The organism is Mitsuaria sp. BK037, assembly GCF_014193045.1.
GTDB lineage: Bacteria > Pseudomonadota > Gammaproteobacteria > Burkholderiales > Burkholderiaceae_C > Roseateles.
In genome coordinates this window covers 111,657-167,423 of sequence record NZ_JACHYS010000004.1, presented here as the reverse complement: position 1 = coordinate 167,423, position 55,767 = coordinate 111,657, and the positions used below count along the sequence as shown (strand labels likewise).

The 55,767-nt window shown below is 71.1% G+C and carries 50 protein-coding genes (2 of these 50 running past the window's edge); 17 read left to right on the top strand and 33 right to left on the bottom strand.

Annotated elements, in window-relative coordinates; genetic code table 11:
* Positions 1–599, bottom strand: partial view of an SDR family oxidoreductase gene (locus FHT37_RS21740; RefSeq protein WP_183484502.1) — the 5' portion only. Its footprint begins 103 nt before the window's first position; only the first 599 of its 702 coding nucleotides appear in the window; the start codon lies at positions 597–599; the stop codon falls past the left edge of the window.
* A 229-nt stretch (positions 600–828) separates the two neighbouring features.
* On the opposite strand from FHT37_RS21740, the gene FHT37_RS21735 reads away from it, so the two are divergent.
* The 4 genes from FHT37_RS21735 (at position 829) to FHT37_RS21720 (ending at position 4,998) form a co-directional block, all read left to right on the top strand.
* Positions 829–1,977 (top strand): HlyD family secretion protein, encoded by a 1,149-nt coding sequence (locus tag FHT37_RS21735; RefSeq protein WP_255489903.1) that lies wholly within the window; start codon positions 829–831, stop codon positions 1,975–1,977.
* On the top strand, positions 1,974–3,017 hold the full coding sequence (locus FHT37_RS21730; RefSeq protein ID WP_183484499.1) for an ABC transporter ATP-binding protein: 1,044 nt from the start codon (positions 1,974–1,976) through the stop codon (positions 3,015–3,017). Before FHT37_RS21735 ends, FHT37_RS21730 begins: the two co-directional genes overlap by 4 nt.
* A complete protein-coding gene (locus tag FHT37_RS21725; RefSeq protein WP_183484496.1) occupies positions 3,014–4,207 on the top strand; it encodes an ABC transporter permease in 1,194 nt (397 codons plus the stop codon). The genes FHT37_RS21730 and FHT37_RS21725 overlap by 4 nt, the downstream gene beginning before the upstream one ends.
* A 323-nt stretch (positions 4,208–4,530) precedes the next feature.
* The gene (locus FHT37_RS21720) at positions 4,531–4,998 is read left to right on the top strand and encodes a hypothetical protein (protein ID WP_183484493.1); all 468 of its coding nucleotides are present in this window, start codon (positions 4,531–4,533) and stop codon (positions 4,996–4,998) included.
* Between the two features lie 33 nt (positions 4,999–5,031).
* Here the strand turns inward: FHT37_RS21720 and fdhD are convergent, their stop codons facing one another.
* From fdhD to FHT37_RS21700, 4 genes are all read right to left on the bottom strand, one after another.
* Entirely contained in the window at positions 5,032–5,907 is an 876-nt protein-coding gene (gene fdhD, locus FHT37_RS21715) for a formate dehydrogenase accessory sulfurtransferase FdhD (RefSeq protein ID WP_091720131.1), read from the bottom strand.
* Positions 5,904–6,269 carry a hypothetical protein gene (locus FHT37_RS21710; protein WP_255489902.1) on the bottom strand — a complete coding sequence of 122 codons (366 nt, stop codon included), beginning with the start codon at positions 6,267–6,269 and terminating at the stop codon, positions 5,904–5,906. The genes fdhD and FHT37_RS21710 overlap by 4 nt, the downstream gene beginning before the upstream one ends.
* A gap of 10 nt (positions 6,270–6,279) precedes the next feature.
* Positions 6,280–8,637, bottom strand: a complete 2,358-nt coding sequence (locus FHT37_RS21705; RefSeq protein WP_183484490.1) for an FdhF/YdeP family oxidoreductase — start codon at positions 8,635–8,637, stop codon at positions 6,280–6,282.
* Between the two features lie 181 nt (positions 8,638–8,818).
* Positions 8,819–10,489 (bottom strand): OFA family MFS transporter, encoded by a 1,671-nt coding sequence (locus FHT37_RS21700; protein ID WP_183484487.1) that lies wholly within the window; start codon positions 10,487–10,489, stop codon positions 8,819–8,821.
* A 697-nt stretch (positions 10,490–11,186) separates the two neighbouring features.
* On the opposite strand from FHT37_RS21700, the gene FHT37_RS21695 reads away from it, so the two are divergent.
* From FHT37_RS21695 to FHT37_RS21680, 4 genes are all read left to right on the top strand, one after another.
* Positions 11,187–11,561: a hypothetical protein gene (locus FHT37_RS21695; protein ID WP_091720115.1), complete on the top strand. Its 375-nt coding sequence runs from the start codon at positions 11,187–11,189 to the stop codon at positions 11,559–11,561.
* A gap of 56 nt (positions 11,562–11,617) precedes the next feature.
* Positions 11,618–12,466, top strand: a complete 849-nt coding sequence (locus FHT37_RS21690; protein WP_254783156.1) for a hypothetical protein — start codon at positions 11,618–11,620, stop codon at positions 12,464–12,466.
* 10 nt (positions 12,467–12,476) lie between these two features.
* Positions 12,477–15,467, top strand: a complete 2,991-nt coding sequence (locus FHT37_RS21685; protein ID WP_183484485.1) for a TonB-dependent receptor — start codon at positions 12,477–12,479, stop codon at positions 15,465–15,467.
* A gap of 62 nt (positions 15,468–15,529) precedes the next feature.
* Positions 15,530–16,075, top strand: coding sequence for a cysteine hydrolase family protein (locus FHT37_RS21680; protein WP_183484482.1), 546 nt, complete (start codon positions 15,530–15,532; stop codon positions 16,073–16,075).
* 52 nt (positions 16,076–16,127) lie between these two features.
* On the opposite strand, the gene FHT37_RS21675 is transcribed toward FHT37_RS21680, so the two are convergent.
* The 8 genes from FHT37_RS21675 to dmeF all read right to left on the bottom strand — a co-directional run bounded on the left by FHT37_RS21675 (position 16,128) and on the right by dmeF (position 20,969).
* A complete protein-coding gene (locus tag FHT37_RS21675) occupies positions 16,128–16,898 on the bottom strand; it encodes a Crp/Fnr family transcriptional regulator (RefSeq protein WP_091720109.1) in 771 nt (256 codons plus the stop codon).
* A 162-nt stretch (positions 16,899–17,060) separates the two neighbouring features.
* Positions 17,061–17,789: a flagellar basal body L-ring protein FlgH gene (locus tag FHT37_RS21670; RefSeq protein WP_254783155.1), complete on the bottom strand. Its 729-nt coding sequence runs from the start codon at positions 17,787–17,789 to the stop codon at positions 17,061–17,063.
* A gap of 11 nt (positions 17,790–17,800) precedes the next feature.
* A complete protein-coding gene (locus FHT37_RS21665) occupies positions 17,801–18,361 on the bottom strand; it encodes a hypothetical protein (protein ID WP_091720107.1) in 561 nt (186 codons plus the stop codon).
* 11 nt (positions 18,362–18,372) lie between these two features.
* Positions 18,373–18,720, bottom strand: coding sequence for a hypothetical protein (locus FHT37_RS21660; RefSeq protein WP_183484479.1), 348 nt, complete (start codon positions 18,718–18,720; stop codon positions 18,373–18,375).
* Between the two features lie 19 nt (positions 18,721–18,739).
* Positions 18,740–19,114 (bottom strand): hypothetical protein, encoded by a 375-nt coding sequence (locus FHT37_RS21655; protein WP_141225182.1) that lies wholly within the window; start codon positions 19,112–19,114, stop codon positions 18,740–18,742.
* Between the two features lie 198 nt (positions 19,115–19,312).
* Positions 19,313–19,534, bottom strand: coding sequence for a hypothetical protein (locus FHT37_RS21650; protein ID WP_141225181.1), 222 nt, complete (start codon positions 19,532–19,534; stop codon positions 19,313–19,315).
* A 210-nt stretch (positions 19,535–19,744) separates the two neighbouring features.
* A complete protein-coding gene (locus tag FHT37_RS21645; RefSeq protein WP_183484476.1) occupies positions 19,745–19,885 on the bottom strand; it encodes a hypothetical protein in 141 nt (46 codons plus the stop codon).
* Positions 19,886–19,940: 55 nt separating this feature from the next.
* Positions 19,941–20,969, bottom strand: coding sequence for a CDF family Co(II)/Ni(II) efflux transporter DmeF (gene dmeF, locus FHT37_RS21640; RefSeq protein ID WP_183484473.1), 1,029 nt, complete (start codon positions 20,967–20,969; stop codon positions 19,941–19,943).
* Positions 20,970–21,052: 83 nt separating this feature from the next.
* Here dmeF and FHT37_RS21635 point away from each other — a divergent pair, with 83 nt between their 5' ends.
* Together FHT37_RS21635 and FHT37_RS21630 are read left to right on the top strand one after the other, a co-directional pair.
* On the top strand, positions 21,053–21,328 hold the full coding sequence (locus tag FHT37_RS21635) for a metal/formaldehyde-sensitive transcriptional repressor (RefSeq protein WP_147241483.1): 276 nt from the start codon (positions 21,053–21,055) through the stop codon (positions 21,326–21,328).
* Positions 21,329–21,393: 65 nt separating this feature from the next.
* A complete protein-coding gene (locus tag FHT37_RS21630) occupies positions 21,394–25,116 on the top strand; it encodes a CheR family methyltransferase (protein ID WP_183484470.1) in 3,723 nt (1,240 codons plus the stop codon).
* A gap of 47 nt (positions 25,117–25,163) precedes the next feature.
* Here FHT37_RS21630 and FHT37_RS21625 read toward each other — a convergent pair whose 3' ends face one another.
* Positions 25,164–26,243 carry a sensor domain-containing diguanylate cyclase gene (locus FHT37_RS21625; RefSeq protein WP_183485667.1) on the bottom strand — a complete coding sequence of 360 codons (1,080 nt, stop codon included), beginning with the start codon at positions 26,241–26,243 and terminating at the stop codon, positions 25,164–25,166.
* Between the two features lie 284 nt (positions 26,244–26,527).
* On the opposite strand from FHT37_RS21625, the gene FHT37_RS21620 reads away from it, so the two are divergent.
* On the top strand, positions 26,528–26,983 hold the full coding sequence (locus FHT37_RS21620) for a hypothetical protein (RefSeq protein WP_091720085.1): 456 nt from the start codon (positions 26,528–26,530) through the stop codon (positions 26,981–26,983).
* Positions 26,984–27,066: 83 nt separating this feature from the next.
* Here the strand turns inward: FHT37_RS21620 and FHT37_RS21615 are convergent, their stop codons facing one another.
* The 3 genes from FHT37_RS21615 to FHT37_RS21605 are packed head-to-tail and all read right to left on the bottom strand — an operon-like array spanning position 27,067 to position 32,908.
* Positions 27,067–28,482 (bottom strand): efflux transporter outer membrane subunit, encoded by a 1,416-nt coding sequence (locus tag FHT37_RS21615; protein ID WP_183484467.1) that lies wholly within the window; start codon positions 28,480–28,482, stop codon positions 27,067–27,069.
* 2 nt (positions 28,483–28,484) lie between these two features.
* Complete coding sequence (locus FHT37_RS21610) at positions 28,485–31,670, bottom strand: efflux RND transporter permease subunit (protein ID WP_183484465.1); 3,186 nt, start codon at positions 31,668–31,670, stop codon at positions 28,485–28,487.
* Positions 31,671–31,699: 29 nt separating this feature from the next.
* On the bottom strand, positions 31,700–32,908 hold the full coding sequence (locus tag FHT37_RS21605; protein WP_254783359.1) for an efflux RND transporter periplasmic adaptor subunit: 1,209 nt from the start codon (positions 32,906–32,908) through the stop codon (positions 31,700–31,702).
* 278 nt (positions 32,909–33,186) lie between these two features.
* On the opposite strand from FHT37_RS21605, the gene FHT37_RS21600 reads away from it, so the two are divergent.
* Both FHT37_RS21600 and FHT37_RS21595 read left to right on the top strand, forming a co-directional pair.
* Entirely contained in the window at positions 33,187–33,918 is a 732-nt protein-coding gene (locus FHT37_RS21600) for a TetR family transcriptional regulator (protein WP_183484462.1), read from the top strand.
* Positions 33,919–34,054: 136 nt separating this feature from the next.
* Complete coding sequence (locus tag FHT37_RS21595; protein ID WP_409072718.1) at positions 34,055–36,511, top strand: YgiQ family radical SAM protein; 2,457 nt, start codon at positions 34,055–34,057, stop codon at positions 36,509–36,511.
* 7 nt (positions 36,512–36,518) lie between these two features.
* Here the strand turns inward: FHT37_RS21595 and FHT37_RS21590 are convergent, their stop codons facing one another.
* Entirely contained in the window at positions 36,519–36,929 is a 411-nt protein-coding gene (locus FHT37_RS21590) for a hypothetical protein (RefSeq protein ID WP_183484459.1), read from the bottom strand.
* Entirely contained in the window at positions 36,926–37,321 is a 396-nt protein-coding gene (locus FHT37_RS21585; RefSeq protein WP_175538135.1) for a phage holin family protein, read from the bottom strand. The genes FHT37_RS21590 and FHT37_RS21585 overlap by 4 nt, the downstream gene beginning before the upstream one ends.
* Positions 37,322–37,486: 165 nt before the next feature.
* Here FHT37_RS21585 and FHT37_RS21580 point away from each other — a divergent pair, with 165 nt between their 5' ends.
* Positions 37,487–39,853 (top strand): bifunctional diguanylate cyclase/phosphodiesterase, encoded by a 2,367-nt coding sequence (locus FHT37_RS21580; RefSeq protein ID WP_183484456.1) that lies wholly within the window; start codon positions 37,487–37,489, stop codon positions 39,851–39,853.
* Here FHT37_RS21580 and FHT37_RS21575 read toward each other — a convergent pair.
* The 3 genes from FHT37_RS21575 to FHT37_RS21565 form a co-directional block, all read right to left on the bottom strand.
* Positions 39,840–40,145 carry a YqjD family protein gene (locus tag FHT37_RS21575; RefSeq protein WP_091720058.1) on the bottom strand — a complete coding sequence of 102 codons (306 nt, stop codon included), beginning with the start codon at positions 40,143–40,145 and terminating at the stop codon, positions 39,840–39,842. The genes FHT37_RS21580 and FHT37_RS21575 overlap by 14 nt on opposite strands.
* Before the next feature lie 211 nt (positions 40,146–40,356).
* Complete coding sequence (locus FHT37_RS21570; protein WP_183484453.1) at positions 40,357–40,647, bottom strand: hypothetical protein; 291 nt, start codon at positions 40,645–40,647, stop codon at positions 40,357–40,359.
* Positions 40,637–42,127, bottom strand: a complete 1,491-nt coding sequence (locus tag FHT37_RS21565) for a C25 family cysteine peptidase (RefSeq protein ID WP_183484450.1) — start codon at positions 42,125–42,127, stop codon at positions 40,637–40,639. Before FHT37_RS21565 ends, FHT37_RS21570 begins: the two co-directional genes overlap by 11 nt.
* Before the next feature lie 142 nt (positions 42,128–42,269).
* Here FHT37_RS21565 and FHT37_RS21560 point away from each other — a divergent pair, with 142 nt between their 5' ends.
* The gene (locus FHT37_RS21560; RefSeq protein ID WP_183484447.1) at positions 42,270–42,896 is read left to right on the top strand and encodes a hypothetical protein; all 627 of its coding nucleotides are present in this window, start codon (positions 42,270–42,272) and stop codon (positions 42,894–42,896) included.
* A gap of 38 nt (positions 42,897–42,934) precedes the next feature.
* On the opposite strand, the gene FHT37_RS21555 is transcribed toward FHT37_RS21560, so the two are convergent.
* The gene (locus FHT37_RS21555) at positions 42,935–43,513 is read right to left on the bottom strand and encodes a phosphoribosyltransferase (protein WP_183484444.1); all 579 of its coding nucleotides are present in this window, start codon (positions 43,511–43,513) and stop codon (positions 42,935–42,937) included.
* A gap of 148 nt (positions 43,514–43,661) precedes the next feature.
* Here FHT37_RS21555 and FHT37_RS21550 point away from each other — a divergent pair, with 148 nt between their 5' ends.
* Entirely contained in the window at positions 43,662–44,108 is a 447-nt protein-coding gene (locus FHT37_RS21550) for a VOC family protein (protein WP_091720040.1), read from the top strand.
* Between the two features lie 221 nt (positions 44,109–44,329).
* Positions 44,330–44,545, top strand: a complete 216-nt coding sequence (locus FHT37_RS21545) for a hypothetical protein (protein ID WP_091720037.1) — start codon at positions 44,330–44,332, stop codon at positions 44,543–44,545.
* Between the two features lie 75 nt (positions 44,546–44,620).
* On the opposite strand, the gene FHT37_RS21540 is transcribed toward FHT37_RS21545, so the two are convergent.
* The 10 genes from FHT37_RS21540 to FHT37_RS21495 form a co-directional block, all read right to left on the bottom strand.
* Positions 44,621–45,532 carry a hydroxymethylglutaryl-CoA lyase gene (locus tag FHT37_RS21540; RefSeq protein ID WP_183484441.1) on the bottom strand — a complete coding sequence of 304 codons (912 nt, stop codon included), beginning with the start codon at positions 45,530–45,532 and terminating at the stop codon, positions 44,621–44,623.
* A 335-nt stretch (positions 45,533–45,867) separates the two neighbouring features.
* Entirely contained in the window at positions 45,868–47,865 is a 1,998-nt protein-coding gene (locus FHT37_RS21535) for an acetyl/propionyl/methylcrotonyl-CoA carboxylase subunit alpha (RefSeq protein ID WP_183484438.1), read from the bottom strand.
* Between the two features lie 162 nt (positions 47,866–48,027).
* Positions 48,028–49,137 carry a biotin synthase BioB gene (gene bioB / locus FHT37_RS21530; RefSeq protein WP_183484435.1) on the bottom strand — a complete coding sequence of 370 codons (1,110 nt, stop codon included), beginning with the start codon at positions 49,135–49,137 and terminating at the stop codon, positions 48,028–48,030.
* The gene (gene bioD, locus FHT37_RS21525) at positions 49,134–49,892 is read right to left on the bottom strand and encodes a dethiobiotin synthase (RefSeq protein WP_183484432.1); all 759 of its coding nucleotides are present in this window, start codon (positions 49,890–49,892) and stop codon (positions 49,134–49,136) included. The genes bioB and bioD overlap by 4 nt, the downstream gene beginning before the upstream one ends.
* Positions 49,889–51,094 carry an 8-amino-7-oxononanoate synthase gene (gene bioF, locus FHT37_RS21520; RefSeq protein ID WP_183484429.1) on the bottom strand — a complete coding sequence of 402 codons (1,206 nt, stop codon included), beginning with the start codon at positions 51,092–51,094 and terminating at the stop codon, positions 49,889–49,891. The genes bioD and bioF overlap by 4 nt, the downstream gene beginning before the upstream one ends.
* Positions 51,084–52,415 (bottom strand): adenosylmethionine--8-amino-7-oxononanoate transaminase, encoded by a 1,332-nt coding sequence (gene bioA, locus FHT37_RS21515; protein WP_183484426.1) that lies wholly within the window; start codon positions 52,413–52,415, stop codon positions 51,084–51,086. The genes bioF and bioA overlap by 11 nt, the downstream gene beginning before the upstream one ends.
* A gap of 63 nt (positions 52,416–52,478) precedes the next feature.
* On the bottom strand, positions 52,479–53,291 hold the full coding sequence (locus FHT37_RS21510; RefSeq protein ID WP_091720020.1) for an enoyl-CoA hydratase/isomerase family protein: 813 nt from the start codon (positions 53,289–53,291) through the stop codon (positions 52,479–52,481).
* A 61-nt stretch (positions 53,292–53,352) separates the two neighbouring features.
* Positions 53,353–54,642 (bottom strand): S9 family peptidase, encoded by a 1,290-nt coding sequence (locus FHT37_RS21505; RefSeq protein ID WP_183484423.1) that lies wholly within the window; start codon positions 54,640–54,642, stop codon positions 53,353–53,355.
* Complete coding sequence (locus tag FHT37_RS21500; protein ID WP_183484420.1) at positions 54,639–55,196, bottom strand: GNAT family N-acetyltransferase; 558 nt, start codon at positions 55,194–55,196, stop codon at positions 54,639–54,641. Before FHT37_RS21500 ends, FHT37_RS21505 begins: the two co-directional genes overlap by 4 nt.
* A 34-nt stretch (positions 55,197–55,230) precedes the next feature.
* A protein-coding gene (locus FHT37_RS21495) for a carboxyl transferase domain-containing protein (RefSeq protein WP_183484417.1) crosses the window boundary here: on the bottom strand, positions 55,231–55,767 show its 3' portion. Its footprint extends 1,071 nt past the window's final position; the window shows 537 of its 1,608 coding nt (coding positions 1,072–1,608); its start codon lies beyond the right edge, outside the window; the stop codon is at positions 55,231–55,233.

Genomic DNA, 55,767 nt, shown 5'->3' with positions numbered 1-55,767 from the left:
GCCAGCACCTGCCGGGCGACGTCCAGCGGGTCGGTCTTCGGTGCATCGATGCCCGCCGTCATGTCGGTGTCCATGAAACCGACGTGCAGCCCCAGCACCGCCGTGCCCTGGTCCTTCAGCTCCTGGCGCAGTCCGTTGGTGACCGACCAGGTCGCCGCCTTGGACACGCTGTAGGTCGCCGCGCCGGTCAGGTTGAGCCAGCTCAGCACCGACAGCACGTTGACCACCGCGCCGCCACCCTGCTCCTTGAGCACCGGCGCGAACGCGCGGGTCAGCTCGAGCGGCCCCACGACGTTGGTCTCGAACTCATCGCGCAACGCGGCGATCGCCTGCTCGCCCAGCAGCGGCGAGCCGCGGGTGATGCCGGCGTTGTTGATCAGCAGCGTGACGTCACCCGCGGCCCGCACCGCCGCGGCGATCTGGTCCGGCTTGGTGACGTCGAGCCGGAGCGGCGTCACGCCGGACAGGTCGATGGACGCCGGATCCCGCGCCGCCGCGTAGATCTTCTTCACGCCGGCGGCCTGCAGCGCCTTGACGAAGCTCTTGCCGAGACCGCGATTGGCGCCGGTGACCAGCGCGACAGTGTTCTTGAAGTCCATGGTGAATCCTTGAGCAGTGGAACGGGTTGAGTGGATTTTTTCAATTTCACTCGACATGAATAATGTAATGTCGACCATCATCTAAACGCCGAACCACCCACGCCTTGCCCCTGTCGGCGGAGGGGACGTCGCCGAGCCGCGTGGACCGATGTTGGCGCTCCGGCTACTCGCGCGCGCAGTTGGCTCAGGGGCAATAATCCCGGCCACCCGTCGTCCGGAGAAGCCGCCGATGCCCACGATGCCGCGCCGCCCGCCTCACCGCCTCTTCCGTTGGAATGGGGTCCGGATCGGTCGCCAGGCCGAGGCGATCCGCGCGGCCGGCGCGGCGACCCCGCAGGCTCCCGAGGCTCGAGGAGCAGGTCGCGCGACTGCCGTCCTGGCGCTGCTGGCCGCCACAGCCCTCGCCGCCTGCGGTCGCGAACCGCCGCCAGCCTGGTCCGGTTATGCCGAAGGCGATCCGGTCTACGTCGCGGCGCCGGTCGCGGGCCAGTTGCTCGACCTCCAGGTGCAGCGCGGCGACACCGTGGCGGCCGGCGCGCCGCTGTTCAGCATCGACGTCACCCCGATGCGCGCCGCCCGCGCCGAAGCCGATGCGCGACTCGCCGCTGCCCGCGCGGAACAGGCCGATGCCGCCAAGGGCCGCCGTCCCGACGAGATCGCGATGAGCCGGGCCCAACTGGCACAGGCGCGCGCGCAGTCCGCGCTGGCGGAGACCGACCTGGCGCGGCAGCAGCAGCTGATCGGCCAGGGCTTCATCTCGGCGGCGCGGCTGGACGACGCCCGGGCCGCCGCGGCGCAGGCGCGCCAACGCGTGCGCGAGCTCGAGTCCTCGCTGCGTGTGGCGGAACTGCCCGCGCGCAGCGATCAGCAGGCCGCCGCGCGCGCCAATGCCGAAGCCGCCTCGGCCGCGCTCGAACAGCAGCAGTGGCGCGAAGCGCAGACCCGGCAGCGCGCGCCGGCCGCCGGCCTGGTCGACGACACCTTCTATCGCGTCGGCGAGTACGTCAACGCCGGCCAGCCGGTCGTGGCGCTGCTGCCGCCGTCGCAGCGCAAGGCGCGCTTCTACGTGCCGGAACCGGAGCTGGCCTCCCTGCGCCCGGGGCAGGCGGTGCTGCTGAGCTGTGACGGCTGCGGCGCGCCGATCGCGGCGCGCATCAGCTACATCTCGCCGCAACCGGAGTACACGCCGCCGGTGATCTATTCCAACAGCCAGCGGGCGCGACTGGTGTTCCTGGTCGAGGCCCGACCCGATCCCGCGCAGGCGACGCGCCTGCATCCGGGACAGCCGCTGGAGGTGCGCCCGTCTGCGGGCGCAGCGCCTGCGACGGCCGGTGCCGCGGCGTCGACGGCATCGGCCGCTTCCGGCGGGCACCCATGACCGAGCACAGCGCGCCGACGACGCTCCCCGGCGGCGGCGCCGGGTCATCCGCGAGCGACCTGGCCATCGACGTCCGCGGCCTGACCAAACGCTACGGCCAGCGGACCGTCGTGGACCACGTCGACCTGCAACTCGGACGCGGGCGCATCTGCGGCTTCCTCGGCCCCAACGGCAGCGGCAAGACGACCACGATCCGGATGCTGTGCGGACTGCTCACGCCCGACGAGGGCGAGGGCCGTTGCCTCGGCCTGGACATGCGCCGGCGCGCGGCCGAGATCAAGCGCCAGGTCGGCTACATGACGCAGCGCTTCGGGCTCTACGAGGACCTCTCCATCCGCCAGAACCTGGACTTCATCGCGCGGCTGTTCGAACTCGACGCGCGGCCTCGCCGCGTGGACGAGGCGCTGGAACGGCTCGGACTGAAGACGCGGCAGGACCAGCTCGCCGGCGCCCTGTCCGGCGGATGGAAACAGCGGCTGGCGCTGGCCGCCTGCCTGCTGCATGACCCTCGCCTGCTGCTGCTCGACGAGCCGACCGCCGGCGTCGATCCGAAGGCGCGCCGCGACTTCTGGGACGAGATCCATCGGCTCGCCGCCGACGGCATCACGGTGCTGGTCTCGACGCATTACATGGACGAGGCCGAGCGCTGCCACGAACTCGCCTACATCGCCTACGGCCGGCTGCTCGCGCGCGGCACGCAGCGCGAGATCATCGCGCAGGCCGGCCTCACCGTCTGGGCGCTCCACGCCGATGATCCGCAGCGACTGACCGCCGTCTCCACCGCCTTGAACGGCACCGAGGGCGTGTTGAGCGTCGCCGCGTTCGGCAGCAGCCTGCACGTCGCGGGACAGGACGCGGTCGCGCTCGACCGGGCGATCGCGCCGCACCGCGCCGGCGACGGGCTGCGCTGGGCGCGGGCGGAGGCCAACCTCGAAGACGTGTTCATCAGCCTGATCAGCCGCACACCGGACAACTTCGAGGCGGCGACCGCGACGCCGTCTCCCCCGGCAAGGCCCACGGACCGGGCGGGCGCGCGATGACCGATCGCCGCTTCAGCCTCGCGCGCGTGCTGGCGATCTTCATCAAGGAGGTCCAGCAGATGCTGCGCGACCGGCCGACCTTCGCGATGGCGGTCGGCGTGCCCATCCTGCAGCTGCTGCTTTTCGGCTACGCGATCAACACCGACCCGAAGGGACTGCCCACCGCCGTGGTGACGCAGGATCGCGGGCCGATGGCGCGCAGCCTGGTGGCGGCCATGGAACAGAGCGGCTATTTCCGCACCCAGGCCCGTCCGGCCTCGGAGCATGACGGCGACGCGATGGTCGAGGACGGCGAGGTGCAGTTCCTGATCGTGATCCCGCCCGACTTCAGCCGCCGCATCCTGCGCGGCGAGCGGCCCGCGGTGCTGGTGAGCGTCGATGCGACCGATCCGTCCGCGTCCAGCAACGCGCTGGCCGCGCTGGCGCAGCTTGGCGCGCAGGCGCTGCGGCGCGACCTGGTCGGCGCGGCGGCGGCCGGGACGCCCGGCGGCGCCGGAGGCGGCATCGCCCCGACGACGTCGATCGCCACGGGCGGCGCCGCCAGCCCGCCTTTCGAGTGGCGCATCCATCGGCGCTACAACCCGGAGGGCCTGTCGCGCTACAACATCGTGCCGGGCCTGATCGGCACCATCCTGACAATGACGATGGTGATGCTCACCGGCCTGGCGATGACGCGCGAGCGCGAGCGCGGCACGATGGAGAACCTGCTCGCGACGCCGGTGCGACCGCTGGAGGTCATGGTGGGCAAGATCCTGCCCTACATCGTGCTGGGTTACGTGCAGCTGGGCGTCATCCTCCTGGCCGCGGCGCTGCTGTTCCAGATCCCGATGGCGGGCAGCTTCACGCTGCTGCTGGCCATGATCGGCGTGTTCATGCTGGCCAACTTGGCGGTGGGTTTCACCTTCTCGACGCTGGCGAAGAACCAGCTGCAGGCCCTGCAGGCGACGTTCTTCTTCTTCCTGCCGTCGATGCTGCTGTCGGGCTTCATGTTCCCGTTCCGCGGCATGCCGCGCTGGGCGCAGGTGATCGGCGAGGCGCTGCCGCTGACCCACTTCCTGCGCATCGTGCGAGGCATCATGCTCAAGGGCAACGGCTTCATGCAGCTGCTGCCGGAACTCTGGCCGATGCTGGTGTTCCTGCTGGTCGCCGGCACGATCGCGCTGATGCGCTACCGCCAGACACTCGACTAGCGCCGGATTGCTCCCGCGCCCGCTTGCGGGACAGCGCCGCGGCGCGGGGCGCGGGGCGCGGGAATTCTCCCTCTCCCGCTTGCGGGAGAGGGCGGGGTGAGGGCCAGCGTCCGCTCGCAGTCCGCGGGGAAGTCCCGACCCCGCCTTCAGCCGCCCTTCAGCACCGCTTCAGGAGCGCTTCAGCGGCGCCGCGCACTGTGGCGGCACGCGCTTGAAGGACGGAGGACGGCATGGGACACGCGACACGACGTGTTTGGCAAAGCGCTCGGGAACGGGCTTGGCAACGCGCCTGGCGGCGGGCCGGCGCGCTGGCGGCGCTCGGCATGAGCGGGCTGGTCGCGGCGGCGCCGTCCCTCCCGGATGCGGCGGCCTCGGCGCCGGACGTCCTCGCCCCGGCCTCGCCCGCGTCGGAAGCCGAGATCGACACGGCCGCCAATGCCGCCCGCCGGCCGCTCGCGCTGCAAGCCTCGCTGGCCGCCCTGCGCGCCCGCATGCAACCCGGGCGCCCCTCCGCCGGCACCACCGGCAGCAGCACGATGCTGCACCAGGCTCTCCAGATCCAGGTCATCGAACTCCCCCGCGAGGGCGCCCCGATCGGCCCGCCGCCCAAGCGCGCGCATCACGCGCTGAGCATCGGCATGGAAGGGCCGAAGCAGCTGCTCCGCGGCCTGGGCCTGGAGGCCACCGAATGTGCCGGGCGCTTCCGCATGCCGTCCAAGCTCGGCCGCAAGGGCGACGGCTCGACGCAGGTCGACATCGCAGCCCAGCTCGGCATGGCCTGCAAGTTCTGAGACGCCAGCGCCACGCGCGGGCGCGAGACCGCGTCAGGCGTACAGCGTCGCGCGTCCGTCGCGAACGAAGCCCGCCAGCCGCAGCCCGCAGGCCTGCGCGGTGCGGATCGCCAGGTGCGTGGGTGCGCTGACCGCCGCCAGCATCGGCATGCCGGCAAGCGCGGCCTTCTGGACCATCTCGAAGCTCGCGCGGCTGGTCACCGCCGCGAACCCTTGCGAGGCATCGACGCCGTCGCGCGCCATCGCGCCGATCAGCTTGTCGAGCGCGTTGTGGCGCCCGACATCCTCGCGCACGCATCGCACCGCGCCGTCGACGCCGCACCACGCGGCGGCGTGGATGCCGCCGGTGCGCTGCTGCAGGGGCTGCGCGGCCGCCAGCTCGCGCATCGCGCGCGACAGCGCCGCCACCAGCGCCTCATCCGCCGCCAGCGCGTCCGGCAGCGGCGGCACGGGCCGCTGCGGCGGCCGGAAGACCTGGTCGAGGTTGTCTGTCCCGCACAGGCCGCAGCCGGTGCGCCCGGCCATGCTGCGCCGACGCTCCTTGAGCAGCGCCTCGCAACGCGCGGTCACGCGCAGCTGCAGGGCCACGCCATTCGGACGCGTGCGAACTTCCACGTCGAGCAGGTCCGCCGGCGAGGCCAGCAGGCCCTCCGTCAGCGAGAAGCCCAGCGCGAAGTCCTCGAGGTCGAGCGGCGTCGCCAGCATCACCGCATGCGACAGGCCGTTGTACTCGAGCGCGACGGGCACTTCCTCGGCGACGAATTCCTCCTCGGCCGCGCGCGTGGCGCCGAGCCGCGTCGGATGCACCGCGACCAGCGCGGCGGGCAGTGGTGCGTCGTCGTCGTGATCGCCGACGCCGCCCTCACCGCGGCCCTCCGCGTCACCCGGCAGTGCGCAGGTCCCGCTCATGCCGCCGACTCCCCGTCGCCGGCAGCGGGCGCCTCGTCACCGCGGCCCACCGGCGTGATCCGCGCGATCCAGCGCCCGTCCTCGTCGACGTGAAGCCGCACCCAGCCGGGCCCCTGCTCGTCGCCGACGCGCGCGTCGCTCATCAGCGTGTACAGGCGCAGCAGCACGCTGACCCGCAGCCCGGTGCGCTTGGCCAGCCGCGGCAGCGACACGCCGTTGCCGGCGTCCAGCTCGGCGAGCGTCTCCAGCGCGAAACGCGCCTGCGCGGCCATGTCACCCGGACCACCGTCATCGCCGCCATCGCCGTCCGCGCCCTCCCGGTCGTGGACCTCGTCGGCGGCGGACGCGTCAGCGCGGCTCATGCGGCGATCCTCAGGCCCGTGCGTCCGCCACCGAACGCGCCTGCGCCTGCGGCACCGGCTCGTCCTGCGGCCGCAGCGTCAGCACCACCGGGATCGACTTGGACGTCGGCGTGCCGGCCCCGATCGAGATGCTGCTCAGCGGCACCAGCGCATTGGTCTCCGGGAAGTAGCTGGCCAGGCAGCCGCGCGGGATGTCGTACTCGATCAGCACGAACTTCTCGGCGCGGCGCGTGTCGCCGTCGCTGTAGACGCTGGTGATGTCGACCCACTGGCCGGCCTTCATGCCGATCTGCCGCAGGTCTTCCTTGTTGATGAAGACCACGCGGCGATGGCCCCAGACGCCGCGGTAGCGGTCGTCCATGCCATAGATCGTCGTGTTGTACTGGTCGTGCGAGCGCACCGTCGCCAGGTTGAACACCACCGTCTTGTGCTCGATCGCCCGCGCCTGCGCCAGATGGAAGGGCGTGTCCGTGGGCAGCGCGTGGGTGATGAAGTTGGCCTTGCCGGTGGGCGTGTTCCAGACCCGCTCCGACGCGGTGTTGCGCAGGCGGAAGCCGCCCGGCGTCTTGATCTTCTCGTTGAAGCCCTTGAAGTCGTCGAAGACCTCTTCGATCTTGTCGCGGATGCGCGAGTAGTCCTCCACCAGCCACAGCCACGGCGTCTTGGAACGCCCCTTGAGCGTCGCGGCCGCCAGACGCGCCACGATCATCGGCTCGGACAGCAGGTGCTCCGAGGCCGGCGCGTTCATGCCGCTGGAGATGTGGACCATGCTCATCGAGTCCTCGACGGTCACGCCCTGCGGGCCGCTGGCCTGCATGTCGATCTCGGTGCGGCCCAGGCAGGGCAGCACCAGCGCCTCCTTGCCGTGGATGGTATGGCTGCGGTTGAACTTGGTGGTGACGTGCACCGTCAGATCGGTCGAGCGCAGCGCCTTCCAGGTCGCCACCGTGTCCGGCGTCGCCGAGGCGAAGTTGCCGCCCAGCGCGATGAAGACCTTGCCCTTGCCGTCGAGCATCGCCTGGATGGCCTCGACGGTGCCATAGCCGTTCTCGCGCGGCGGCTCGAAGCCGAAGACCTGGCCCAGCCGGTCCAGCAGCGCCTTGGGCGGCTTCTCGTAGATGCCCATCGTGCGGTCGCCCTGCACGTTGGAATGACCGCGCACCGGGCAGGCGCCCGCGCCGGGACGGCCCAGGTTGCCGCGCAGCATCAGCAGTGCCGCGATGTGCTGGATGGTCGCCACCGAATGCTGGTGCTGCGTGATGCCCATGCCCCAGCAGATGATCACGCGCTTGGCCTGCGCGTACAGGTCGCCGGCGGCGCACAGCTGCTCCTGCGACAGGCCGGACTCGGCCTCCAGCGCTTCCCAGGATTCGGCGCGGATGCTGGCCTCGAAGGCCTCGAAGCCATGCGTGTGCTCGGCGATGAAGCCCAGGTCCAGCACGCGCTCGCCGCCAGCGGCCACGGCCGCGTCGTCCAGCTCGAAGACGCGCTTGCACAGCGCCTTCATCACGGCCATGTCGCCGCCGATGCGCAGCTGGAAGTAGTGGGTGGAGATCGGCGTGCTGCCCAGCGTCGCCATCTCCATCTTGTCCTGCGGATCGGCGAAGCGCTCCAGGCCGCGCTCGCGCAGCGGGTTGAAGCTGACGATCTTGCAGCCGCGCTTGGAGGCCTCGCGCAGCTCGCCCAGCATGCGCGGGTGGTTCGTGCCGGGGTTCTGGCCGAAGATGAAGATCGCGTCGGCCTGTTCGAAGTCGTGCAGCGTCACCGTGCCCTTGCCGATGCCGATGGTCGGCTTCAGGCCCTGTCCGGACGGCTCGTGGCACATGTTCGAGCAGTCGGGGAAGTTGTTGGTGCCGAACTCGCGCACGAACAGCTGGTAGAGGAAGGCGGCCTCGTTGCTGGCGCGACCCGAGGTGTAGAACATCGCCTCGTTGGGATCCTTCAGCGCGTTCAGCCGCGCGGCGATCAACTCGAAGGCGTCGTCCCAGGCGATCGGCACGTAGCGGTCGCTGGCGGCGTCGTAGACCAGCGGCTCGGTGATGCGGCCCAGGTTCTCGAGGTCGAAGTCGGACCACTCGGCCAGCTCGCTGACGGTGTGGCCGCCCAGCACCTGCGCGGTGGCGCGGTGCGAGGTCGCCTCGGCGGCGATGGCCTTGGCGCCGTTCTCGCAGAACTCGAAGGTCGAGCGGTGATCCCGGTCGGGCCAGGCGCAGCCCGGGCAGTCGAAGCCATCGGGCTGGTTGGCCGACAGCAGCGTCTTGGCGCCCTTGACCGCGACACCCTGCTGTTGCAGGTGCTTCGCGACACTGCGCAGCGCGCCCCAGCCGCCAGCCGGCCCTTTGTAGAAATGGATCTTCTGCTCGGTCATTGTTGGTGCCCCCGGATAGAACGGGCCGCGGCCCGTTCTATCCCCCCCGAGGGGGTGGCGGGCCGGCTTGGGGCGGCCCGGCGCTCGGCCCGCCCCTCGCTAACAAGGAAGAATGGCAGACCGAGGTCTGCCATCGATGGTCACAGTATCGGCGCTGCTTCGCGGCGCCGTACGGTGAGGGTCAATTGAAGAACTTGGCGACCGTCAGCAGGGTCTTGTAGATGCCCCAGGACAGGGGAATGCCGACGGCCAGCCAGGCCAGGACCACCAGGCCCACCGGCGTCGCCTTGCCGGCGCCCGGGCCGCTGCCGACTTCACTGGCGGCAGCCTTCTCGTGGGCCAGCTTCTTCTCGATGGCCAGTTCCTCGTCGCTCATGAAGTGCTTCGCAGCGACCGGGCGGATGGCCAGGTTGGCGATCAGGCCGATCACCAGCATGCCGACCAGCACATACATGGTCTGGTTGTAGACCTGCTCGCGGGGGATGCCCAGGCCGAGCTGGTAATCGCGCATGTAGCCGATCACGACCGGGCCGAGGATGCCCGCGGTGGCCCAGGCGGTCAGCAGGCGACCGTGGATCGCGCCCACCATCTGCGTGCCGAAGAGGTCACCCAGGTAGGCCGGCACGGTGGCGAAGCCGCCGCCGTACATCGACAGGATGATGCAGACCGCGCCCACGAAGGCCAGCTTGTGACCCGCGGCGGCGCTGCTCGGCAGCGAGGCGTACAGCAGGCCGCCCAGCACGAAGAACACCGTGTAGGTCATCTTGCGGCCCAGCTTGTCCGACAACGAGGCCCACACGAAGCGGCCGCCGATGTTGAACAGGCTCAGCAGCGCGGTGAAGCCGCCGGCGATCGCGGCGATCGCAGCCAGTTGGGTCTTGTCCAGGTCAGAGAACTTCAGGTCCACGCCGATCAGCGAGCCGCCGAAAATCTCCTGCAGCATCGGGCTGGCCATACCGATCACGCCGATGCCGGCCGACACGTTCATGCAGAGCACGATCCACACCAGCCAGAACTGCGGGATGCCCCACACCTTCTTCACGTGCACGTGGCGCTGCGTGATCATGGCGTTGTTGGCCTGCGCCGGCGGCGGGGTCCAGCCCGCGGGCTTCCAGCCGGTGGGCGGCACGCGGTAGCCCAGCGCGCCCGCGACCATGAAGACGAAGTAGATCAGCGCCATCACGACGAAGGTCTGCGTCACGCCCGGGTCGGTCGGCGTGGCGAAGCGCTTCATCAGCTCCACCGCCAGCGGCGAACCGATCATCGCGCCACCGCCGAAGCCCATGATGGCCATGCCGGTGGCCATGCCACGGCGGTCGGGGAACCACTTGATCAGCGTCGACACCGGCGAGATGTAGCCCAGGCCCAGCCCGATGCCGCCGATCACGCCGGAGCCCAGGATCATCATCCAGAACTGGTGCGTGTGAATGCCGATCGCCGAGATCAGCATGCCGCCGCACCAGCACACGGCCGACACCAGGCCCGCCTTGCGGGGACCGGCGCGCTCCAGCCAGCCGCCCCAGATCGCGGCGGCGCAGCCCAGGAACACGAAGAACAGCGTGTACATCCACTGCAGCGTGGAGATCTTCCAGTCGCAGCCCGTGGCGAACAGCTCGGCGAAGAAGCTCACGTCCTTGCCGCAGGCGGCGCCGGCTCCGGCGGTCTGCAGCATCTTGGACAGCGGCAGCCAGAACACCGAGAAGCCATAGGCCATCCCGATGCACAGGTGAATGGCCAGCGCGCTGGGCGGCACGAGCCAGCGGTTGAAGCCAGGAGCGGCGATGGTGCGCTCCTTGTCCAGCCAGCTCGAGCCAGCGGATCCGACGCTCGGGTCGGTCAGCACAGTAGACATGGGTCCTCCTCAAACAATGAATGGCGACCGCGACGCGGCCCGCTGATGGGCGACCCTCTCCGAACCCTCAAACGGGATGGGTCGGCCGCGTCCCGCGTTCCGGGGTCCCCGTGTCCCTTTCGGCATCAACGACCTGCAAACACAGCAGGGGTTGGTTACGGCCTGAAAGAGTTGAGGCAGAACGCTCGCGGCGGGCGCGATCTTGACGCATGTCATTGACATTCATTGACAACCACACATAGCAAACGGACATCTATCGCACGAAACCGACAGCCGGTAACTATGGGGCGGCCGGCGGTTACCCGTAGAGGTGGCGTTAATTCGGGCGAACCGCGCACATCACCCCCGATTCGAGGGCGTTCCCGGAGGCGGTGATTGTTGAGCGCGCCACAACGGTGCATTTCCGCTCACGCATTTTTACGGTCCGGGTCTTTGCCTATTGTTGGGACCGTTCCCCCGTCTCCGAAGGCGTCCATCAGCGCCTTCTTCACCGGACCGCCTCGTTGAGGTCGTCCGGTTTTTTATTGCGCGGGAATCGCGCTTGCCCCGATGAACACGAGGATGTATCGGGGTGAAACCTGCCGTTTGTCCTACAAGACCTCGCGTCCTCTGCCCACGTTCCGCTCCCCGTCCACGGTCCACAGTAGGTCCTAACCGATCTCACCGATCGGCCCCTCAAGCCCAAAGGAGAGACTAGATGAACGCGACCAAATCCCTCGTGACCGGTGCCGTTGCCCTGACCGCCTTCGCCAGCGTGCTGGGCCTGGCTTACGCCCAGGTGGAGAACTCGACCGAGTCGACCCAGACGCAGACGACGCAGGAGCAGTACCCCGCCACGCAGACGGAGCAGCAGGCCCCCGCTGACCAGAGCATGACGCCGGCCGACCAGGCGGCCCCGGCGACCCAGTCGACCGACCCGCAGTCGCAGACCCAATCGGAAGCGCAGTCGCAGCAGGCTCAGCCGCAGTCCTCGGACCAGTGGCAGAACCAGCAGTCGCCGTCGTCGCAGCAGCCGCTGCCGAGCGAGCCGACCAGCGCTGGCGAGCCGGCCCCGCGCGCCGACCGCAACTGAGCGTGACCCGCTCATCGCCGTCCAGCCCCGCTGACGCCTTTCCCTGAAAGCCCTCCATGCTGCGCGCCTCCAGCGGCTATTTCTTCAGCGATCCCCCGCCGGCCGAGCCGGCGCGGCGGCGGATTCCTGAAGCGCTGAAGGAACGCGCCGGATGGGCGGCGCAGGGATTGGCGATCGGGCTGGCCGGTGCGCTGCTGGCCTGGCCGGCGGCGACCTTCCTGATGAAGCAGCTGCGCCCGGCGCCCGTCGCCGTCGCGAAGCACGTCTCCTCTTCCCCGGTCCAGCCCGTCGTCCAAGCCCCCGCGCCAGTGCCGCGGACCGGCACGGCCGATTTCGGCAAGACCAAGGTTTCCAAGCAGGCCCGCCAGCTGGCCCAGTGGGTGATGGCGGGCTGGGATCACAACGGTCGTCCGTTCGCGATCCTCGACAAGCGCCAGGCGCGCGTGCTCGTCTTCAACGCCGACGGCAAGCTGCAGGCCACCACGCCGGTGCTGCTCGGTTATGCCGCGGGCGACGACAGTGTCGCGGGCATCGGCCTGCGCCCCATCGCCGAGGTCAAGCCCTCCGAGCGCACCACGCCGGCCGGGCGTTTCGTCGCGCAGCCGGGCAAGAACGCGCTGCACGAAGACGTGCTCTGGGTCGACTACGACGCGGCGGTGTCCATGCACCGCGTGCGACCGACCAATCCGGCCGAGCGCCGTCTCGAGCGGCTCGCCTCCCCGACGCCCAAGGACAACCGCATCAGCTTCGGCTGCATCAACATGCCGGTGAAATTCTTCGAGCAGACCCTGTGGCCGACCTTCGGCAAGCGCGGCGGCATCGTCTACGTGCTGCCCGAGAAGAAGTCGATGGAGCAGGTCTTCGCCGAGCAGATGCGCCGCGCCAAGGCCGGCCCTTCCACCTGACGCCCGGTCCATGACCGTGCGCCGCTCCACCCGCCCTTCCCGCTTGTCCCGCCACGGCTCCGCCTGGCTCGTCGCGCTCGCGCTGGGCGCGGGCCTCGATGCGCCGGTGTCGGCGCAGGTCAGCCGCGCGACGGTCCGCGGGCTGGTCAACGCGCCGACCGGCACGCAGTCCGGCGGACTGACGATCCTGGCGGTCAATGCCGCCACCGGCGCGCGTTATCGCACGGCCACGCGGGCCGATGGCCGCTATGCGCTGATCGGCCTGGCGCCCGGCGACTACACCATCACCGTGGTCGGCCCCGACGGCGCGACGCTCCGTTCCGAGCGCATCACGCTGTCGGTCGGCGAGAGCGCGGCGCTGGACCTGGGCGATGCGCCGGCGGCGCCCGGCGCGGCCGATGCGGTGCAGCTGGGCCGCGTCACCGTGCAAGGCAATGCGACGCGCCAGGGCGTGAAGGATTCGCAGCTGGGGACGGTCGTCTCGCAGCGCATGATCGAGGCGCTGCCGCAGAGCACCCGCAACTTCCTCAGCGCCGCGGACCTCGCGCCGGGCGTGGCCTTCTCGACCGATGCAGGCGGCTTGAGCCGGGTGCAGTCGGGCGCGCAGGACTTCGACCACCTCAACGTCTTCATCGACGGCGTGGGCCAGAAGAACAACATCCTGCGCGGCGGCGTCAGCGGCCAGTCCGACACCCGCGGCAATCCGTTCCCGCAGTCGGCGATCTCCGAATACAAGGTGCTGACGCAGAACTACAAGGCCGAGTTCGACCAGGTCAGCAGCGCCGCGATCACCGCCGTGACGAAGTCCGGCACGAATGAATTCCACGGCGAGGTCTACGCCGATCGCACCGGCACCAACTGGCGCTCGATGAATGCGCTGGAGAAGGAACGCGAATCGCAAGGCGTGCCGCGCCCGTCGTCTCAGAAGTACGAGTACGGCGGCAGCATCGGCGGCCCCATCGTCAAGGACAAGCTGCATTTCTTCCTCGCCTACGACGGCAAGCGCATCGAGGACTCGCGCCAGATCGCCGGGCAGAACTTCGAGAAGCTGCCCGAGGCCGGCATCGTGCCCACGCTGCGCGCGCGCCGCGGCAGCCAGGTCGACCCGTTCCACGAGGACCTGCTCTTCGGCAAGCTCGACGCGCAGATCAACGACGAGCACAAGCTCACCTTGAGCGCGCGCCTTCGCCGCGAGACCGATCGCATCGCCGAGGACCGCAACCTCTCGCTGCCCGGCAACGACAAGGAGCGCCGCAATGACGAGACGCGGGTCGACCTGAAGCACGAGTGGTCGCGCGGCGACTGGCTCAGCGAGGCGCGCCTGGGCTACGAGGACTACCTCTGGAATCCCAGGTCGGCCGCGGACGCGGCGCTGGTGCGCTACAAGGTGTCGACCGCATCGCCGCAGGTGCTGACGACCTCGCAGGACGTGATCCTGGATGGCGGATCGCCGGATGCGCAGCGGCGCCAGCAGCGCGGCGTCTTCGTGTCGGAGGAACTCACCTACACCGGCTTCGACGGGCACGTGATCAAGGGCGGCGTGAAGCTCAAGGCGATGCGCTACGACCTCAGCGGCACCGCGAATTCGGTCGACGCGGTCGACGTGCTGATCGACACGGCCACCGGCCTGCCCTATTGGGACGGCACCAACTGCACCGGCACCAACGTTTCCAACAACGGCAGCAGCAGCGACCAGTGCAACATCCGCCGCGCCACCGCGCCGGCACAGGCCCGCTTCAACAACCGGCAGTGGGGCCTCTACCTGCAGGACGACTGGAGCGTCACGCGCCAGCTCGAGCTCAACCTCGGCGTCCGCTGGGACTACGAGGACAACATGCTGAACAACGCCTATGCGACGCCGGCCGACCGCGTCGCGGCGCTGCTGGCGGCGGACGTGCCGCGCTTCGGCATCGCGCCGCCGGCGGGGCAGACCTACGCGCAGTCGCTGGCCAAGGGCGGCATCGACGTGTCGCGCTACATCAGCAGCGGCAACTCCCGCAAGGCCTTCAAGCAGGCGATCGCGCCGCGGCTGGGCTTCTCCTACGACGTCTTCAACGACCGCAACACGGTGGTCTTCGGCGGCTACGGGCGCAGCTACGACCGCACGATGGCCAACCACGCGCTCGACGAGCTGCAGAAGAACCAGGCCCCGGGCGGCGAGATCTGGTTGATCCGCAACGACCTGAAGATGCCCTACGCGGACCAGTTCAGCATCGGGGTGCGGCAGGCGCTGTCGCCGACCTGGAACGGCGAGATCGCGCTGAGCCGCATCGAGGCGAAGCGCCAGTTCGTCTGGTTCAGCGGCAACCGCGACGCCAACGGCGGCTTCGCGCAGCAGTCGGCGCTCGATCCGCTGTGGGGCGGCCCCGATGGCTTCGGGCAACTGGTGCTGGGCGACTCGATCGGCCGCACGCGCACCGACTCGGTCTTCGTGAAGGTGGACCGGCCCTACAGCGCGGCCTCGGGCTGGACGGCGACGCTGGCCTACACCTACAGCGATGCCAGGACCACCAACCTGCAGTGGAGCAACGACACCTTCGACTGGACCTACGGACGCGCGGGGCGCGGCTGGAATCCCAGCACGCTGGTCGACAGGCATCGGCTGGTCGGCGCGTTCATGACCGACAAGCTGCTGCCCTGGGGCCTGAGCTTCTCGGCCAAGGGCACCTACGCGAGCGGCTTCCCGCGGCGGCTGACCAACTGCCTTGCGGGCACCGCGCAGTGCTTCCTGATGCGCGGCGATGCGCCGAGCTACCGCCAGGTCGACATCAGCCTCGGCAAGGCCTTCAAGTACGGCCTGCACCAGGTGGCGCTGCGGCTCGATGTGCTGAACGTCTTCGGCGCCGACAACTACGCCGGCTTCGATGACTGGGTCGGCATCGCCCCGCCCGCGGGCCAGCCGACGAACCGCCTGGGCGGCGACAACCTCAACCTCGACAAGCCCAATACCGCCCGCGGCGACAACCGCGCGCTGCGGGTGGTGCTGACCTACAAGTTCTGAGGCGGCGGGAGCGGCGGGAGCGGGCGTATGCTCGCCGGCTTCTCCCCTGCCCGGCGACCGTCATGACCACTGCCCTGCTCATCATCGACCTGCAACGCGCGCTGTGCGTGGGCGAGTACGCCTGCCACGACGTGGACGCGGTGATCGGCCGCGTCAACGGCCTGATCGCGCAGGCGCGCGAGACCGGCACGCCGGTCGTCTTCGTGCAGCATGAGGAGGACGGCTGGGAACCGCTGCGCCATGGCAGCGAGGGCTGGCAGCTCGACGACCGGCTGCAGGCGCGGCTGCAGGATCCTCGGGTGCGCAAGACCTCGCCCGATTCGTTCCACCGGACCGAGCTGGACGCGGTGTTGAAGGGCCTGGGCGTGACCCACCTGGTCGTGTGCGGCGCGCAGAGCGACTTCTGCGTCGACACCTCGACGCGCCGCGCGCTCAGCGCGGGCTACGACGTCACGCTGGTCGAGGACGGTCACACGACGATCGCCAACGGCGCGCTGACCGCGCCGCAGATCATCGAGCACCACACGCTGATCCTGCGAAACCTCAACAGCTTCGGTCCTGCGATGAGCGCGAAGCCGGCGGCGGAGATCCGCTTCGGCGCGGCCTGAGCCGACGGCTTCCGTCCCTCCCGCCGACCGCTCCCGCCGGCCGCCCGCCGCGCTACTTCAGCGCCGTGCGCGCGCTGGCCAGGCGCGACAGCGTCATGTCGCACTGATCGACGGTGCCGATGCAGTCCAGCCCGCGTGATTCCACCTCGCTCATCAGGCTGAGCCAGGCGTTCAGGCCCTCGAGCGTCACCTTCGTGCGCGAGGTCCGGCTCCAGCCGCGTTCGGCGAGCTGGCCCAGGTAGATCCAGGTCTGCCGGCGCGACAGGCCCGACAACTGCCCGATGCAGGCCTGCGACACCGGCAGCGCCAGGCTGTTGCTGGCCGCGCCGCCGCGCTGCGAGCTGCTGAGCGCCGCCGCCAGCGTGGCCAGCACGCTGATCAGGCGCTGGAAGCCGTTGCCGGCCAGTCGCATCGTGATCTGGTCCTGCAGCCGCGACGCGGTCGCCGCGTACAGCTCGCCGGTGGCCGCGTCGCGTTGCGGGGCGTGGGTGTCCTTCATCCGCGGCAGCGGGATGTGGATGGTGGTGACGTCGACCAGCGCCGTCACGTCGTAGCGCGCCGCCAGCTGGCCCAGCGGCGAATCCGCCCCGATGACGTCGCCCAGCCACAGCGCCGCCACCGCCACGCGGGTGTCGGCCGCGACCTTGGCCGCGAGGAAGGCGGCACCGCCGCTGATCGCGATCCATTCGGCCAGCGGGCTGCCGGCCTCGATGATCTTCTGGCCGCGTCGATAGGTCCGCACCTGGCCGTCGGCCAGCCAGTCGTCGGGGTTGTCCGTCTCGCCGTTGTGCGGCACCTGCGTCGCCTTCGTGTTCATGCTCATGCTGGATGGGATCCACCGGGCCAGGCTCCGCCCTCCGCGCTGCATGCGGAAGGTCGGCGAAGGCCTGACGGCGAACCGTGGGTTATAGAAGCGGACCGTCCCCGCCGATCGGTCGATAAGGCCGGTGAGGTCGGCCCGGTTTGCCGGTTGACCGCGCGCCGGTCACCAGATGGACAGGCTCCGCGCCAGGACGCGCTGCAGCCAGCTGCGCGACGAGGCCTCGGACACATCGCCCTGCGCGACGCTCTCCAGGCTGGCGTTCACCACGTCGCGCGAAGCCACCACGTTGCCGGGGCGGATGTCGCGCGGATTGACGATGCCGGAGAAGCGCAGCGTGTTGACGCCCTTGTTCAGGCCCACGTTGCGCTCGCCCGCCACCAGCAGGTTGCCGTTGGGCAGCACGTTGATCACGCTCACCGCCACCTGCGTGACGAAGCTGTTGTCGGTCTCGGTCGTGCCCGAGCCCTTGAAGGCATCGCTGCCCGAGGCGGTCGCGTCGATGTTGAGCAGCCGCTCCACGGCGCCGACCTTGCTCTGGCCGCCCGGCCCGCGGACCGCGAGCCGGTTGTCGCGGCTGGTGTCGGTGGTCTGCTTCTGCGTGGCCTTGAGCGTCTCCTGGATGTCGACCTTCAGCGTGTCGCCGATCGCGCTGGGCCGCTTCTCGCCCGAGAACAGCGAGGTGGGCGACATGCCGGGCTGGTAGATCGCGCCGTTGCTGGGCCGCTCGATGTACATCGGCGCCTGCGGCGGCGCGACCAGCATCGGCCCGGGCACCGTGGGCGGCGCACCGGCGCAGCCGCCCAGCGCGATGAGCGCGCCGGCGGCGACCGCCAGCGCGGCGGCGCGGCAGGCCGCGCGCGTGCGGCGGCGAGATTGCTTGCTCGAGATCACATCCCTCTCCCTCAGCTCTGGAAGCCGGTGACCAGCGCCTTCACGACCGGCGCGATCTTGTTGCGTGTCCCGGCCCATCGGGCCAGGCCGAAGTTCTCGTCCGCGACGTAGCTGCTGGTGGACAGCAGCGTGCCGTCCGACCGATGCAGGCTCAGCGACGCGGCGCTCAGGTTGGCGCGGTAGCCGCTGGCCATCGGCGGCACGCCCCATTCGATGGTGGCGACGTAGCGCAGCCAGACGCCGCATTGCTGCAGGCCGGTGCCGGGCTCGTAGACGCGGCTGTCGACGCCCTGCCCCTTGAGCTCCACCTGCAGCGCCGGGACCAGGTCCTCGAGCGGCGCGTTGCGGTTGAATTCGATGCACACCGCACGCACCGGCGCATCACCGTGATGCACGGTGTTGCTCGCCCGGGCCGGCGCGGCGGTCGCCAGCGCGGTCGAGGTGGCCGCGCTGGCGCCCTTCACCAGTTCCCAGGCAGGGACCGGGCTCAGCACCGCGCAGCCGCCGAGCGCCATCGCCGCGGCGTGGGCCATGACGACGGCGGCGAGCGGCCGGACGAAGGACGGGCGCATGGCGGCGGGCCTCACACCAGCTCGTCGAGCACGGCGCCGCCGCCCAGCGCGGCCATCACGCCGTAGGCGACCACGTTGCCCAGCACCTGGCCCACGGTGCCGGCGACATCGCCGACGGTGTCGGTCACCGTGTCGGCGGCGGTCTCGACCGCGTCCAGCGTGTGGTCGGCCAGCGCCTGCAGGCCCTGGGCGCTGATGGTGGCGGTGACGCCGAGCACCGGACCCAGCGTCAGGCCCGGACCGCCGCGGGACGGGCCCGACGACGCGCCGGACGAGGTGGCGCGGCTGGCCTCGGCGGAGGGACCGTCGGACGAGGTGGCGAGGCTGGCCAGGCCGGACAGGAAGGGTACGCTGCTCAAGGCGGTCTCCCGGCGGGGTTCAAGGCCGCGCGGCCAGCGCGGCCGTGTCCAGCGACAAGGTGCTCGGCACCGGCGAGGCGGGCGTCGGCGAAGCAGCCATTGAAGGAGTGGGCGCCGCGGTGGTGGCTGCAGCGTTGGCCGCGCTCGCGACGGCCGACGCGAAAGGCGATGCGACGGGCGCGGTCGCGGCCGGACCGGGGGCGGCCGCCTTGGCCTCGTTCAGCGCCTTGGAGAAATCGGCTGCGCCCGACTTGGCGCCCTTGGCCGGTCCCGAAGGCGCCGGCGCGCCGGCCCGGACGGCCGGCGACGGAGAAGCGGAGGACTTGACGTGCATGGCGAAGCGCTCTCGTTCGTTGGGGTGAACGGATTCTTCGCCGCGGCCGTCGGGCGGCATGCGCGGATGAGCGCGAGGAACTCAGCGGTCGCCGCGAGCTCGGTGAACTGCGTCACCGAGGCCAGGAACTGGGCGGCGTCGACCCCGTTCCCTCCGCTCAAGTTCGCGCGGAAGCGGCGTCGTGCGGGCGATCAACGCCCTCGGCGCGCGAGGCGCGTGCGGGCGGCCATGAAGGGGGGAAGGGAACGCGGAGGGCGGTCAGGGGCGACGCTGGAGTTCGAGCGCCTCGGTCCACTCATCCCAGCTGGACTCGCTGACCTCCAGGCCTTCCAGCGCGGGCGTGTCCTCGATGGGCCAGCCGGACGGGCTGAACGGGATGCGCCGCTGCAGCAGCAGTTCGGTCTGGCGCAGGATGTGCTGCATGACCGAACCGAGGGGGTGACCGGCGTCGCCGGTCGGGGGCGCGAATCGTTGTCGCATGGTCCTCTCCTGTCGAACCCCCACTATCGGCGGGGGCCGGCGCAAGTGCCATCCCACCATAGGGTGGACATGGAGGGATGCGAGCGGGAGCAGGACGAAAGGCGGTGGGGGGCGGTCGAGCGGTCACGGAGGAGGCGACACGCGCGACGACAGGCCGGCGCAGGATCAGATCGATCATTTCGAGGTGATCGATCTGAACATCCCGGTGGCTCAGATCACCTGTCGCAGCAGCGCATACAGCGCGATGCCGCCGGACACGACGGCGCAGGCGGTCTTCACCGAGCGATTGGCCACGAAGGCACCGATCAGGCTGCTGACCAGGATGGCGGCGAGGAGGTAGTTGATTTTCATGGGCCGCGATTGTGGCGGCGTGCCGGTGCCGGTCGACCCGGCGCCGCGGCGCGGATCAGACAGTCGCGCCCGCGGGCCGGTTGATCTCGACGGTCACGTGAACAAGTTCCTCATGCACCGACAGCAACCGGCGGACCTCATCGGGCCGTGCCTCGGGATGGTCGGTGACCAGCGACACGATGCAGGCGTACTGGGCCCGGCCCACGCGCCACACATGCAGGTCGGCGATCGCCGCCGGCCATGGGGCGGCGGCGATGACCTCGCGAACCTCGTCGACGACCGGCGCGTCCATCTCGGCGTCCAGCAGCACGCGGCCGGTGTCGCGCAGCAGCCCGCGCGCCCAGACCGCCACCAGCGCCGCGCCGGCGATGCCCATCGCCGGATCCAGCCAGTCGGCCCCCCAGAACCGCCCGCCCAGCAGGGCCACGATGGCCAGCACCGAGGTCGCCGCGTCGGCCAGCACATGCAGATAGGCGGCGCGCAGGTTCAGGTCGTCATGACCGTGGGGCGCCGCGTGCGTGTGCTCGTGGGTGTCTCCATGCTCATGCCCGTGGCCGTGGCCGTGGCCGTGGCCGTGGCCGTGGCCGTGGCCGTGGCCGTGGCCGTGGCCGTGGCCGTGATGATGGTGCTCGCCGCGCAGCAGCCAGGCGCAGGCGAGGTTCACGAGCAGCCCGAGCGCCGCCACCGCGATGGCCTCGTCGTAATGGATCGGCGTCGGCGCGAGCAGCCGCTCGATCGACTGCCACAGCATCAGCCCCGCGACGCCGATCAGCAGCAGCGCGCTGCTGTAGCCGCCCAGCACCTCGATCTTCCAGGTCCCGAACGCGAAGCGGCCGTCCTTCGCCCAGCGCCGCGCCGCGCCATAGGCCAGCACCGAGACGCCCAGCGCCACCGCGTGCGAGCTCATGTGCCAGCCGTCGGCCAGCAGCGCCATCGAGTTGAAGAGATAACCGCCGGCGATCTCCGCGACCATCATCGCGACGGTGAGCAGCACGGCCCAGCGCGTGTTGCGGGCAGCGAGCGGGTTGCCCTCGTCAAAGACATGCGTGTGCTGCCAGGCGGCGATGGAGGTCGTGGAAGGCATGGGAAAAGCCGGTCCCGGCCGGCGTTGTCATACTCCCCCCCAGTATAGGAGCCGGCTGCGCGGCGTCGCTAGAATGCCGCGCCATGGCACACACGACCACCGGCCGGAAGAAGCTGCTCACGCGCATCCGCCGCATCCAGGGGCAGGCGGCGGCGCTGGAGCGCGCCGTCGATCAGGACGCGGACTGCATGGCCGTGCTGCAGCAGATCGCCGCCATCCGCGGCGCGGTCAACGGGCTGATGGCCGAGGTGCTGGAAGGCCATGTGCGCGAGCACCTCGGCGCACCGGGCCTGAGCGCCGAGCGGCGCGCGGCCGAGACCGACGCGGTCGCGGCGCTGCTGAAGTCCTATCTGCGCTGAGCGCCCGCGGGCGCGGGGCGCGAGGGGTAGACTCCGCCGCACCTTTCAAGACAACGGGGTCTCGGGTGGATACAGAGGAGCGGCGTCCCTTGCGGGTGGTGGTGCTGGGCGGCTCGGCAGGCAGCATCGACGCGCTCGGCGCCATCCTCGGTGCGCTACCGCACGAACCGGGCTTCGCGGTGCTGGTCATCACGCACCTCGATCCCAACGAGGAATCCCATCTCGCCGAGGTCCTGCAGGAGCGCACCACCCTGCCGGTGGAGCGGCTCGAGCACATGGCCAAGGTCGAGCACGGCCGCGTCTACGTGCTGCCCGAGAACGCCGGCGTGATCGCGCTGGACGGCCATTTCCGCCTCACCCGCCGGCAGCCGGGCCTGCACCTGCCGATCGACGGCTTCCTCGCCACGCTGGCGCAGGACCCGGACCAGGACGGCGCGGTGGTCATCCTGTCCGGCACGGGCCAGGACGGCGCGGCCGGCATCGTCGACCTGAAGGCCACCGGCGGCTTCGCGATCGCGCAGGCGCCGGGCACCGCGGCCCATGACGGCATGCCGGTCGCGGCGATCAACACCGGCCTCGTCGACGAGGTGCTGCCGCCGGCCGACATCGCCGCCGCGCTGGTGCGGCGCTTCGGGCAGCCGCACCAGGAAGGCGGGCTCCCCGGCTCCACCTCCGGCACGCAGGACGCCGATGCGCTGGAGACGGCGCTGTCGATCGTGCAGCAGAAGGCCGGCGTCAACCTGGGCTACGTGAAGGACGTCAACCTGCGCCGGCGCTTCCTGCGCCGCGTGCTGCTGCAGAAGGACCGCGACGTCGCCGCCTACCTGCAGCTGCTGCGCAGCGACCCCTACGAGGCCGCCGCGCTGCGCGACGACGTGCTGATCGGCGTGACGGCCTTCTTCCGCGATGCGGAGTTCGTCAACGTGCTGCGCCAGGTCGTGCTGCCCAAGCTGCTGGCGCTGCGGCATGACCCGATCCGCATCTGGGTGCCCGCCTGCTCGACCGGCGAGGAGGTGTACACCATCGCCATGCTGCTCAAGGAGGCGATGAACGCCGAGGGCATCGCGCGCCGCGTGCAGATCTTCGGCACCGACATCAACGAGGCCTCGATCGAGACGGCGCGCGCCGGCCGCTACGGCGCGGCGGCGCTGGAGAACGTGCCGCAGGCCTTCCGCGACGCCGCCTTCCTGCCCAGCGCCGGCGGCTACCTCGTGGCCAAGGACCTGCGCGAGATGTGCGTCTTCGCGCGGCACAACCTGCTGGCGCATGCGCCCTTCTCCGGCATGGGCCTGATCAGCTGCCGCAACATGCTGATCTACCTGCGCAAGGAAGCGCAGCAGCATGTCTTCGAGGTGCTGCACTACGCCTGCCGCAACGACGGCTTCATGCTGCTGGGCCGGGCCGAGGCGGCCTCGGTCGCCGATGGCTTCGAGCATGCCGGCGCGCCGCACCTGTACCGCAAGCTGCCGAACTCGCGCCGCCAGCGGCCGCTGTTCCCGATCGACGCGCTGCGCCCCTGGGTCAGCGACAGCGATGCGCCGCGCGTGCCGCAGGCGCCGCCGCCGGACCTGGTCAGCGGGGCGGCCGACCGCGTGGCGCTGGCGCGCTACGCGCCGCCCGGCTTCGTCGTGAACGAGAGCGGCGACGTCGTGCAATTCCGCGGCGACGTGGCCGCCTTCATCGCGCCGGCCAGCGGCGAAGCGACGCTGGCGCTGCCCCGGCTGCTCGACGCCGAGCTCAACGTCCCGGTGCGCACCGCGCTGATCGAGGCCAAGCGCACCGCGCTACCGGTGCGGCGCGAGCGGGTGGCATTCCGCGACCGTCGTTATGCGCTGGAGGTGCTGCCGCTGGAGACGGGCGAGGCACTGCAGCACTTCCTCGTCACGCTGGCGCCGGAGCCGGACGAGCCGGTCGCCGGCGTGGCCTCGGCGCTGTCGGCGCCGCCGTTCTCGCCGGGCGGCGCGCGGGCGCGCGTCGACGAGCTCGAGCGCACCGTCACGACGCTGTCCGATGAACTCGAGGCCACGCAGGCCCAGCTGCGCACGCTGGTCATCGAGTTCGAGTCGGCCAACGAGGAGCTGCGCACCGCCAACGAGGAGATGCTCAGCACCAACGAGGAGCTGCAGAGCGCCAACGAGGAGCTGCAGAGCGCGAAGCAGGAACTCGAGTCGGCCAACCAGGAGCTGATCTCGCTGAACGAGGAGCTCAAGTCGCGCAACGACGAGCTGGACCAGGTCAACGACGACCTCAGCAACCTGGTCGAGGGCATCCCGCTGCCGGTGGTGCTGCTGGACCGCCAGCTGCGCCTGCGCCACGCCTCGCCGCAGGTGGCGCAGCTCTTCGGCTTCGAGCCGGCGGCCATCGGCCAGGCGATCGGCCAGCCGGTCGCGCTGGTGACCTCACGCTTCGCGGTCGGCCAGCTGGAGCAGCTGGTGCAGGCCGCCGTGCAGGGCCTGGCGCCGGTGGAGCACGAGCATCAGGACAACGAGGGCCGCTGGTGGCTGATCAACGTGCGGGCCTACCGCACCGCGGATGAGCGCATCGACGGCGCGGTCATCGCCTTCCAGGACATCCACGAGCTCAAGTGCGCGCTGGGCTCGGCCCAGCATGCCCGCGACGACGCGGAGCGCGCCAACACCGCCAAGGACGACTTCCTGGGCATGGTGTCGCACGAGCTGCGGGCGCCGCTCAACGTGATCGCCGGCTGGGCCTCGGTGCTGAAGCAGTCGCAGGAGCGCGGCGTGCTCGCCGAGGCGACCGCCACCCGCGCGATCAGCACCATCCTCAAGCACTGCCAGGCGCAGGCGCAATTGATCGACGACCTGCTGGACGTGTCCCGCATCGCCTCGGGCCACCTGACGCTGGAGATGCGGCCGCTGGACCTGTCGGCCTGCGTGCGCGCGGTCGTCGACGGCCTGCAGCCCACCGCCGAGGCCCGCGGCCTGACGCTGAGCGGGACCGGCCTGCAGCAGCCGCACCGCATCCAGGGCGACCAGCGCCGGATGCAGCAGATCGTCTCCAACCTGGTCGGCAACGCGCTGAAGTTCACGCCGCGCGGCGGCCGCATCGGCGTGACGCTCAGCCGCATCGGCCCCACGGTCGAGCTGGCGGTCGTGGACACCGGCATCGGCGTCGCCGTCGAGCTGCTGCCGCGGCTGTTCGACCGCTTCACCCAGGCCGACATCACCCGCACCCGCGAGTACGGCGGGCTGGGCCTGGGGCTGTCCATCGTGCGCCACCTGGTGCTGGCGCACGGCGGCACGGTGACCGCGCACAGCGAGGGCGAAGGCCGCGGCACGCGGCTGACGGTGCGTTTCCCGGCGGCGGAACTGGTCTCGGACACGCCCGACACGCCGCCGCGCGAAGGCGTCACCGCCGACCTGCGCGGCCTGCGCGTGCTGCTGGTCGACGACGACCCGCATGCGCTGGACGCGTTGCGGCACCTGATCGAACTGGCCGGCGCCCAGGTGCGCGCGGCCGGCTCCGTCGACGAGGCCTGGACCGCAGTCTCGGCCGCGGCGCCGGACGCCGCGCCCCATGCGCTGGTCAGCGACGTGGCCATGCCGGGGGCGGACGGTTATTCGCTGATCCGTCGGCTGCGGGCGCATGAGCGCGAGCGCGACCGCGACTCGGCCGGCGGCCCGCCGCTCTATGCGGTCGCGCTGACCGGCCTGGCCACGCTCCAGGACCGCGATGCCGCGATCGCGGCGGGCTTCGACGACCATCTCGCCAAGCCGGTGGACGTCGACCTGCTCGTCGAGAAGCTGCTGATCGCAAAGCCACGCTGAGCGGGCCGCGAGCTCAAGCCATCACGTGGCCAGGTCGCAGCGGCGGATCAGTCCGCCGCCTGCGCGATGACCGCGGGCACGATCACGCTGCGGCGGCGGGCGCGCTTCACGTCGTACATGCGCTCGTCGGCCAGGTGCAGGGCCTGCTCGACGCTGAGCCCCGTCGGGTCCAGCGCGACAACACCGACGCTCGCGCCGGCGTACTGCAGCGCATGCCCTTCCAGGTCGAAGCGCCCGACGCTGGCGAGCGACGCGCGCTGCTCCAGCGTGCGCGCCGCCTGGGCCGGCTCGCCGCGATCGAGCAGCGGCGCCTGCGCGGACGAGGCCCCGCCCAGCGCCACGCCGGGCCCGACGACCACGAACTCGTCGCCACCGACCCGCGCCAGCATGTCCGAGCCGCGCAGCTCCAGCGACAGGCGCTGGGCCATCTCGCGCAGGAACAGGTCGCCGCGGTGATGGCCGAGCTGGTCGTTGACGGTCTTGAAGCCGTCCAGGTCGATGCAGCCCAGCAGCACGCAGGTGCCGTCGCGCGCGGCCCGCTGCAGCTGGCGCTGCAGCTCGTCGAACAGCGCGCGGCGGTTCGGCAGGCCGGTCAGCGCGTCGGTCAGCGCATAGGTCGCCAGCTGCTCGTTGGCGGCGCGCAGGTCCGCCACCAGCCGCTCGCGCTGCAGGAATTGCCCCACCAGCGAGGAGAACAGCCGCAGCAGCGACTCCGCCTCCGGCGCGATCGGCCGGCGCTGCGCGCTGGCCGCGCACAGCGTGCCCATCAGCGCGCCGCCGTCGTCGCGCACCGGCGCGCTCACATAGGTCTGGATGCCCAGCTGGCGCGCCGCGTCGGAGTCGCCCCAGCAGTCCGCCACGTCGCTGGTGGCCATGCGGCCAGCGTCCAGCGCGCGCTTGCACAGGGTGTCGGACCAGGCCACCGTCAGCCCCTCCGGGATGGTCATCGCGCCGGTGTTGCGCGCGATCAGCACGTGCTGCTCGCCGGCGCGCAGGTCGATGGTCGTCAGGTAGGTCGATTCCAGCCCGGTGATCGAGCCCAGCATCTCCAGCAGCGGGCGGGTGAGCTGGTCCAGGTTCCGGGCGACCGGCACGGTCGAAGTCAGGCGGGCGAGCAGGGCATCCAAGATCGGCATCGAAGGTCGGGACTGAAGCCGCCGATGTTGTCACAACTGCGCCGCGCCACCGGACGCCGTCCGTCATGGCGTTGGCGCCGTCCGCCGGATGCGCCCGAGGACATCGCCGTCCCGGCGCGGCGGGCTACGCCCCTGCATGTGCGCCGGGCATGTGCGCCGGGCATGTGCGCCGAGCGTGCCCGCCGGGCCTGCGCGCCGGGGGCGTAGAGGTCCGCATGCGCGCCGGGCGTGTGAATTGCCGCGAACGCTTCATCGAAGGCACAGGGAGAACCCCCATGCAACGCGACGGACAGTACCGCGGCGTCTCGTACCGGGTCGAATCGACGCCCACGCCCGGCGGCGCCTACCTTGGCCGCTACCAGCTGTTGGATACCGGGCGACGGCGCCATGACGCGACCGATCATGAATTCCTCGGCGGCGGGCCGGCCGCCAACGACGCGTTCGGCGAGGAGCTGGAAGCACCGCCGGCACGGCGCGCGGCGATGGACGCCGCTCCGGCGCGCGAGGCAGCGGCGTCCGGCGGGGCCGCGCTCGGAGCCGGCCCGGCGACCGGCGCCGAGGACGTCGTCCACCCCTCGCTCGACGCCGTCTGGGCGACGGAGAACGAAGCCCTCAGCTACGCCACCGAAGCGGCCTGCCACGCCATCGAGATCATGCAGCTCGGCCGCCCGCAGGCCCAGGGTCGCGGCAGCGGCTCGAGCTGGCGCCGCACCGACACGCTGGGGCAATGAGCGCGGGATGAAAAACGGCGCCGGCCGCGATGCGGTCCGGCGCCGGAGCGCGGGTGAGCGGGTGCGCGGGGCCGCCGCCGGCCTCAGGACGGCTGGCGCGCGGCGTCCAGGCCGCCGCCCAGCACCTTGTAGAGCTGCACTTGGTTCTGCAGCTGTGCCAGGCGCACCTGCAGCGCCGCCTGCTGCGCCGCGAAGCTGGCGCGCTGCGCGTCCAGCAGGTCCAGGCTGGACGCCGCGCCATTGCGGTAGCTCAGGTCCACCAGCTCGAGGCGGGTCGCCTCCGCCGCGGCCTGCGCGTCCTGGGCGCGGAGCTGCTCGTCCAGCGTCGCGCGGCCCGCCAGCGCGTCCGCCACTTCCTTGAAGGCCGTCTGCACGGTCTTCTCGTACTGGGCGACCGCGATCTCGCGATTGGCCCTGGCCGCCGCGACGTTGTTCTTCACCCGTCCCGCGTCGAAGATCGGCATCAGCGCCGAGCCCGCGATGCTCCACGCGCTCTGGCTGAACAGGTCCTTCAGCGCGCTGCTGGCCGTGCCCACGCTGCTGGTCAGCGTGATGCTCGGGAAGTAGGCGGCGCGGGCGACGCCGATGTTGGCCTCGGCCGCCACCAGCTGCTGCTCGGCCTGGCGCACGTCGGGCCGGCCCACCAGCACCTGCGAGGGCACGCCCGCCAGCAGCGCGCCCATGGTCTGGTCGCTCAGCGGGCGCGCTTGCGGCAGCGCGTCCGGCAGGGTCTGCCCCACCAGCAGCGTCAGCGCGTTCAGGTCCTGCTGGCGCGTGCGCTCGGCCTGGGCCAGGGTGGCCCGCGCCGATTCATAGGACGACTTGGCGGTGCTCAGGTCCAGGTTGGACGCGGCGCCGTTGTCGAACTTCAGCTGCATCAGCTTGAGGCTGTCCTCGCGCGTGGCCAGCGTCTGGCGCGTGAGCGCCAGCAGTTCCTCGTCGGCCTGCACCGCCAGGTAGGCCTGGGCCACGCCCGCGACCAGGCTGATCCGCGCCGAGCGCGCCGCCTCGTCCGTCGCCAGGTACTGGGCGAAGGCCGCGGCGCTCTGGTTCTTGACCCGGCTGAACAGGTCGAGCTCGTAGGAGGTGACCTGCAGCCCCGCCTGGTAGACGCTGACGATCTGGCTGTCTCCGCTGGACGTGGTCTGCGGACCGCGCTGCGCCGACAGTCCGAGATTGACCGTCGGCCAGCGGTTGGCCGCGGTGACGTTGGCCTGCGCCCGCGCCACGTCGACATTCAGCAGCGCCACGCGCAGGTCGCGATTGTTCTTCAGCGCCAGGTCGATCAGCTGCTTGAGCCGCTCGTCGCGGAAGAACTGCTGCCATTGCAGCTCGGTAGCCACCTTGGCGTCGGCCGCCTCGGCGCCCGGACCCTGCGGCCACTGCGGCGCCACCGGTGCCTCGGGGCGCTGGTGCTCGGGCGCCAGGTTCACGCAGCCCGCCAGCAGCGCCACCGTGGCGGCGGCCGCGGCCATCACTGAGAGTTTTCTTTTCGTCATCGTCAGACTCCGTCCGCGTTCTTCGCGGCGTGGGCGGCCCGGGTCGCGTCAGGGCCGTCGAGCTCATGCGAGTACAGCTTCTGCTGGCGCTCGCTGCCCTTGAAGAAGCGGCGCACCACCAGGAAGAACACCGGCACGAACACCACCGCCAGCACCGTCGCGGTCACCATGCCCGACAGCACGCCGGTGCCGATCGCCCGCTGGCTCGCCGAGCCCGCGCCCGAGGCGAAGAACAGCGGCGTCACGCCCAGGATGAAGGCCATCGAGGTCATGATGATCGGCCGGAAGCGCAGGTGCGCCGCCTCCAGCACCGACTCCACCAGCCCCTTGCCCTGCGCCTGCAGGTCCTTGGCGAACTCGATGATCAGGATCGCGTTCTTCGCCGACAGGCCGATGATGGTGATCAGGCCGACCTTGAAGTACACGTCGTTGGGCATGCCGCGCAGCGTCGCGCCGAGCAGCGCGCCCAGCAGGCCCAGCGGCACCACCAGCATCACCGACAGCGGGATGGACCAGCTCTCGTAGAGCGCGGCCAGGCACAGGAACACCGCCAGCAGCGAGAACGCCAGCAGGATGCCGGCCTGCGAGCCGGAGAGCTGCTCCTCGCGCGACAGGCCGGTCCACTCGTAGCCGATGCCCGGCGGGAGCTGGCGGATCATCGACTCGAGTTCCTTCATCGCCTGGCCCGTCGAGGCGCCGGCCGCCGCGTCGCCGGCCAGGCGCATCGCCGGATAGCCGTTGTAGCGGGTGGCCTGCATCTGGCCGGTGATCCAGCGGCTGGACGCGAAGGCCGACAGCGGCACGTTGGCGCCCTGCGCGTTGGTCACGTTGATGGCCAGCACGTCCTCCGGCGTCATGCGCTTGGGCGCGTCGGCCTGCACCACCACGCGCTGCATGCGGCCGGTGCTAGGGAAGTCGTTGACATAGGTCGAGCCCAGCTGGATGCCCAGCGTGCGCGCGATCGTGTCGTAGCCGACGCCCAGCGCCTGCGCCTTGTCGCGGTCGATGTCGACCTGCAGCTGCGGCGCGTCCTCCAGGCCGTCGGGCCGCATGCCGGTGATGATCTTGCTCTTCTGCGCCATGCCCATCAGCTGGTTGCGCGCATTGAGCAGGGCCTCGTGGCCGAGGCCGCCGCGATCCTGCAGGCGCAGCGCGAAGCCGGTGGCGGTGCCCAGTTCCGGGATCGGGGGCGGCGAGAGCGGGAAGATGAACGCGTCGCGCACGCCCACCATCATCGCGCCCATCACGCGGCCGGCCAGCGCCTGCGCGCTGTGGTCCTTGCCCTTGCGCTCCTCCCACGGCTTGAGCGGCACGAACACCAGCGCGGCGTTCTGGCCCTGGCCGGAGAAGGAGAAGCCGATCACGCCGATGGTGTCGGCCACTTCCGGCTGCTTGTGCAGGAAGTTCTCGACGGCGGCGACGGCGGCCTCGGTCCGGTTGGAGGTCGCGCCCGGCGGCAGCTGCACGTTGACGATCAGGTAGCCCTGGTCCTCGTTCGGCAGGAAGGAGGTGGGCATGCGGAGATACAGCCAGCCCACCACCGCGACGACCGCGGCGAAGGCCACCATCATCGTGCCGCTGCGCTTGAGCAGCCTGGCCACCCAGCCTTCGTAGCCCTTGGCGGTGCGCGAGAAGCCGCGGTTGAACCAGCCGAAGAAGCCGCGCTTCTCGTGGTGGTGGCCCGCCTCGACCGGCTTGAGCAGCGTCGCGCACAGCGCCGGCGTCAGCGACAGCGCCATCAGCGCCGACAGCGCCATCGAAGCCACCATCGCCAGCGAGAACTGGCGGTAGATGTTGCCCACCGAGCCGGCGAAGAACGCCATCGGCACGAACACCGCGATCAGCACCGTGGTGATGCCGATGATGGCGCCGGAGATCTGGCCCATCGCCTTCTTGGTCGCCTCGCGCGGGCTCAGGCCCTCCTCGCTCATGATGCGTTCGACGTTCTCGACGACGACGATCGCGTCGTCGACCAGGATGCCGATCGCCAGCACCATGCCGAACAGCGTCAGCACGTTGATCGAGAAGCCCAGCGCCAGCATCACGCCGAAGGTGCCCAGCAGCGCCACCGGCACCACCAGCGTCGGGATCAGCGTGTAGCGCCAGTCCTGCAGGAACAGGTACATCACCAGGAACACCAGGATGATGGCTTCCACCAGCGTCTCGACGACCTGCGAGATCGAGATCTTCACGAACTTCGACGAGTCGTACGGGACGGTGTAGACGACGCCCGCGGGGAAGTACTTCTTCAGCTCCTCCATCCGCTGCTTGATCGCGGTGGCGGTGCCCAGCGCGTTGCCGGTGGGCGAGAGCTGCACGCCGATGCCGGTGGAGGGCTGGCCGTTCAGGCGGGTGTAGGTGGCGTAGCTCTGGCCGCCCAGCTCGATGCGGGCGACGTCCTTGAGCAGCACCTTGGAGCCGTCGGTGTTGGCGCGCAGGACGATCTTCTCGAACTGCGCCTTGTCCTCGAGCTGGCCCTTGACCACGATGGTGGCCGACATCGTCTGGCTGCTCGTGTTCGGGCGGTCGCCCAGCACGCCGGCCGGCACCAGCGCGTTCTGCGCGGAGACGGCGGCGCTGACCTCGGCCGGGCTGAGGTTGTAGGACTGCATCTTGGCCGGGTCCAGCCAGATGCGCATCGCGCGCTCGGAGCCGAACAGCTGCGCCTGGCCCACGCCGGGGATGCGCTGGATCTCGGGGACGATGTTGCGGGCGGCGTAGTCGCCCAGCGCGATCGGGTCCATCGAGCCGTCCTGGGACGCCATGGTCACGAACAGCAGGAAGTTGGAGCGCGACTTGTCCACGCGCACGCCCTGCTGGGTGACCGCCGCCGGCAGGCGCGGCGTGGCGCGCGAGAGGCGGTTCTGGATCTCGACCTGCGCCAGGTCGATGTTGGTGCCGGACTCGAAGGTCACCGTGATCGAGCCGGTGCCGTTGGCCTGGCTGATCGATTCCATGTAGGCCAGGCCGGGCGCGCCGTTGAGCTCCTGCTCGATGACGGAGACCACCGCCTCGTCCAGCGTCTTGGCCGACGCGCCGGGGTAGGCCACCGAGATCACCAGCGAGGGTGGCGCCACGGTCGGGTACTGCGCCACCGGCAGCTGGGTGATCGCCACCCCGCCGAAGACCAGGATGAACAGGGCGATCACCCACGCGAAGATGGGGCGATCAATGAAGAAACGTGCCATGTCTTGGATCCTTCCTGAGCGTCAGGCGCTCAGCGGCTCGCCGCGCCGGAGGCGGCGGGCGCCGCGCCGGAGGCCGCTCCGGACGCCGCGCTGGCCGGGTTGAACGGCACCGGATTCACCGGCGCCCCCGGCACGAACATCTTCTGGAAGCCGTCGGCGATGACCTTCTCGCCGGGCTTGAGGCCGTCCAGCACCACCCACTGGTTGCCGATCGCGTTGCCGATCTTGACCTTGCGCGGCGCGGGCTTGTTGTCGGGGCCGACCACCAGCACCGTGTCGCCGGTGGAGCCGCGCGTCACCGCCTGCTGCGGCAGCAGCACCGCCGAGGGCAACTCCGCCTGCGCGACGCGCACCCGCACGTACTGGCCGGGCAGCAGCAGGCCGTCGGGGTTGGGCACCTCGGCGCGCAGCGTCACCTGGCCGGAGGTCGGATCGACGCTCAGGTCGGTGAACAGCAGCTTGCCGGTGCGCGGGTAGACAGTGCCGTCGTCGCCGACGACCTCGACCTGCGCCGCATTCGCGCCCGCGCTGCGCAACTGGCCCGCGGCCAGCGCGCGGCGCATCGCCTGCACCTCGTTGGCCGACTGGGTGAAGTTGACATAGACGCTGCTGACCTGCTGGATCAGCGCGAGCTGCGTCGCGTCGGACGCGCCGACCAGCGCGCCCTCGGTCACCAGCGCGCGGCCGATGCGGCCCGAGATCGGCGCGTACACGTGGGCGTAGTCCAGGCTCAGCTTGGCCTGCACGACGGCGGCCTTGGCGGCGGCCACGTCGGCCGCGGCGGCCTTGGCGGTCGCCACCGAGGTGATGTATTCCTGCTGGCTGATCGCCTTCGCGTCGGCCAGCGGCTTGTTGCGCGCGGCCTGCGCGGCGGCCTGCGCCTCGTTGGCCTGCGCCTTGGCGAGGTTGGCATTGGCGCTGTCGAACTGCGCCTGGTAGGGCGCCGGGTCGATCAGGAACAGCGCCTGGCCGGCCTTGACCTCCGAGCCTTCGGTGAAGAGCCGCTTGAGCACCACGCCGTTGACGCGCGCCCGGACCTGCGCGGTGCGCAGCGCCTCGACCCGGCCCGGCAGCTCGGTCTGCAGCGCGACCGCCTGCTGGCCCACCGTGACCACGCCGACATTGGCCGGCGGCATCCCGCCGCCGCCCGGGCCGCCCTTGCCGGCCGCCGCCTCATCCTTGCCGCAGGCGGTCAGCACCGCCGCGATCGAGATCACCAGCGGCAGCAGGTAGAGCATGCGCGCGCCGGCCTTCAGGCTCGGGCGCTCCGACCCCGGCGTTGCTTTTGTCAGAGGGGTAGACATCACGATGGGATTCCTCTCGCAGTACAGATCAGTTCTTCGGATGAGCGGCCCGGCGCGACGTCGCCAGGCGGGAGATCGGCGGCCGCTTCCGGCAAGCCCGGGCCCTCCCCGCCACGACGCCTGGCGCCGTCACGGTTCGACCCAAAGTCGCGCAGTATATACATACATTCATGCATGTATGTTTCTGGAACGTGCTTCTACAATCGCGCCCCATGGCCCGCCGAACCAAACAAGAAGCCCAGGAAACCCGCGCCCGCCTGCTGGACGCCGCGGAGCAGCTGTTCCATGAACGCGGCGTCTCGCGCACCTCGCTGCAGGACATCGCGCAGGCCGCCGGCGTGACGCGTGGCGCCGTCTACTGGCACTTCGAGGACAAGGTCCAGCTCTTCAACGCGATGATGGAACGCGCCACCATGCCGCTGGAGGAGGACTTCGAGGCCTCGGTCTCGCCCGGTCCGGACCGGCCATTGGACGACTTGCGGCTGCGCCTGATGAACGTCATGCACTGCGCTGCGTTCAACGCTCGCACACGCCGGGCCTTCGAGATCGCCAACACGCGGGTCGAGTTCGTCGGCGAAATGGCCACGGTGCGCGAACGCAAGGTCGCCGCGCACCGCGAATGGACCGGCCACAACCGCGAGGCCTTCGAGCGCGCCAAGGCGCTGGGCCAGCTGCCGGCGGAGGTGGACTCGCAGCAGGCGGCGATCGGCCTGATGGCGCTGGTGGGCGGGTTGCTGCACCACTGGATGCTGGATCCGGAGGCCTTCGACCTGATCGAGGTCGGGCAGGCGCGGCTGGAGCATTACCTCTCCTCCTTGACGGTGGCGGTGCCGAACCGCTTCGCCCCGCTGACCGCCGCCGAGCGCGGCGCGCTGGGGCGCCAGCCGGTGTGCTCGGCCAATCGGGCGGAAGACGACCGCAGCGACGACGGCGACGACCACTGAACGTCGGCGGACGCGGCCGTCCATCGTCGCGATTAACCGTTAATCCGGTGGAAAGCCCTGCATTTGGGCAGGGTCCCCTGAGGGAAATCCCAGGGTGCGGCGACAATAGCCGGTTGCCCACGCCCGAGCCGCCGCCGTGTCCATCGCTCCCCCGCCCACCCGTCCGCTGTCCGATCTGAAGAAGACCGGCCAGAAGGCGCTGACCGCTTACCGCCCGTTCTGGGCCAAGCGCTTCGGCCCCGCGCCCTTTCTGCCGATGTCCCGCGAGGAAATGACCCAGCTGGGCTGGGACAGCTGCGACATCATCATCGTCAGCGGCGACGCCTACGTGGACCACCCCAGCTTCGGCATGGCGGTGATCGGGCGCACGCTGGAGGCGCAGGGATTCCGGGTCGGAATCATCGCGCAGCCGGACTGGAATTCGGCGGATCCGTTCCGGGCCCTGGGCAAGCCCAACCTGTTCTTCGGCGTGGCGGCCGGCAACATGGATTCGATGATCAACCACTACACGGCCGACCGGAAGATCCGCTCGGACGACGCCTACACGCCGGGCGGCGCCGCAGGCAAGCGGCCGGACCGCGCGACGCTGGTCTACACGCAGCGCTGCAAGGAGGCGTTCAAGGACGTCCCCGTGATCATCGGCGGCATCGAGGCCTCACTGCGGCGCATCGCGCATTACGACTACTGGCAGGACAAGGTCCGGCGCTCGATCCTGGTGGATTCGAAGGCCGACCTGCTCGTCTACGGCAACGCCGAGCGCGCGATCATCGAGATCGCCCACCGCCTGGCGCAGAAGAAACCCATCGAATCGATCACCGACGTGCGCGGCACCGCCTTCATGCGCAAGCCCGACGACGCGTCGCTGGACGGCTGGTTCGAGATCGACTCCACCGAGGTCGACGCGCCCGGCAAGATCGATGCGCTGCTCAGCCCCTACATGACGACCGAGGAAGCGGCCGCCGACCAGGGCACGGATTGCTCGAAGCAGCAGGCGCAGGCCGCGGGCGCGGATGGTGCCACCGCGGGTGCGGCAGCTCCGGCGGCGGCCGGCATGCCGGAGATCAAGCCGATCAAGATCGTCCGCCAGACGCTGGCGAAGAACGGCAGCGACGGCCGAGCGCTCGTGACGCCGCGCGACCGAACCGTGATCCGCCTGCCCGCCTACGAGCAGGTCAAGAGCGATCCGGTCCTCTACGCCCACGCCAACCGCGTGCTGCACCTGGAGACCAACCCGGGCAACGCCCGCGCGCTGGTGCAGCGGCATTCGTCGGGCGGCGTCGACCGCGACGTCTGGCTGAATCCGCCCCCCATCCCGCTGACGACGGTCGAGATGGATCACGTCTTCGACCTGCCCTACGCGCGCAGCCCGCATCCGGTCTATGCCGACGAGAACGGCAGCCACGACCACGGGACCAAGATCCCGGCGTGGGAAATGATCCGCTTCAGCGTGAACATCATGCGAGGCTGCTTCGGCGGCTGCACCTTCTGCTCGATCACCGAGCACGAGGGCCGCGTGATCCAGAGCCGCAGCGAGGACTCGATCATTCGCGAGATCGAGGACATCCGCGACAAGGTCAAGGGCTTCACCGGGATCATCTCGGACCTGGGCGGCCCGACGGCCAACATGTGGCACATCGGCTGCAAGAGCCCCGAGATCGAGGCCGCCTGCCGCAAGCCCAGCTGCGTCTATCCGGGCATCTGTCCCAACCTGCACACCGACCACGGCCCGCTGATCAAGCTGTACCGCCGCGCCCGGGCGCTGCGCGGGGTGAAGAAGATCCTGATCGGCTCGGGCCTGCGCTACGACCTGGCGATCGAATCGCCCGAGTACATCCAGGAGCTGGTGACGCACCACGTCGGCGGCTACCTGAAGATCGCGCCCGAGCACACCGAGGGCGGTCCGCTGTCCAAGATGATGAAGCCGGGCATCGGCACCTACGACCGCTTCAAGCAGCTGTTCGAGCAGGCCAGCGCCGCCGCCGGCAAGAAGCAGTTCCTGATCCCCTACTTCATCGCGGCGCACCCGGGCACGGCCGACGAGGACATGATGAACCTGGCGCTCTGGCTCAAGCGCAACGGCTTCCGCGCCGACCAGGTGCAGACCTTCTACCCGAGCCCGATGGCCACGGCCACGGCGATGTACCACTCGGGCAAGAACCCGCTGAAGAAGGTGACGCGCGACAGCGAACCGGTCGACATCGTCAAGGGCGAGCGCCGGCGGCGCCTGCACAAGGCCTTCCTGCGCTACCACGACCCGAGCAACTGGCCGCTGCTGCGCGAGGCGCTCAAGGACATGGGCCGCGCCGACCTGATCGGCAACGGCAAGCATCACCTGATCCCGACCTTCCAGCCCACGGGCACGGACGGCGGCTACGAGTCGGCGCGCCGGAAGAACTCGACCAACGCCGGGCAGAAGGTCGCGCCGAACAAGCCGCGCGCCGGCCAGCTGCTCACGCAGCACACCGGCCTGCCGCCGCGGGAGACCGGCTCGGCTCGCGCGCCGCAGCGTCCGGCCGGCGCCGCCGCGCGCCCGGCCGGCAAGCCCTTCGCCAAGCCGGCAGGCAAGCCGGGCGCGAAGCGCGGTCCGCGCTGACGCGCCTTCAGCGGGCGGGCGTCGAGGGGGACGTCGGGCGGGCGCCCGGTGTCGCGTTGCCGGCGGCCTCGGTCGCCGGCGCGGGCTTCACCCACTGCCACACCTTCCATCCCAGGCTCAGCCACGCCCACAGCCGCGCGATGCGGCCCGGCGGGCTGTCCGCGGCCTCGGGATCGCGCCGGCGGAAGGCGCGCGTCAGTCCCGCCAGCCCACCCGCCGCGGCCAGCGCCGCCACCGTGCGCCACAGGCGCGGCAGGCTGCCCGCCAGGCGGTAGAGCGCATGGCCGCGTTCGGCCCATTGCATCGGGCGCTCGAGCGCCCTCGCCTCGTGCAGCAGGCCCAGGCGCAGCTCCGCGCTGCGCAGTTGCAGCTCGAGCTGCCGCAGCTTCAGCCGCTGGCGCGCATCGCCCCACATCATGGCCGCGCCCCCGGCTCCGTCTCGGGCTCGAGCGCGCGCTGATCGCGCGCCAGCTCCGCCACGCTGGCCGCGAACGGCCGCCCCGCCGCCAACTGGCGCTTCGCCCAATACCAGCTGCCCACCGCCCCCAGCAGGAAGGCCGCGCCCAGGCCGGCGCCCAGCGGCGCGCGCCAGGCATCGGGCACCCACAGCAGCGCGGCGAACACCAGCATCAGCAGCGCGGCCACGCCCAGCAGCAGCGCCAGCAGCAGCGCGGTCAAGGCGCCGAACAGGCGCAGCAGCTCCGCCTGCAGCTCGACGCCCAGCAGCTCCAGCCGCACGCGGGCCAGTTCAAGCGCCCGCTCGGCCATCCGCCGCAGCCGCTCCGTCAGCCCCGGATCGCGTGATTCCATCGAACGTCTCTCCTCTGTGTCCGGCCCCTCCGGTGTGCGGAAGCTATCACTGAATCGGGGGAAACGAGGGCGTTCTTTGTCCATACCGGCTCCAGGCCTTGGGCTACAGTGCGGTAACGCTTGGTTGCGCGGACCCCGCGCGGCCGGCCTTTCAAGGTTGATTCAATGCCTGATCGCCAGCACACGCACTCCGACGTCGTCGAGGACGACGACCTGCTGCAGTTCCTGGACGACCACGAGCACGCCGTCCTCGACGACCTCCCGCCACGCAAGCCCTGGCGGGTGCTGATCGTCGACGACGACACCGACGTCCACAAGGCCACCGAGCTGGCCATGCAGGGCCTGCAGGTCGAGGGCCAGCCGCTGGCCTTCCTGCATGCGAAGTCCGCGGCCGAGGCGCGCGCGCTGTTGCGCCAGGAGCCCGACATCGCCGTCGTCCTGCTGGACGTCGTGATGGAGTCCGACGACGCCGGCCTCCAGCTGGTGCGCCACATCCGCGAGGAACTGCGCCTGCGCGCCGTGCGCATCGTGCTGCGCACCGGCCAGCCCGGCTACGCGCCGGAGATCGAGACGGTCCAGGCCTACGACATCAACGACTACAAGACCAAGTCGGAGCTGACCCGCACGCGGCTGTACACCGTGCTGACGGCGGCGATCCGCTCCTACCGCCAGATCCGCGCGTTGGAAGCCAACCGGCAGGGGCTGGAGATGATCGTCGAGGCCAGCACCGAGCTCGGCCGCCAGCACGGGCTGCACCGCTTCGCCGAGGGCGTGGTGACGCAGCTGTGCGCGCTGCTGGGCACGCTGCCGGAAGGGCTGGTCTGCGTGCAGGCGCACAACGACGCCAGCGGCGATGCCCGCGTCATCGCGGCCGCCGGCCAGTACAGCTCGCTGATCAATCGCCCGCTGCACGCGGTGCCGGCGGGCAAGGTGCGCGACCTGCTGGCGCGCTGCCTGGCCGTCGGCCACAACCTGCACGAGGACGGCTGCACCGTGCTGTTCTTCGGCCTGCCCAGCGGCCGCGCCATGGCGGCGCTGGTCGAGGTGCAGCGCGAGCTCGACGAGCTCGACCGCCAGTTGCTGCGCGCGTTCTGCTCCAACATCGCCGTCGGCTTCGAGAACGTCATGCTGTACACGCAGCTGACCGACCAGGCCTACAACGACCCGCTGCTGCAGCTGCCCAACCGCACCCGCTTCATCGAGCTGCTCGAGCACAACCTCAAGTCGCCCGAAGGCATCACGCTCGCGCTGATCGACCTGGACGACTTCGCCGACGTCAACGACGCCTTCGGCCACCGCTTCGGCGACCAGGTGCTGCAGGCGGTCTCCCAGCGGCTGGCGCAGCGGCTGGGCTTCAACACCGCGATGGCGCGGATCTCGTCGAACGCCTTCGGGCTGCTCGGGCCCGACGACATGGTCAACGGCCACCGCATCGGCGGCGTCTTCGACGACCCCTTCACCGTCGCGGGCGAGCGCCTGCAGCTGTCCGCCACCACCGGGCTGGTGCGGCTGGCCCAGTCCCGGACACTGGGCTCGGAACTGCTGCTGGACGCGCAGATCGCGCTCAAGCGCGCCAAGGCGGGCAACCGCGGCGCATCGCAGTACTTTTCGCCGGAGATGGGCATCGACGCCCGCGAGCGCTTCAAGCTGCTCAAGGGCCTGCGCGCCAGCTTCGAGGAGCGCCGGCTGTTCGTCGTGTACCAGCCGCAGGTGGAGCTCGACACGCTGCGCGTCATCGGCGCCGAGGCGCTGCTGCGCTGGCGCACCGCCGACGGCAAGTTCGTCCCGCCCGACCAGTTCATCCCGCTGGCGGAGCAGTCCGGCCTGATCGTCCCGATCGGCGAATTCGTGCTCCGCGCCGCCTGCCGCCAGGTGCGCCAGCTACGCGACGCCGGCTACGCCGACTTCCGCATCGCGGTGAACATTTCGCTGGCGCAGTTCCGCCATCCCGCTTTCATCGACACCGTCCGGCGCGCGCTGGCCGATGCCGACGTGCCCGGCGCGGCGCTCGAGCTGGAGATCACCGAATCGATGGCGATGGAGGAAGTCTCGGCCGTGCTGCGCGTGCTGGCGGAGATCCGCGGCACCGGCGCGTCCGTCGCGATCGATGACTTCGGCACCGGCTTCTCGTCGCTGAGCCAGTTGCGGCGGCTGGATGTCGAGCGGCTCAAGATCGACCGCGCCTTCGTGCGCGAGGCGCAGAGCTCGGCGGCCGGCGCGACCATCGCGCAGATGGTGGTGAACCTGGGCTGCAGCCTCGGCATGCGGGTCGTCGCCGAGGGCATCGAGACCGAGGAACAGCGCCAGCACCTGCTGGCGCTGGGCTGTCACGAAGGCCAGGGCTGGCTGTTCGCCAAGCCGATGCCGGCCGAGGAACTCGATCGCTGGCTGGCCGCGCCCAAGTCCTGGGCACTGGACCCCGCGCCTGCAGCAGCGACGGCGACGGCGGCCCAGCCGGTGGCGGGGGCGCCTTGCGCCGCCCCCTGTGCCGCGGCGTCCGGCGCCACGGCCGCGCCGATCAGCGGCGGCTGATCAGCAGACCCAGCAGCAGGCCGACGCCGGCGGCCACGCCGATCGACTGCCAGGGGTTGTCGTGCACGTAGTCGTCGGTCGCCTTGCTGGCGGCCTTGGCGCGCTCGACCGCGGCGGACTGGAACTCGCCCAGGCTGGACTTGGCGCGATCCAGCGTCGACTGCACGCGCGCGCGCAACTCGGACGCGCCGGCGCTGGTCTGGTCGGCGGTGGCCCGCAGCAGCGACTCGGCGTCGGTCACCACCTGGTGCAGGTCGGACAGCAGGCGGTCGGAGGGAGAGGTCTTGGCCATGAGCGGGCTCCTTTTGGTCGGGTTGTGAGGATCAGGACGCGCATCGGCGCGGAACGAAGTCCGGTTGTACGTCTGCCGAGCAACCTCCGGCAAGTCGCCCTGACGGGTGTCCGACCGCGGCACACGGTTTTGACGATGCGCGAGGCTCGGTGGGTCTCCGGCAGATTTCGCTCCCGGCCTGGGCACCCATTGGGCGGCCCCAGCCGTTCGCTCATCCCGAGGAAGGGGGATCGTCGCCGCAAACGGTATAGCGGCGCACCAGGAAATAGCTGCTGCGCCGTTCCCCTTCGACGATCAAGACCTGGCCCTCCAGCGCTTCCAGTTCCGGATCGCGGAAGGGATTGGCGCCGGCGCGGCGCAGCACGACCCGGTCGCCGTCGTCGACGACCAGCAGCACCGCCAGGCGCTCGCTCTTGCTGCCGAGGTCCAGGCGCTCGCGGCACAGGCGTCCGCGCAGGCACTCGGCGGTGCCGTCGTGGGCGGCGTCGCGATCAGCGGGCATGCATGCGCCTCACATGGAGCAGCCGCCCGTCCTGCTCGGTCGCGATCAGCGCCAGCAGGCGGCGTTCGACCCAGCCCTTGTAGACATGGATCGCCCGATGGCCGGGGGCGCCGGAGATCCGGTAGCTCACCCGCGCGCAGTGCTCGGCGTCCAGGCCGGATTCCTTGAGCATGGGCCGCACCGCCTCGAGCACGGCCGGGGCCGGCGCCGCCTCGGTGGGCAGCAGGCGCGGCAGCGAGCGCGCCAGGTTGCGGCCCTCGCGCTCCAGGCGCTCGCGGCGCAGGCCGCGCACGCCGCGGTCCTCGACGGTGGCGAAGGCCTTGCGGAAAGCCTTGGTGCGGGCCAGCGCATGCGACACGCCGGCCACCGGCTGCAGCGACGGGTCGCCCAGCAGGTAGAACTGCCCCAGCGTCTTGAGGTCCATCGGATCGAGGTGGGTGCGCTCGCCGGCGAATTTCTGGCGTGCCTCCAGCAGCGCCCGGCCCAGCGAGGCCCCGGCCAGCACGCGTTGCAGGAAGTACTGGCACAGCAGGTCGGCGGAGCCGTTCCCGTCGCTCGGTCCGTAGGCAATGGTGGTGCTGCCGAGGAAGGCGCAGGCGCCGTCGGTCAGGTAGCGCAGGGCCATCGGCCAGTCGCCGTCGGCCAGCGCCGGATCGAAGAGCTGCGCGCCATAGCAACACTCCGCGGCGACCACGGTGCCCGCGGTGACCCGGTCGCGCAGCAGCGCCGAGCGCATCGAGACCGGGAAATCCTCGCCGCGCTGGCCGTAGTACTCCGGCATGTCGGCGGCGCCGTGGCAATTGATGAAGTGCATGCGGGGCGCCAGATCGGCCTTGTTCCACTTCGGCCCGTCCGGCGGCGACAGGCGCAGCCCGTCCGCGTGGCCGAAGGTGTTGGTCAGGCTGAGCCGCGTCGAGCCCTGCCAGACCTCGGCCGACAGCGCGAAGCTGTCCATGAAGGACGCGCGCGGCAGGCCCTTGTGGCGGGACGCCGCGCGGATCAGCTGCAGCAGCAGGTCGGGCCGCGTCGCGCCGGGCAGGTCGGGCAGCCGCCCGACGACCCGCGTCGGCCCGAGGAACCGGTTCGGGTCGGTCGAGTAGGCGGCCTCGCAGGCGTAAGGCAGGTCGCTGGGGACGATGCGGTCCTCGTCGCCCAGTTCGCCGCCGTGCGCCGGGTTCTTCAGCGGCACCATCGGCAGCAGGTCGGGGCCGCCCAGCAGCATCAGGTAGTGGGGCTGGCGGGCGCGGGCCAGCGCGTCGATGGCCGTCTTCAGCGCCTTGGCGTCGGGCCGGGCCGGCACCGGTGCGGCGCCGTAAGGCTTCATCGCGGAGGCGAGGTCGACCGCCACCACCAGCGTGTCGACGCCGCGCCGCTTGTCCGCGGTGGCCAGCGCCTTCAGCGCTGCGTCGACCTTCGCCAGCGCGGTGGCGCCGTACTTGGCGCGCAGCGCGCCGCGATGAACGATGACCAGCTTGTCCATGTGAAGTCCCTCCCCGCCCGGGACGGTGCCCGGAAAGCCGGATCGTAGGCAGCGGCGGCGCGTGCGGCAATCCACAAGCTGGGGAGGCCTACGCCGGACTGTCATCAAGCCTGCATGCGACCTTCGCAACATCCGGCCCGCCATGCAAACTTCTGTTACTCCTCCCCGCAAGACCGAGCTGGCGCGCCAGATGCTGGCGCCGGGCCAGCGCCAGTTGGCGCCCGCGTTGCGAGCGCTGCTCATCACCGTCGACGGCAAGCGCGACGCGCAGGAGTTGCAGCGCCTGGCCCGCGGGCTGGGCCTGGGCGACGACGGCCTGTCGCGGCTGGTCGACCAGGGCCTGGTGGAGCTGCCGCGGGCCCTCAAGCCCGCGGTGGCCGCCGCGGCACCGGCACCGGCACCGGCACCGGCACCGGCACCGGCACCGGCACCGGCGTCGGCGTCGGCGTCGACGTCGACGTCGACGTCGACGGCGTCCGCGATCCAGGCCGTGGACGCGGACGAGGTCGCCGAAGCGGCCGCCCTGGCGCGCGAGGCGCAGGCGCGTGCCAAGCGCCTGGTCGCCACCAAGTTCTTCGCGCTGGACCTGGTCACGCGGATGCTGGCCGGCCGCGAGGGCGAGCTCCGCGACCTGGTCCGCCAAGTCGACACCGAAAGCCGCTTCCAGGAGTGGGTCCACCAGTGCTGCGAGCGCATCGAGGCGCATGCGGACGCCGAGCGCGCGGCGAAGTTCCGCGACAGCGTCGGCCAGACCCTCGCCGCCAGTTGAGCGGCCCGGACTAGCGGCCCGGCCGAGCGGGCCGCCCGCTAGGAGGTCAGCACGGCGACGTACAGCTGCGCGACCTTCGGGTACTGGCGCAGGACGCGGCTGGCCGCCTCGAGGGTGACGCCGGTGTCGATGTGGTCATCGATGAGCAGCGCGTTCCATCGTCCCGGGTTGCGGATCTCGTCGTGCAGCGAGAAGGTGGCGACGAGCCACCCCAGCGTCTCTTCGCGGGTGGCGCTAGCGCGCGCCGCGCTGGCCTGCGGAGCCTTGAGCAGCAGGCGCTCGAACACCGGCACGCGCAGTTGCTGCCCCAGCGCGCGCGCCACCAGGGCCACGGGCTGCCAGGGCCGGGCGCGTGACGGCGGCATCGGCACGATGAAGCCGATCGGCCCGAGGCGCGGCAGCACGCGGGTGCGCAGCGCGCGGGCGAGCGGCTCGGCCTTCGAAAGATCGCCGCGGTGCTTGAGCTGGAACAGCGCCTCGCCGACCTCGGTGCGGGTGGTCGTGATGCGCGGCCGCCCGGCCGGGTCCTCGCCGAGGTAGGCGCTGGCGAGCAGCGTCCGGTCCAGCACATAACCCTCGGTCCAGGGACCTTCGATCGGTCGCAGGGAGACATCCATCCGGCTGCCTTCAGGAGGTGGAAAGCCGGGTGGGTTGGTCCACCGCACGGGTGGTTCGACACCGCCCGGGGAGGGATGTCGCCGCTCAGGCTTGCGGACGCCGGGAGGCGACGCCTATGCTGGATGTTTCCTCGATCAGGGAGTCGCCATGAAGCCCACGCCCGCCGGTTGGCCGCGTCTGTCCAGCGCCGTGTTCTACGAGAGCGCCGCCAAGGCCATCCCCTGGCTGTGCGAGGCCTTCGGCTTCGAGCTGCAGCTGCGCATCGACGGCGACGACGGCTCGGTCGTCCACAGCCAGCTGACCTTCGGCGAGGCGCTGATCATGGTCGCCGAAGGCGGCGAAGGACAGCACTCGCAGCGCTTCGGCATCCCGCTGCGCAGCCCGAAGGGCGTCGGCGGCGCCAACACGCAGAGCCTGATGCTCTACGTCGACGACGCGGACGCGCACTGCGAGCGAGCGCGCCGCGCGGGCGCCACCATCGTCCACGAGCCCAAGGTCGAGGACTACGGGCCCGAGTACTGGGCCGACAAGAACTACGGCGTGCTCGACCTCGACGGCCACCTGTGGTGGTTCGTGGAGCGCGTGCGGGGCTGACGGCGTCGGCCGGTCGATCCGGCGCGGAGGTAAAGAAGTTCGAACTCACCGCGCCTCCACGTCGCGCGCATGCTTTGGTCACGCGTCTCGGATGCATCCTGCACGAGGGCCTGAGGCCGTCTGAACCATTCCCCCTCCGGTGGGTTTGGTGGTCGATGGCCGCCAACGTACGCTTCCCGGCACGACATCCATCCCCGGGGCGGACCGCCCCTTTCCCACTCATGCGCAACGACAACTCCCGCTTCCGGACGCTCCTGTGGCTCATCGGCGCGGTCAGCCAGGCCCTGGTCGGGCTGGCGCTGCTCGGCATCGTGCCGGGCGCCAATCACACCGACGGCTGGTTTGCCCGCTTCGCCGGCCCGGTACTGCTGGCATCCGCCGTCTTTCAACTGGTGGCGCTGGCGCGCGGCCGCGGCAGCAGGCGCGACGCCGGTTGAGGCGGTTCAGGAGCGCGAGCCGCCTCCCGCGACGGCGGCCAATGGGCTCGGCGAGGCGGGGCCGCCTCGCGGCGATCAGCCCTTGCGCTTGGCCAGCACCGCCTTGCCCACGCGCGACACCGGCGGGCGACCCAGCACGCCCGAGATGAAGGCGCCCGCATCGACCAGCTTGTCCAGGTCGATGCCGGTCTCGATGCCCAGGCCGTTCAGCAGGAACACCACGTCCTCGGTCGCGACGTTGCCGGTCGCGCCCTTCGCATACGGGCAGCCGCCCAGGCCGGCCACGCTGGCGTCGAAGGTGTGGATGCCGAGCTCCAGGCAGGCATAGATGTTGGTCAGCGCCTGGCCGTAGGTGTCGTGGAAATGTCCGCTGACCTCGACCAGCGGGTAATGCTTCAGCGCCCGCTCCATCGCCGCCTGCACCCTGCGCGGCGTGCCCACGCCGATCGTGTCGGCGACGCCGAGGTGGTCGACGCCGATGTCCTTCATCAGCTTCACGACGCGCTCGACCTCGTCGGCCGAGACCTCGCCCTGGTAGGGGCAGCCGACCGCGCACGACAGCGCGCCGCGCACCTTGATGCCGGCCTCGTGGGCCGCGGCCACGACCGGGGCGAAGCGCTCGATGCTCTCGGCGATCGAGCAGTTGATGTTCTTCTGCGAGAAGGCCTCGGACGCGGCGGCGAAGACCACGATCTCATCGGGCCGGGCCGGCAGCGCGCCTTCCAGGCCCTTCATGTTGGGGACCAGCACGCTGTGGCGCACGCCGGGGCGGCGCTCGATGGCGGCCATCACGGCGGTGTTGTCGGCCATCTGCGGCACCCACTTCGGCGAGACGAAGCTGGTGACCTCGATCTCCTTCAGGCCGGCGTCCTGCAGCAGCGACACCAGCCGGGCCTTGTCGGCGGTGGCGACGGTGTCCTTCTCGTTCTGCAGGCCGTCGCGCGGGCCGACGTCGACCAGGGTGACTCGTGCAGGCAATGTGGTCATGGCTGATTCCTTCAGCTATCGGATTCGACAAGATCGGCGGCATCGCCGACCGAGGTTTGCAACGCTCCCACCCTCACCCCTGCCCTCTCCCGCCCCGCGGGAGAGGGAGTTCCAAACCGCGCGGCCAGGTTTGTTCCCTCACCCCCTTGCGGGGAGAAGCAACTCAAGATCGCGCGTCGCCGGGCTTACTCCCTCCCTTGCGGGGAGAAGCAACTCAAGACCGCGCGTCGCCGGGCTTACTCCCTCCCCTGCGGGGAGAGGCAACTCAAGACCGCGCGTCGCTGGTTTTACTCCCTCTCCCCGCGTCGCGGGGAGAGGGTGGGGGTGAGGGGTCTTCAGGCTGCCTGCAGCCGCAGCAGTTCGGCGCCATCGCCGACCTGATCTCCGACCGCGAACAGCAACTCGGCCACGACGCCATCGCGCGGCGCGGTGATCGTGTGTTCCATCTTCATCGCCTCCATCACCGCCAGCGGCTGACCCTTGGCGACCGTGTCCCCTGCCTGCGCCAGGAAGGCGACCAGTTTGCCGGGCATCGGCGCGGTCAGGCGACCGCCCTCCGATCCCCCCTCGCCCGCATGGGCGATGACGTCGACCTCGGTCACCAGCGCCGAGCCGTGCGCGCCGAACACCGCCACCTGCTCGCCGACCTTGTAGGTCGACACCGCGACGCGCCGCTCGTTCAGATGCAGCTCATGCCGCTCCGGCGAAGCCGAGCGCACCGCCAGCGCGATCGCCTCCCCGGCCGCGCCGCCCGGCAGCGTCAACGACAGCCCGCCGTGATGGTGCCGCGACAGCAGCACCTGGTGATGCACGCCATCGACGTCGAGCTCGAAGCGCCGCTGCGCCGCGCCGAACAGGCGCCAGCCGTCGCGGCGGCTCCAGGGGTCGGCGGACTCGGTGGCCGACTCCTCGGCCAGCGTGTGCGCGACGACCGCGGCGGCGGCCTCGGCCAGCGGCAGACCGGGCTGGCCGAACAGCGCATCTTTCTCGCGCTCGATCAGCGCGGTGTCCAGGTCGGCATGCACGAAGGACGCCGTCGCCGCGCAGCGGCGCAGGAAGGCGACGTTGGTGTGCAGGCCCACGATGTGCGTGTCCCGCAGCGACGCGTCCAGCAGCGCCAGCGCCTGCTCGCGCGTCTCGCCCCAGACGATCAGCTTGGCGATCATCGAGTCGTAGAACGGGCTGATCGCGTCGCCCTCGCCCACGCCCGAATCGATGCGCACCGCCGCGCGGCGGAAGGCCTCGTGCGCCGGCCAGCGCGCCACCGACAGCGTGCCGGTCGCCGGCAGGAAACCGCCTTCGGGGTTCTCGGCGCAGATGCGGGCCTCGATCGCGTGGCCGTGCATGCGCAGCTCGTGCTGCTTGAGCGGCAGCGGCTCGCCGGCCGCGACGCGCAGCTGCCACTCCACCAGGTCCTGCCCCGTGATGGCCTCCGTCACCGGATGCTCGACCTGCAGCCGGGTGTTCATCTCCATGAAGTAGAACCGGCCGTCCTGCTCCGCGATGAACTCGACCGTGCCCGCGCCCTGATACCCGACGGCCTTCGCGGCCGCGACCGCGGCGGCGCCCATCTCGGCGCGGCGTTCGGCCGTCATGCCGGGCGCCGGCGCCTCCTCCAGCACCTTCTGATGGCGGCGCTGCACCGAGCAGTCGCGCTCGAACAGGTAGAGGCACTCGCCATGGCTGTCGCCGAAGACCTGGATCTCGATGTGGCGCGGCCGCTGGACGTAGCGCTCGATCAGCACCGCGTCGTCGCCGAAGCTGTTGATCGCCTCGCGCTTGCAGGACGCGAGCGCGGCCGCGAAGTCCTCGTCCGCATGCACCGCCCGCATGCCCTTGCCGCCACCGCCGGCGCTGGCCTTGATCAGCACCGGGTAGCCGATGCGCTGCGCCTCGCGACGCAGCAGCGCGGGATCCTGATCCGCACCGTGATAGCCCGGCACCAGCGGCACGCCGGCCTGCTCCATCAGGCGCTTCGATTCAGCCTTCAGGCCCATCGCCTGGATCGCCGCCGGCGGCGGGCCGATGAACGCCAGGCCCGCGTCCGCGCAGGCCTGCGCGAACTCCTCGTTCTCACTCAGGAAGCCGTAGCCCGGATGGACCGCCTCGGCCCCGGTGGCCTTGGCCGCCTCGAGGATGCGCTGCCACTGCAGGTAGCTGTCGCGCGGCGCGGGACCGCCGATGCGCACCGCCTCGTCGCAGGCATGGACGTGGCGCGCGCGCGCGTCCGCATCGGAATAGACGGCGACCGTCTTCACGCCCAGTCGGCGCGCGGTGGCCGCGACGCGGCAGGCGATTTCGCCACGGTTGGCGATCAGGATCTTCTTGAACACGGGTGTCTCCTCATGCTTCAGGTCCTCGGCGCGTCGCGGCTTGTGGCCGCTCGGCGCCGGGTGCGCCCGGACGGCGCGGCGCGCTCGTCCGGGGCGGCGCGGCGGTCGATGCCGTCGCGCCCGTCGGGTCGGTTCAGGTCGGTGCGGCCCTTGCCGGCCCCATCAATGGCGGTGGCCGCAGCCCGCCGCCGCGCCCTCGCCGGCCGGCGCGCAGCCCGGGGCGCGGTCACCAGCGGCATCGGCGTCGGCATCGGCGCTCAGTTCGGCCTCGGTGGCGCAGTGCATGCCCAGGCGCTGGATCAGCTGGCGATCCTTCTCGGCCTGCGGGTTGCTCGTGGTCAGCAGCTTGTCGCCGTAGAACATGCTGTTCGCGCCGGCCAGGAAGCACAGCGACTGCATCGTCTCGGGCATTTCCTCGCGGCCGGCGGACAGGCGCACCATCGCGCGCGGCATCGTGATGCGGGCCACCGCGATCGTGCGGATGAACTCGAAGGGGTCCAGCGCCTGCGTGCCGGCCAGCGGCGTGCCCTCGACCTGCACCAGGTTGTTGATGGGCACCGACTCCGGATACGGATCCAGGTTGGCCAACTGCGCGATCAGGCCGGCGCGCTGGCGGCGGGTCTCCCCCATGCCGACGATGCCGCCCGAGCACACCTTCAGGCCCACGCCGCGCACGCGCTCCAGCGTGTCCAGGCGGTCCTGGTAGGTGCGCGTCGTGATGATCTGGCCGTAGAACTCGGGCGAGGTGTCCAGATTGTGGTTGTAGTAGTCCAGGCCCGCCTCGCGCAGCTGCTCGGCCTGGCCGTCGCCCAGCATGCCGGCCGTCAGGCAGGTCTCCAGGCCCAGCGCCTTGACCTCGGTGATCATCTCGCCGATGGCCTCCAGGTGGCGCTCCTTGGGCGAGCGCCAGGCCGCGCCCATGCAGAAGCGGGTCGCGCCATTGGCCTTGGCGGCGCGGGCGGCTTCCATCACTTCCTCGAGCGGGATCAGCTTCTCGGCCTTCAGGCCGGTGTCGAAGTGCGCGGATTGCGGGCAGTACTTGCAGTCCTCCTCGCAGCCGCCGGTCTTGATCGACAGCAGCGTCGAGAGCTGCACCGCGTTCGGATCGAAGTGCTCGCGGTGGACCTGCTGCGCGCGGAACAGCAGGTCGTTGAACGGCAGCTCGAACAGCGCGGCGATCTCGTTGACGGTCCAGGGCTTGGCGTTGCGACGCAGTTCGTCGGTGGTCGGGGTCAGCGTCTGGATCTGGTTGACGGTCTGCTTCATCGTCATGCTTTCAAGGCGTTCAGCAGCAGCGCTTGCTGCAGGTGCGCGGCCACGGCCGCGGGAGAGGGATCGGGAAGGCGGGGCACATGGCCCCAGCACGGCGCGCCCAGGGCCTGGTCGAGGCCGGCGCGCAAGGCGGCCAGATTGTCCGCCACATGGGCCTGATGGGGGTCGGCGGTGTTGGCGACCCAGCCGGCCAGGCGCAGCCCGCGGGCAAGGATGGCTTCGGCCGTCAGCAGCGCATGGTTGATGCAGCCCAGCCGCAGGCCGACGACCAGCACCACCGGCATCGCCAGGTCGACGGCCAGGTCGGCCGTGTCCCAGCCGTCGGTGAGCGGCACGCGGAAACCGCCGACGCCTTCGATCAACGCGAAGTCGCCCTTGGCCGCCGAGCGCCGGATCGCCGTCAGCAGCGCCAGGCGGTCGATCGCGCGGCCCTCCAGCCGCGCGGCGATGTGCGGCGCGCAGGGCTCGCGGAACTGCAGCGGGCCGACCTCGTCCATCGTCATGCCCTGGCGCTGCGCGGCGTGCAGCAAGGCGACGTCCTCGTTGACCCAGGCGCCGCCGGCGTCCTGCGTCTGGCCGGCCGCCAGCGACTTGATCGGCGTGACGTAGCGGCCCAGGTCGTCGAAGGCGCGCGTCAGGCCGGCGGTGATGCAGGTCTTGCCGATCTCGGTGTCGGTGCCGGTGATGAAGAAGCCGTGCAGCGGATGCGGCGTCGTGGCCGGGTTCGGTGCCAGGGCTTTTGGAGACGGGGTCATGCGCAGGCCTCCAGTGCGGCGAGCAGCCGGTCGACGTCAGCCTCGCTGTGGGTCGCGCACAGCGTGATGCGCAGCCGCGCCTCGCCCTTGGGCACGGTCGGCGGCCGGATGCCCGGCACGCGCAGGCCCTCGCGCTCCAGCGCGGCGGCCAGCGCCATCACCTCGGCATTGCCGCCGACGATCAGCGGCTGGATCGGCGTCTGCGAGTCGGCCAGCGTCCAGGTGAGCGTCGGATGGCGCTCGAGCAGCGCGCCGATGCCGGCGCGCAACCGGGCCTGCAGGGCGCGCAGCGCGGCGCGGCGCTGCGCACCGACCTCGCCGCGGATCAGGTCGAGGCTGGTGAGCAGCGCGTGCTCCACCGCCGGCGGCGAGGCGGTCGAGAAGATGTAGTTGCGAGCCGCCTGCAGCAGGTAGTCGGTGACCGTCCGATGCGCGACGACGAAGGCGCCCGCCAGCCCCGCCGCCTTGCCCAGCGTGCCCACCAGGATCAGCCGCTCGCTGCGCAGCCGGAAGTGTTCCAGCGTGCCGACACCGGTCTCGCCGAGCACGCCCAGTCCATGGGCGTCGTCGACGATCAGCCAGGCGTCGAAGTCCTCGGCGGCCTGCAGCAGCGCGGGCAGCGGCGCGATGTCGCCGTCCATGCTGAAGACCGCATCGGTGACGATCAGCTTGATGCGCGCGCTGCTCGCGCCGAGCTGCGCGCGCAGGTCCTCGACATCGCAATGCGCGTAGCGCGACACCCTGGCCTTGGCCAGCCGCGTGCCATCGATCAGCGAGGCATGGTTCAGCGCCTCGCTGAAGATCTCCGCGTCGGCATCGCCCAGTGCAGTCACGACCGCGAGGTTGGCCATGTAGCCGGTGCAGAAGCCGATCGCCTTGGCCTCGGGGATGTGCGGCTCGAACCAACGGCCCAGCAGCGCCTCGACCTCGTGGTGCGCCCGCGAATGCCCGCTGACCAGCGGCGATGCGCCGGAGCCGCCGCCATACACCTGCGCGCCTTCCACCAGCGCGGCGGTCACCGCCGGATGCGCGGCCAGGCCCAGGTAGTCATTGCTGCAGAACATCGTCAGCTCGCGCGCGACGCCGTCGGCGCCTCGCACCGTCTGGTGCGGCGCGGTGCCGGTCTCGGCGATGCGGGTGAAGCGCGTCAGGTCCTGGGCGCGGATCGCGTCCAGCTTGGCTTGCAGGTGATCAAGCAACATGGACCACCTCCTCCAGCGTTGCGGCCACGGCCGCCGCGAGGAACTTCGCGGCGGGCTCGTCGATCAGGTAAGGCGGCATCAGGTACACGGTCTGGCCGATCGGGCGGATCAGCAACTCGTGCCGGCGCGCGGCGAGGTGGAATTTCTCGGCGAAGCGCTCGACCGGCACGGTCGTCGCCGGGTTGATGTCGAAGGCCAGGATCATGCCGAGCTGACGCAGGTGCGTGATGCGCGGATCGGCCGCCAGCGGCGCGAAGGCCTCGGCCAGCCACGCGGCCTGCTGCTGGTTGCGTTCGAGCTGGCCCGCGTCGAAGCGGTCCAGCACCGCGTTGGCCGCGGCGCAGGCCAGCGGATTGCCGGTGTAGCTGTGCGAGTGCAGGAAGCCGCGCGTCACGTCCTGCGACCAGAAGGCCTGGTAGACCTCGTCGGTGGTCAGCACCAGCGACAGCGCCATGGTGCCGCCGGTGATGCCCTTGGACAGCAACAGGAAGTCGGGCCAGTCGGCCTTCGTGGCCGGCCCGGTCTGCTCCCAGGCGAAGAAGGTGCCGGTGCGGCCGCAGCCGACCGCGATCTCGTCCGCGATCAGGTGCACCTCGAACTCGGTGCACAGCGCGCGCATCGCCTTCAGGTAGGACGGCGCGTACATCGACATGCCGGCCGCGCCCTGCACCAGCGGCTCGACGATGACGGCGGCGATGTGCTCATGCCGCCCGGCGAGCAGTGCGCGCATGTCGCCGAGCGCCTGCGCCTCGTTGCCCAGGCGCTGGTCGGGTGAGGCCACGATGTGGCTGCGCATCAGCAGCGGGTCGTAGGCGTCGCGGAAGATCGCGACGTCGGTGACCGCGAGCGCGCCGATGGTCTCGCCGTGATAACCGTTGCGCAGGCAGACGAACTCGCGCTTGTCCGCGCGGCCGCGGTTGCGCCAGCTGTGGAAGCTCTGCTTGAGCGCGATCTCGACCGCCGAGGCGCCGTCGCTGCCGAAGAAGAGATGGCCCAGCGCGCCGCCGGTGCGCGCCGACAGACGCTCGGCCAGGCGCACGGCCGGCTCGTGCGTGCAGCCGGCCAGCATCACGTGCGGCAGCGTGTCGAGCTGCTGCTTGATCGCGTCGTTGAGGGCCCGGTCGGCGTGGCCGAACAGGTTGACCCACCACGAGCTGTTGGCGTCGAAATAGCGGCGGCCCTCGTGGTCGATCAACCAGGGGCCCTCGCCGCGGGCGATCGGCAGGGGCGGCACGTCCTGCGCGCGCGCCATCTGCGTGCACGGGTGCCAGACCGCCGCGAGGCTGCGGCGCTGCCAGTCTTGTCGTACTGCTTCAGACATTCGGAACTCAGCTCTTGGGAAACAACGGCGCGACGCTCGAGCGGGGCGATCGTGACGCGTCCGTCAGGCCAGCCATGACGGCTTGCCCTTGGACAGGAAACTCTGCACGCCCTCGCGCCCTTCGGCGCTGGCGCGGATGTCGGCGATGCGGCGCGCGGTGTCGTCGCGCAGCGTCTCGGTGATGGGCGCGTGGGCCACGTCCTGCACCAGGCGCTTGCAGGCGCGCACCGCGGCCGGGCCGTTGGCCAGCAGCGACGCGACCAGCGCGTCGACCTTCGCATCGAGCGCCTCGGCGTCGGCGGCCAGTTCATGCACCAGGCCCAGGCGATGGGCCTCGGCGGCGGAGAAGCGCTCGGCCGTCACGAAGTAGCGGCGCGAGGCCTGCTCGCCCAGCGCGCGCACCACGTAGGGACCGATGGTGGCGGGCAGCAGGCCGAGCTTGGCTTCGGACAGGCAGAAGCCGGCGGCCTCGCTGGCGACGACGATGTCGCAGACCGACACCAGGCCCACGCCACCGGCGTAGACGTCGCCCTGCACGCGCGCGATGACCGGCACAGGGCAGCGGTAGAGCGTCCACAGCATGTGGGCGAGGCGGCCGGCGTCGGCGTGGTTCTCGTCCCAGCTGTAGCCGGCCATCGCCTTCATCCAGTTCAGGTCGGCGCCAGCGCAGAAGGCCTTGCCCTCGGCGGCGAGCACGATCGCCCGCAGCGACGGATCGGCGCCCAGGGCCTCGAACACCGCGGTCAGCTCACCGATGACGGTGTCGTTGAAGGCGTTGCGCACGTCCGGGCGGTTCAGCGTGACGCGCGCCACGGCGCCTTGCGGGCCGGAGCGCTCGACGCGCAGCGTGGTCGGGTTCAGGTCGGTCGAGGTCATGGCGATGATCGATGCGGAGGGACGATGGCGATGGCGATGGCGGTGACGCACGGGCCGGGGCTCACGGGGCGCTCCAGACGATGGTCCGGTTGATGGCGTAGAGGCGGCAGCGCTCCTCGCCATCGGTGAACTGGTCGCACAGCGCGAGCGCGCGCGATGCGGCGTCGTCGCCGACGGCCAGGCCCCAGTGGCTGCCGTTGGTGGCGAAGGCGCGCGGCTCCCTGGCCGCCAGGAACTTGCGATAACCGTTGACGATGCGGCCGTCGGCCGGCAACGCGGCCGTGTCCTCCACCGCGCTGCTGCCGACGCCGGCCACCCGCAGCGCGCCAGGGATGGGGAAGCCGAGCGGCTTGAGGAATTCGTCGACGACCGGTTGCCAGACGTCGTTGCCCTTGGCGAAGAGCTGGTGACCGTCCTCGCCGAAGGCGGGCATGAGCCGCGTCTGCGCCAGCCCACCGGCGTCGCGGTAGGCCGCGGACCAGCGCTCCTGGTAGCGAGGTGCGATGAAGCGGTCGTTCTCGGTGAAGACCCACAGCGTGGGCACCGGGTGGCCGCCCTGCGCGGCGCGTCGGCCGAAGTCGGCGAAGCGGCGGGCGAGCTCGTCGGGCCGGCAGGGCTCGCCGGTGTGGGTGTCGGGATTGCCGCCATGGCCCCCGGCGAAGTCGATCGCCGCGACGACACCGGGCAGCCGTTCGCCGGTCGCAGCCATCGTGGCGAAGCCGCCCAGCGATTGGCCGGCCAGCACGACGCGGCTGGCGTCGATGTCGGCGGCCGACTGCATGTGGCGCACCACCGCAGCCACCTGCGCGGCCGCGGCAGCGGCGGCGGTTTCGTAGCGCGGCGCGTCACAGCGGACGCTGGATTCGGGATCGCCGGCGCCGGCCAGCTCGCCGTAGCCGATGCGCGTGGGCACGGCCACGGCGAATCCCTTGCGCACGAAGAAGCGCGCGGCGCCTTCCAGGCGCTGGCGCTTCATCGCCGCCCGGTCCTGCTCGGAGACCGGCCGGCCGTGATTCAGCACCACCAGCGGGAACGGCCCGGGACCGGCCGGGCGGAAGGTCGTCACGATCAGCTCGGCGTCGATGCGGCGGCCCAGGTGGTTCTCGACCGAGACCGGCACGCGGATCACCGCTTCGCGGATGTCGTTGGCAAGTCGGGGCGGCGAGCCCGTCGCGGAGGCCGCGGGCGGCATGTCGCCGGTGGTCGCGTCCTGCGCGCGCGCGGCGGACGGCACGCCGAGAACGAGTCCGCCTCCGAGCAAGGCCGCCAAGCCCAGCACGGCGAAACGCGACGTGCCCCATCCCGTGCCGGTGCCGGCGCCATCAATGATCGTGCGGTGCTTGACGCTCATGGGTGGGCCTCCGTCGACGCCGCCGTGGGGCCGAGCGCCTTGCGCATCAGCACGCTGCGATAGGTCTTGCCGGCCCACTGCACGTCGCCGATCCGCGCGTAACCGCGGCGCTCGTAGCGGCGGCGCAGGGCCTCGGCAGGAACGGCCGTATCGAGCGCGACATGCGCATAACCCTGCGCATGCGCCCAGTCCTCGGCGAGATCCATCAGCCGCTCGGCCACGCCCTGGCCGCGGCAGGACGGATGCACCGCCAGCTGCGCCAGGATCGCCGTGTCGGGCTGCGTGTAGCAGTCCGGCACGGGGTCGCCGAGATAGCGCTCGTCGGGCCGCTTCGGCGGCGCGATGGTCACCGTGCCCACGAGCTCGCCCGAAGCGCTCAGCGCCACGAAGGCCTGGCCGGCCTCGACCCGCTCGCGGGTGGTCTGCACGCTCTGGTTCACCGCCGTGAAGTTCCAGCCCTGCGCCGCCAGCGACGCATAGGAGGCGTGCAGCAGCGCGGTCAGCGCCTCGATCGAATCGGTGGCGGCAAGCGGTCGCAGGGTGATGGCGGTCATCGTCGGAGCGTGGGCAGCGGTCGGAGCCCGGACCTTACATCCGGAACACGCCGAACTTCGTCTCGGGGATCTCGGCGTTCAGCGCAGCCGACAGGCCCAGCGCCAGCACGCGGCGGGTGTCGGCGGGATCGATGACGCCGTCGTCCCACAGGCGGGCGCTGGCGTAGTACGGATGCCCCTGGTCCTCGTACTGCTGACGGATCGGGGCCTTGAAGGCCTCTTCCTCGTCGGCGGACCACTGGCCGCCCTTGGCCTCGATGCCGTCGCGCTTGACGGTGGCCAGCACCGACGCGGCCTGCTCGCCGCCCATCACCGAGATGCGGGCGTTGGGCCACATCCACAGGAAGCGCGGCGAATAGGCGCGGCCGCACATGCCGTAGTTCCCGGCGCCGAAGCTGCCGCCGATGATCACGGTGAACTTGGGCACCTGCGCGCAGGCCACGGCCGTCACCATCTTGGCGCCGGCGCGGGCGATGCCCTCGTTCTCGTACTTGCGGCCGACCATGAAGCCGGTGATGTTCTGCAGGAACACCAGCGGGATCTTGCGCTGGCAGCACAGCTCGATGAAGTG

Excerpts from the sequence above, each read along its gene's own strand:
- FHT37_RS21615 (WP_183484467.1), bottom strand. The coding sequence starts at position 28,482 with ATGACGAAAAGAAAACTCTCAGTGATGGCCGCGGCCGCCGCCACGGTG.
- FHT37_RS21620 (WP_091720085.1), top strand. The coding sequence starts at position 26,528 with ATGCAACGCGACGGACAGTACCGCGGCGTCTCGTACCGGGTCGAATCG.
- FHT37_RS21590 (WP_183484459.1), bottom strand. The coding sequence starts at position 36,929 with ATGATGTGGGGCGATGCGCGCCAGCGGCTGAAGCTGCGGCAGCTCGAG.
- FHT37_RS21725 (WP_183484496.1), top strand. The coding sequence starts at position 3,014 with ATGACCGATCGCCGCTTCAGCCTCGCGCGCGTGCTGGCGATCTTCATC.
- FHT37_RS21500 (WP_183484420.1), bottom strand. The coding sequence starts at position 55,196 with ATGACCGCCATCACCCTGCGACCGCTTGCCGCCACCGATTCGATCGAG.
- FHT37_RS21565 (WP_183484450.1), bottom strand. The coding sequence starts at position 42,127 with ATGGACAAGCTGGTCATCGTTCATCGCGGCGCGCTGCGCGCCAAGTAC.
- bioF (WP_183484429.1), bottom strand. The coding sequence starts at position 51,094 with ATGTTGCTTGATCACCTGCAAGCCAAGCTGGACGCGATCCGCGCCCAG.
- FHT37_RS21635 (WP_147241483.1), top strand. The coding sequence starts at position 21,053 with ATGGCACACACGACCACCGGCCGGAAGAAGCTGCTCACGCGCATCCGC.
- FHT37_RS21570 (WP_183484453.1), bottom strand. The coding sequence starts at position 40,647 with ATGCCCGCTGATCGCGACGCCGCCCACGACGGCACCGCCGAGTGCCTG.
- FHT37_RS21555 (WP_183484444.1), bottom strand. The coding sequence starts at position 43,513 with ATGGATGTCTCCCTGCGACCGATCGAAGGTCCCTGGACCGAGGGTTAT.
- FHT37_RS21665 (WP_091720107.1), bottom strand. The coding sequence starts at position 18,361 with ATGCGCCCGTCCTTCGTCCGGCCGCTCGCCGCCGTCGTCATGGCCCAC.
- FHT37_RS21695 (WP_091720115.1), top strand. The coding sequence starts at position 11,187 with ATGAACGCGACCAAATCCCTCGTGACCGGTGCCGTTGCCCTGACCGCC.
- FHT37_RS21600 (WP_183484462.1), top strand. The coding sequence starts at position 33,187 with ATGGCCCGCCGAACCAAACAAGAAGCCCAGGAAACCCGCGCCCGCCTG.
- FHT37_RS21720 (WP_183484493.1), top strand. The coding sequence starts at position 4,531 with ATGAGCGGGCTGGTCGCGGCGGCGCCGTCCCTCCCGGATGCGGCGGCC.
- FHT37_RS21735 (WP_255489903.1), top strand. The coding sequence starts at position 829 with ATGCCCACGATGCCGCGCCGCCCGCCTCACCGCCTCTTCCGTTGGAAT.
- FHT37_RS21655 (WP_141225182.1), bottom strand. The coding sequence starts at position 19,114 with ATGCCGCCCGACGGCCGCGGCGAAGAATCCGTTCACCCCAACGAACGA.
- FHT37_RS21680 (WP_183484482.1), top strand. The coding sequence starts at position 15,530 with ATGACCACTGCCCTGCTCATCATCGACCTGCAACGCGCGCTGTGCGTG.
- bioA (WP_183484426.1), bottom strand. The coding sequence starts at position 52,415 with ATGTCTGAAGCAGTACGACAAGACTGGCAGCGCCGCAGCCTCGCGGCG.
- FHT37_RS21545 (WP_091720037.1), top strand. The coding sequence starts at position 44,330 with ATGCGCAACGACAACTCCCGCTTCCGGACGCTCCTGTGGCTCATCGGC.
- FHT37_RS21610 (WP_183484465.1), bottom strand. The coding sequence starts at position 31,670 with ATGGCACGTTTCTTCATTGATCGCCCCATCTTCGCGTGGGTGATCGCC.
- fdhD (WP_091720131.1), bottom strand. The coding sequence starts at position 5,907 with ATGAGCGGGACCTGCGCACTGCCGGGTGACGCGGAGGGCCGCGGTGAG.
- bioD (WP_183484432.1), bottom strand. The coding sequence starts at position 49,892 with ATGACCCCGTCTCCAAAAGCCCTGGCACCGAACCCGGCCACGACGCCG.
- FHT37_RS21550 (WP_091720040.1), top strand. The coding sequence starts at position 43,662 with ATGAAGCCCACGCCCGCCGGTTGGCCGCGTCTGTCCAGCGCCGTGTTC.
- FHT37_RS21710 (WP_255489902.1), bottom strand. The coding sequence starts at position 6,269 with ATGAGCCGCGCTGACGCGTCCGCCGCCGACGAGGTCCACGACCGGGAG.
- FHT37_RS21580 (WP_183484456.1), top strand. The coding sequence starts at position 37,487 with ATGCCTGATCGCCAGCACACGCACTCCGACGTCGTCGAGGACGACGAC.
- FHT37_RS21540 (WP_183484441.1), bottom strand. The coding sequence starts at position 45,532 with ATGACCACATTGCCTGCACGAGTCACCCTGGTCGACGTCGGCCCGCGC.
- FHT37_RS21650 (WP_141225181.1), bottom strand. The coding sequence starts at position 19,534 with ATGCGACAACGATTCGCGCCCCCGACCGGCGACGCCGGTCACCCCCTC.
- FHT37_RS21700 (WP_183484487.1), bottom strand. The coding sequence starts at position 10,489 with ATGTCTACTGTGCTGACCGACCCGAGCGTCGGATCCGCTGGCTCGAGC.
- dmeF (WP_183484473.1), bottom strand. The coding sequence starts at position 20,969 with ATGCCTTCCACGACCTCCATCGCCGCCTGGCAGCACACGCATGTCTTT.
- FHT37_RS21510 (WP_091720020.1), bottom strand. The coding sequence starts at position 53,291 with ATGACCTCGACCGACCTGAACCCGACCACGCTGCGCGTCGAGCGCTCC.
- FHT37_RS21505 (WP_183484423.1), bottom strand. The coding sequence starts at position 54,642 with ATGAGCGTCAAGCACCGCACGATCATTGATGGCGCCGGCACCGGCACG.
- FHT37_RS21705 (WP_183484490.1), bottom strand. The coding sequence starts at position 8,637 with ATGACCGAGCAGAAGATCCATTTCTACAAAGGGCCGGCTGGCGGCTGG.
- FHT37_RS21575 (WP_091720058.1), bottom strand. The coding sequence starts at position 40,145 with ATGGCCAAGACCTCTCCCTCCGACCGCCTGCTGTCCGACCTGCACCAG.
- FHT37_RS21585 (WP_175538135.1), bottom strand. The coding sequence starts at position 37,321 with ATGGAATCACGCGATCCGGGGCTGACGGAGCGGCTGCGGCGGATGGCC.
- FHT37_RS21730 (WP_183484499.1), top strand. The coding sequence starts at position 1,974 with ATGACCGAGCACAGCGCGCCGACGACGCTCCCCGGCGGCGGCGCCGGG.
- FHT37_RS21685 (WP_183484485.1), top strand. The coding sequence starts at position 12,477 with ATGACCGTGCGCCGCTCCACCCGCCCTTCCCGCTTGTCCCGCCACGGC.
- FHT37_RS21645 (WP_183484476.1), bottom strand. The coding sequence starts at position 19,885 with ATGAAAATCAACTACCTCCTCGCCGCCATCCTGGTCAGCAGCCTGATC.
- FHT37_RS21560 (WP_183484447.1), top strand. The coding sequence starts at position 42,270 with ATGCAAACTTCTGTTACTCCTCCCCGCAAGACCGAGCTGGCGCGCCAG.
- bioB (WP_183484435.1), bottom strand. The coding sequence starts at position 49,137 with ATGACGATGAAGCAGACCGTCAACCAGATCCAGACGCTGACCCCGACC.
- FHT37_RS21605 (WP_254783359.1), bottom strand. The coding sequence starts at position 32,908 with ATGCTCTACCTGCTGCCGCTGGTGATCTCGATCGCGGCGGTGCTGACC.
- FHT37_RS21675 (WP_091720109.1), bottom strand. The coding sequence starts at position 16,898 with ATGAGCATGAACACGAAGGCGACGCAGGTGCCGCACAACGGCGAGACG.
- FHT37_RS21690 (WP_254783156.1), top strand. The coding sequence starts at position 11,618 with ATGCTGCGCGCCTCCAGCGGCTATTTCTTCAGCGATCCCCCGCCGGCC.